This window comes from Streptomyces djakartensis (genome assembly GCF_014651075.1).
Taxonomy (GTDB): Bacteria; Actinomycetota; Actinomycetes; order Streptomycetales; family Streptomycetaceae; genus Streptomyces; species Streptomyces djakartensis.
The window spans coordinates 1-41,660 of record NZ_BMWE01000037.1; the positions used below are offsets into that span (position 1 = coordinate 1).

Consider the following 41,660-nt stretch of genomic DNA (forward strand, 5'->3'; position numbering starts at 1 on the left):
GCCCCCCCCCCCCCCCCCCCCCCCGGGCCCCCATCGGCCGGACCCGCGGAGCGCTCAGCTCCAGACGTTGCCCTGGTTCTGCCCGCGTGCCCCCTGCTGGCCCATGCCGTACTGAGCGGAGAGGCCCGAGCCGATCCGGGCGTTCTGCGGCGGGAGCAGCTCGCTGGGCTGGACCAGCGCGAAGCCGGTGCCCATGAAGCTCAGCTCCCAGCCCTCGCCGGTGCTGCCGCGCCGGCGCCACACCCCGGAGGAGTGCGTCTGGGCCTGCATCTGCACCCGCAGGCCCGTCGACCAGGCGACGATCGCGTCGGCGTCGCAGTTGACGTACCTGTCGGGCGTCACGTGCAGCAGCAGCGGCATGCCCGAGGTCATCAGGGCGACCTTGCCCCGGCCGGTGATGTTGAGCTGGTACTTCCCGGAGCCGGAGATGCCGTAGAGGCTGTCCACGGCGATGACCTCGTGGTGGAGCGAGGAGTCCATCGCCAGTACGTAGCCGCTGTCGACGGTGAGGCCGTCCTGGTCCACGTCCATGACATGGATGTGCTGCTTGAGGTTGGCGAGGTAGACCGTGCCCTGCCCGTGGCAGCGCATCAGGTCGAGTCCCTCACCGGTGTGCGCACGCGCGCGTGCCTGGTCGTTGCTCTGGTACTCGGCGTCGAATTCGACGAGGCCCTGGTAGGCGACCATGGTGCCCTTGCGGGCCAGGACGTCGTCGTGGCCCTCCAGGGCGACGCGCAGCATCTGCTTGTTCTGCAGGCTCCAGCGTTCCTGGGTCTGCTGCTCGTTGTAGGCGAAAATCGGGCTCTGCATGGCGTTCTGGCTCCCCCTCAGCCCCGGAACCGGAGACGGTCGGTGCTGTCCTCGCTGGGCTGGACGACGACGATGCCCTGACCGGAGAAGGCCATCTGGTAGGCCTCGCCGCTGCCGCGGCCGATCAGCGACTGGGCGCGGAAGCTGCGCTTGCCCTTCACCTTGAGGTTCGGGGACCAGGCGACGAGCGCGTCCGGGTCGACGTACGTCTCGTCCTCGCCGCCTCCGCAGTCGACGACGATGGGCTTGCCCCGGGAGGTCAGCGCGACCCAGCCCTGCCCGGAGATCCTGGTGTTCCACAGGCCCTGCCCGGCGAACTTCGCCAGGCCCTTGACCCGCTCGACACCCCACGTCAGGTGGGCGTCGAAGGCGAGCAGGTTGGTGGCGTTGACGGAGATCCCGTCGCCGTCGAGGTTGATGACGACGACGTTCGCGCCGTAGTCGGCGAGGTAGAGCAGGCCGTCGCCGGAGCACTTCATGAGGGGCGCGCCCTCGCCGGTGAGCCAGTCCTTGGCGATCTGGCGCACGGCCGGCGGGTTGGGCTCGTACTGGACGAACCCTTCATAGGCGACCATCGAACCCACGCGCGCGAAGAGGTCGTTCCCCGTCTGCATGGCGACCTTGAGCATGTGGTTGCCGTGGTTCTCCATGCGGGCGGTGACGGGGGCGGGGGCGTGGCCCGCGAGCTGCTGTGTCATGACGGGCTCCCTCAGACCTCGTACGGCTGGACGACGATGAAGTTGCCGGGAGCTCCCCGGAACTGGAGGTTCACGCTCTCCCCGGTGTCACCGGGGTAGGAGTTGCGGCGCATCCGCACCTGGCTGGAGACGACCACCTGGGCGGCGGCCGACCAGGCGACCACGGCGTTGCAGTCGGCGAACGTGGTGGGCGTGACCGGGAGGACCACGGGCGTGCCGTGGGTCTTGACGACGATCGTGCCGGTGCCCTGGAACTGCATGGTGAACAGGGCGCCACCGGGGATGCCGTGTCCCTCGATGCGGCGGACCTCGTAGGTGAGGCTCTCGTCGAAGGCGAGGACGTTGTCGGCGGAGACGCAGACGGCGTCGCCCTGGAGCTCGATGGGGTGGAGCATGGTCGAGTTCTCGGCGAGGAACACCTGCCCCTGGCCGGTGCAGCGCATCAGCTGCATCTCCTGGCCGGTCGCGTTGCCCACGATCCGGCCGGCGAAGCCGGCGCCCTTGTAGCTGAAGTCGACCTTGCCCTGGTAGAGCACCATGCTGCCCTGCCGGGCCAGCACGGGTTGTCCGCCGATGCCGAGGTCGACGCGGACGAGTTTCTTGTTCTGCTGCGTCCAGCGCTGCCCTGTGGGGGTTTCCCTGAACTTCTGGAGGGCGGCGGCCACACCGGGGTTCTGCGCAGCGCCCTGGGGAGCCCCTTGCGGCGCTCCGTGGGGGGCGGGCTGCCCGGCCTGTCCGAACGGCGGCTGCCGGCCGTGGCCCGGAGGCGGAGTGGGCTGGCCGTAACCGGGTGGCGGGGGCGGGTTCTGGGGCGCCTGGGGCTGGCCGTACCCCGGGGGCGGCGGGGCCGTCCGGCCGGGGGCCTGGCCGTAGGGCGGCGGCTGCTGGCCCGGCTGGCCGTACGGCGCGGGCGCCGGCGCCGGGGGCGGCACCGGGGAGCCGCCGGGCGGGGTGTTCACGGGCGCCACGATGGTCTGGGCGGCATGCACCTGGGGCGCGGGTGCCGGGGGCGGAGGCGCTGCCGGTGCCTGGGCCGGTTCAGGGGTTGCGGGGACGCCGAACGCGGGCGGCGCGAAGCCCGGGGCGGAACCGGCCTGCGGCTGCTGCGCGGCGGGCGCGGGCGTCTCCTCCTCGGCCACCTCGCCGCCGAAGTTCCTCAGCAGCGCGTCGAGACCGCCGTCGAAGCCCTGCCCGACGGCGGCGAACCGCCAGACGTCCTTCAGATAGAAGTCGCCCAGCATCACGGCACGTTCGGTGGAGAACTCCGAGCCGCTGAAGGGGTAGCGGGCCACCTCCTCACCGCCCGCGACGATGCGGATGTAGCCAGGGGCGATCTGCGACATCTGACCGGGGCCGTCGATCGTCGCCGTGAAGGACAGCTTCTTGATCTGCGGCGGGATCCGGTCGAGCGTCACCCGGAAGGACTCCGTGTCGCCCGCCTGGGCGCCCAGGAGCTGAAGGGACTCCTCCGGGGACTTCGGCTGGTTGTAGAAGACGAAGTACCGGTCGTCCGAGAGCCGTTCGTCGGCGTCGAGGCCGAAACAGCTGATGTCGAAACTCAGCCCGGGGCCGGAGATCTGCACACCTACGTACAGATCCGTGCCCGCGGTGAGGTCACTGATTCTGGCCTTGTGGCCGCGTTGGAATTCCCTGGCCATGCGTAACGACCGTCCCCCATCCAGAACGTGAGTGCGTCGCGCCAGGCTAACGGCAAACACCGACACCGGACGTTGTCGGTACAGACCCGGTACAGAACCCGGGCTCGGCCGTATCCGCTGCTCGCCGAGGAAAAGCGGTCACTCACCCCGCCCACCGGGCACATGGGGCAACCGCCCGGCCGCGACCACGCCTTCGAGGTAGCCCCGGGCCCGCTCCGTGCGGGGGTAGGCGTCCAGCAGCCGCCAGAAACGGGGGCCGTGTCCGGGGACGAGCAGGTGGGCCAGTTCGTGGACGAGGACGTAGTCGACGACGTACTCGGGCATGCCCTGGAGGCGGTGCGACAGCCGGATGCTGCCCTCGGACGGGGTGCAGGACCCCCAGCGGGTGTTCTGGTTGGTCACCCAGCGCACCGAGGCGGGCCGGGCCCGCCCGTCGAAGTACTGGTCGGAAAGCCGCCGGGCCCGCTCGGCCAGTTCGGCGTCGCCGAGGTTCCGTTTGCTCTCCTGAGCGGCGAGCTTGTCGAGCATGACGTTCACCCAGCGCTGTTCCTCCGCCTCGGACATCCGGGCGGGGATGAGCACCACGGTGCGATCGCCCTCGCGGTACGCGGAGACCGTTCGGCGTCGGCGAGTGCTCCGGCGGACCTCGATCGCGCTCGCCCCGGAGCCGCTCGGCGGCTGGCTCGTCGTGCTGCGCTGTGGCGTTCCGGCGCGGTGCAGTGGGTCGGCGGGCACGCCCCGACGTTACCCGCTGCGCTCGGGGAAGTCCCGACCGCGGGGACGGTTCGCTGCCGCCCCCCAACCGTCGGCCACTCGATCAGTACGACGAATGTCCGCGCCTGTGGACAACTTTGTGCGGACGGCGACGCGTTCGGTCATGCTGGCTGTCGCCGGCGAAGCGCTGAGCGGTTCGGTCCGTTACCGAAGGCCGGGCCTGCGGCCCGTCTTGGGCCGCGCCCACGCTCGACCGGCCTACTGGGACGATCAGTGACATACGGGGGCCTGTCATGCATCCGCTGGTGAAACCCGCGCTCAGGCGCGGCTGGCGCGACCTCAACACCGTGCAGTTCGGGATGGCACCGGCGCATGCGATGACGCTCGGTCCGATGGACCTGGCGACGGGCAGTTTCCTCGATCTGCTGAACGGCACGCGGGGCTTGGAGCTGCTGCGCGAGGAGGGGCGCCGGATGGATCTGCCGGACGGCCATGTCGACGCACTGGTGCGGCGGCTCACGCGGGCCGGGCTCCTCGACGACGCACGGGGCGGCGGACCGGCCGCCGACGCTCTGCGGAAGAAGAAGGACGTCCTGGACCGGCTCGGCCCCGACCTGGCCACCCTGTCCGTGACCACCGCCGAGCCCGGCGACGCGATCAGGCGACTGGCCGCCCGGCGCTCGCATCGCGTGCGGGTGCGGGGTGCGGGGCGGGTGGGTGCCGTCCTCGCCTCGCTGCTGGCCGGGGCCGGCGTGGGCGAGGTGGACGTGCTCGACGGCGGCAGAGTGGAACCTTGGGACGTCGGCCCGGGCGGGCTGCCGGCGGAGGCCGTCGGCGACCGCAGGGACGAGGCGGCCCGCCGAGCCGTGCGCCGGGTGGCCCCGGACCGGCCACGGCGCCGCTCGGCAGCCCACCCGCCCCCGGAGGAAGGCGACCCGGGCTTCTCCCTGGTGATCGTCGCCCCACGGGACGATGTCGCGGTGCACGCGCCGGACCCGGTCGCCGCCGAGCCCCTGATGTCCTCCGGGACGCCCCATCTGTACGCCGGTGTCGTGGAGGCGACCGGTGTGGTCGGCCCGCTCGTCCTGCCCGGGGAGACCGGCTGCGCGGGCTGTCTGCACGAGAGCCGCACCGAGCGGGACCCGGCCTGGCCCCGGCTGGTCGCCCAGTGGCGCTCCGGCGGGCAACGGCAGGTGCGGCCCTGCGACCTGACGCTGGCCACGACCGTGGCCGCACTGGCGGCCGCCCACGCGCTCGCCTTCCTGGACGGCCGGGTTCCGTCGACTGCGGGCGCACGATGGGAGGCCTCCCTGCCTGCTCTCCACTGGCACGCCCGGCCGGTCGGGGCGCACCCGGCATGCCCGTGCGCGGCGGCGGAGACAGGAAAAGGGGAGCACCCCTCCAAGGACGGGGAGCCGCACGAGACAATGGCGGTGCAACGGCCGCCGGAGCAGTGCCGTGAGGCAGTGGCGAAGCGGCCGGCTGGGACTTGGAGGGCGCATGTCTGATCTTCCCCGGAAGGCGGTCACCCGGACCGCCAAGCTCGCCGCGCTCCCGCTCGGCATCGCCGGGCGTGCTACCTGGGGATTCGGCAAGCGGATCGTCGGCGAGTCCGCGGAGCTCGTCGGCCGCGAACTCCAGCAGCGCACGGCGGAGCAGCTGTTCAAGGTCCTCGGAGAGCTCAAGGGCGGCGCGATGAAGTTCGGCCAGGCCCTGTCCGTCTTCGAGTCGGCGCTGCCCGAGGAGGTGGCCGGCCCCTACCGGGCCGCGCTGACCAAGCTCCAGGAGGCGGCCCCGCCGATGCCGACGCGCACCGTGCACACGGTGCTGGAGGAACGGCTCGGCGAGGGCTGGCAGGAGCTGTTCCTGGAGTTCGAGGACAAGCCCGCCGCCGCGGCTTCGATCGGCCAGGTGCACCGAGGGGTGTGGCACGACGGCCGCGAGGTGGCGGTGAAGGTGCAGTACCCGGGCGCGGGCGAGGCCCTGCTGTCCGATCTGAACCAGCTGAGCCGCTTCTCCCGCCTGCTCGGTCCACTGGTCCCCGGCATGGACATCAAGCCGCTGATCGCGGAGCTGAAGGACCGCGTCTCGGAGGAGCTGGACTACGGTCTGGAGGCCCAGGCCCAGCAGCTCCACGCGGAGGAGTTCACGGACGACCCGGACGTGGTGGTGCCGCAGGTGGTCCACCAGTCCGATCAGGTCCTGATCACCGAGTGGATCGACGGTGTCCCGCTCTCGGAGATCATCTCGGACGGGTCGCAGGAGCAGCGCGACCGGGCCGGCCAGCTTCTGGCCCGCTTTCTGTTCTCCGGCCCCGCCCGCACCGGCCTGCTGCACGCCGATCCGCACCCTGGCAACTTCCGTCTGCTGCCCGGCGGCCCGGACGGGGAGGACGACTGGCGCCTGGGTGTCCTGGACTTCGGCACGGTCGACCGGCTCGCGGGAGGTCTGCCGGCCACCATCGGCGAGTCCCTGCGCATGACCCTCGACGGGGAGGCCGAGGCGGTCTACGAGCTCCTGTGCGCGGAGGGGTTCGTGAAGGAGACCATAGAGCTGGATCCTGACGCGGTGCTCGACTACCTGCTGCCGATCATCGAACCTGCCCAGGTCGAGGAGTTCACCTTCACCCGCGGCTGGATGCGCAGTCAGGCGGCCCGGATCGCCGATCCCCGCTCCCCCGCCTACCAGCTCGGCAAGCAGCTCAACCTGCCGCCGTCGTATCTGCTGATCCACCGGGTGACCTTGAGCACGATCGGTGTGCTGTGCCAACTGGGGGCGACGGTGCGGCTGCGCGAAGAGTTGGAGGAGTGGCTGCCGGGATTCGTCCTGGAGGATTTTGCCGGTGGCGAGGAGTCCGCCGAGGAGGCATGAGCCTTCTCCGGCTCGTCCGTGCCCGGCGGCTGCGCAGGCCGAACGCGCCGCGGGGGCCGGTCCGTTCGAGACGGACCGGCCCCCGCTTGGAAAGCCCGGCCTCCCGGGGTTAGGGAGGCCATCGCTCAGGTGAGGTCGGTTACTGCATGACCGCCATGGCGAGCGCCCGGCGGGCACGCCGTGAGGCGCGCTCCGCCCTGCGCTGCATCCGGCGGGCGGTCACCAGGCGCAGGGCCTGGCGTTCCCGCTCCGCCTCATGCAGGCGCTCGTGCATATGCGCACGTGCCATGGCTTCTGGAATGAGTTGCATCTCTCGGGTCCTGTTCTGACGCGAGTCGGTCGCGCCGGAGGTGGTGACGTCTTGGGTCGCGGAGCCTGCGGGCTCGTAAGTGGACGGCTTCATCGGGGCCTGCTTCTTGGGGTCGTGCGTGAGGGGGCGGTCGATCGTTCCTGCGGTGTTCATGCCGTGACCGGGTTCTTGCGCGGGCGGCCACGCGGCCGCTTCCGGGCGACGACGACCCCCTGTACGAACAGCTCGCCACCCCAGACGCCCCAGGGCTCACGCCGCTCCTTGGCGCCGGCGAGGCAGGCCTCGATCAGCGGGCAGGTGCGGCAGAGGGATTTGGCGTACTCGACGTCGGCCGGCGACTCGGCGAAGAAGACCTCCGGGTCGTAGGAGCGGCAGGGGACGGCTACGCCGAGGTTCTCGATGGCGTCGTCGAGCGCGGTGAGCGCGGTGAGCGCGGTGAGCGGGCTCAAGGCGGAGTCCTCCGTGGAGCAGGGCTTGGGGATCTTTTGCGAAGGCGGTACGGACGGGGCGTGCGCTTCGAGTTGCACGGTTCGTCTTCCTCGTCTGGTGGTTCCGGCCTGTTGGCCGGGGGCGGTTGGTACCGGGTTCTCTACTTGTCCGGAGGCTCCTTCGGTCCGTCATCCCTGTTCAGGGACAAACAGAAGGGCCGCGGATCCCGGGTGGGGTTCCGCGGCCCTGAAGGCGCCGGCCTGATCGGCGATCAGGCTGGATCACTCCAGGGTTCTGGCCCACGGAAGGCCCACATCAGGTGGTGCTGCGTCGTCTGCTTCCGGAATCCGGCACCGGTCGCCGTAAAGGCATAGGCCTGCGCCTGTGCCGCTACTGCCGCTTCCAGTGCCTCGGTCGGTCGCTCATTGCGCTCACGGACGGGAAGGCCCGCAGGAGCAACGGAGGGGGACGCCGGACGCACGGCACGAATGCCGGACAGACCGGTGCCCAGGTTGGAAACGCCGAGCATGCACGCGGAGACGGCCGAGCGATCGGTCATTTTCACGATGCTGACGGAGCTGGTGTTGATGCTGATCACTGGACTCGCCTCCTCTCGGCGTCTCGGTGGACCGGGTGAACCGGTCCGACGGATATGAAGTACAACACGAAATCAGGGCCTCCGAGAAGGCCGCTGTTCTCGTGCCTAAGAACCTATGGGGATTGCTGGGGCATGCGCAAACTATTTTTTCGACGAGTCCGTGTCAGGCCTGACCGGTGTCCCCTTCGCCGTGTTGGCCTGCGCAGATGGCCAGTACGTCGGCCCCGTAGCGGGTGAGCTTCCGCATGCCGACGCCGGGGATGCGCGCCAGCTCGTGCTCGTCCTCGGGCGCGGCCTCGGCGATCGCCATCAGTGTCCTGTCGGTGAAGACGCAAAACGCGGGCTGACCACTGCTTCGTGCCTGGCCGGCGCGCCACTCGCGGAGGCGTTCGTAGAGGCCCTCGTTCATGTCGGAGGGGCAGTCGTCACAGCGCATCAGCTTCATCTCACCCGCGTCGGTCAGGGTGCGGCCGCAAACGCGGCAGCGGGCGGGGACGCGCTGGGTCCGTCTTGGGGCGGAACCCCTGGTTCCGGAGAGGCCGCGCTCGATTCCCCCCGTTCCGCCGACGGCCGTGCGGCCCGTGGTGGCCGTCGAACCGGGGCGCAGTCCGTCGAGGAAGCGGCTGGGGCGGCGGCTGGGCCGGCCACCGGGGGAACGGGAGAGAGCCCAGGAGACATGGAGGCGTTCCCGGGCGCGGGTGACGCCGACGTACAGCAGGCGGCGCTCCTCCTCGACCTGTTCGTCGGTCTTGGCGTAGGTGATCGGCATCATTCCCTCGGCGACGCCCACCAGGAAGACGACGTCCCACTCCAGGCCCTTGGCGGAGTGCAGGGAGGCCAGGGTGACGCCCTGCACGGTGGGGGCGTGCTGGGCGCCCGCCCGCTCGTCGAGCTCGGCGACGAGGTCGGCGAGTGTGGCTCCGGGCCGGGCGGCGGCGAAGTCCTGTGCGAGGTTCACCAGGGCGGCCAGGGACTCCCACCGCTCCCGCACGGCGCCCGAGCCGGCCGGGGGCTGCGGCGTCCAGCCCTCACCCGACAGCACGGCACGCACCTGGGAGGGCAGGTCGACGGCGTCGTCCAGGAGGGAGTCGTTGCCGCCGAAGCGGGCCGCGCCGCGCAGGGCGACGCCCGCCTTGCGCACCTCGGGACGGTCGAAGAACCGCTCGGCGCCGCGCAACTGGTAGGGAACCCCGGCGTCGGCGAGGGCCTGTTCATAGGTCTCGGACTGCGCGTTCGTGCGGAACAGGACGGCGATCTCGGCCGCGGGGACGCCCGAGTCGATGAGCTCGCGGATGCGGCGGGCCGCGCCCTCGGCCTCGGCGGGCTCGTCGGTGTACTCGGTGTAGACCGGTTCCGGTCCGGGGGCGCGCTGGGAGACGAGCTCCAGACGGTGGTCGGCGGCCCGGCCCCGGGCCTGGGCGAGCAGGCCGTTGGCGAGGTGGACGACCTGCGGGGTGGAGCGGTAGTCGCGGACCAGTTTGACGATGGTGGCCCCTGGGTGCCGGGTACGGAAGTCGAGCAGGTGGTCCGGGGTGGCTCCGGTGAACGAGTAGATCGTCTGGCTGGCGTCGCCGACCACGCACAGGCTGTCCCGCTCGCCGAGCCACAGTTCCAGCAGACGCTGCTGGAGGGGGCTGACGTCCTGGTACTCGTCGACCACGAAGTGCTGGTACTGGGCACGGACCTGCTCGGCGATGTCGTGCCGGTCCTGGAGCACCGCCACGGTCAGCAGCAGCACGTCCTCGAAGTCGATGACGGAGCGCTCACGCTTGACGTCCTCGTAAGCGGCGTAGAGCTGGGCGATCTCGGCGGGGTCGCGGGGGGTCTCGCGGCCGGCCTTGGCCGCGGCGGGCGCGTAGTCGGCGGGGACGGTCTGGGTGACCTTGGACCACTCGATCTCGGCGGTGACGTCCCGCAGCTCGCCCCGCTCGAGCCGGATGCGGCAGGCGGCGGCCGCGTCGGCGACGAGCTGGATCTTGCGGTCGACGAGCCGGGGCATGGAGCCGCCGATCGCTTTCGGCCAGAAGTACTGGAGCTGCCGCAGGGCCGCGGAGTGGAACGTACGCGCCTGGACGCCGGCCGCCCCGAGCTGGCGCAGCCTGCCCCGCATCTCGCCGGCGGCACGGTTGGTGAAGGTGACGGCGAGCACGCTGGAGGGATGGAGGATCCCGGCGCGCACCCCGTAGGCGATGCGGTGGGTGATCGCCCGGGTCTTGCCCGTGCCCGCGCCCGCCAGGACGCACACCGGACCGTGCAGGGCGGTCGCCACCTCGCGCTGCTCGGGGTCGAGCCCCTCGAGCACCGCGTCGGCGGAGTCCGGTACCTGTGGGAACAGGGTGGAGTGCGTTGCTGCTGTCACACAGCCATGCTGCCAGGTCTCGCGTGACGGCTGCGCCGGGTTGTCCACAGGCAGGCACCGATAGTCGTACCAATGCGGCAGGGGTCACGTCCGGCGGGGTACAGGGACGGGGAATGGTGGACCTTTCACGTACGTTCCACCAAGGCGACCAACCGTCCCCGAGCCGTTGAAGGAGCCTCAGAGACATGCTGGGCACTGTGACGATGTACAGCACCACGTGGTGCGGCTACTGCCGCCGGCTGAAGAGCCAGATGGACCGCGAGGGCATCGCGTACACCGAGATCAACATCGAGCAGGACCCGGAGTCCGCCGCGTTCGTGGAGAAGGCCAACGGCGGAAACCAGACGGTGCCCACGGTCCTGTTCCCGGACGGTTCGACCCTCACCAACCCCTCGCTGGCTCAGGTGAAGCAGAAGATCGGCGCCTAGTCGCCTCACGGCTCGGCGGGGAAGGCGGTTCCTGAGGCAGCTCAGGAACCGCCTTCTCGGCCCGCGCCACGCGGTACCGGTTTGTCCCACTCCACGACGTAGCGCCACAGCAGTGTGCGGCGCCAGTCACAGCCGGGCAGCAGTCGGCGGGAGGCCTCCCGGATCTCCCGCCACGACATGTGCACGTCTTCCGTGGGCATGCCTACCGGGCCTTTCTTGCCGCCGTTCAGGCGGGCGTACAGCAGGCTCACGGGCACGCCGCACGCGCTGACGGCCCAGTCCAGGGCCGACCGGTTGGCGGCCATGCCGACGATCACCAGACGGCCGCCGGGCGCGGTGAGCCGGGCGAGGCGGGTGACCGCCTCCTCGAACGGCGCGTGGTGGACCACGGCGACCGCGCTGACGAAGTCGTACCCGCCCTCGGGCAGGGACTCGTCGGTGAGGTAGTCCGCCTCCAGGTAGGTGACGTTGCGGGGCACGTGCGGGTACTCGCGGGCCAGCCTGATCATGTCCGGCGAGCGGTCCACGCCCGTGACGGACGCCGCCCGTGCCGCGAGCTTGCGGGTGAGCAGGCCGTCGCCGCAGCCGACGTCCAGGGCCGTGAGGGCGCGGCCGTCCCGTACGGCGCCGAGCACCGCGGTGTGGTGATGGACGTTGTGATTCCAGTACGGGTCGGTCACGCGGCGCCCTCTCTCAGGCGACGCTCCTGGTCGGGAGCGGCTTGCCGTACCAGAGCTCGATCAGGCGGGCCGCGATGGAGATCCCGTAGGGCGGGAGCACCTCGCCGGACTCGAAGGCGGCGCGCAGTTCGTCCCGGGAGAACCAGCGGGCCTCGTGGATCTCGTCGCCGTCGACCTCTATCTGCGTCGAGGTGGCGCGGGCCAGGAAGCCCAGCATGAGGCTGGACGGGAACGGCCAGGGCTGGCTGGCGACGTACTCGACCTGGCCGACCGTGATGCCGACCTCCTCGTGGACCTCGCGGCGTACCGACTGCTCGATGGACTCGCCGGGTTCGACGAAACCGGCGAGCGTCGAGAAGCGGCCCTCGGGCCAGTGGACCTGGCGGCCGAGCAGGATGCGGTCGTCCTCGTCGGTCACGGCCATGATCACGGCGGGGTCGGTGCGCGGGTAGTGCTCCGCGCCGCAGGCCGGGCAGCGGCGGATGTGGCCGGCCGCGGCGATGACCGTGCGTTCGCCGCAGCGGGAGCAGAAGCGGTGCGTGCGCTGCCAGTTCTCCAGACCGACCGCGTGCACCATCAGGCCCACGTCACGGGCGGACAGCAGCAGACCCGCTTCGCGCAGGCCGGCCGGGCGTGCGGACTGGTCGATGCGCCCGGGCAGGGAGTCCTTCTGGAGGGCGAAGTAGCTGACGCCGTCCTCGTCGATGCCGAGGAAGTAGCGGTGTGCCTCGGTGAGGGGGGCCTCGAAGGACGGGGTCATGACGAGTTCGGTGCGCCCGTCCGCCGTCTCGTCGATGAGGACCTGGCCGCCGGAGACCACGAAGCAGCGTGTGGTGGGGTGGCTCCACGCCGCCGCGAGCCATGCCTCGTCGAGCCGGTGGTGGGCGGCCCGGTCGATGCCGCTCGGGGCGGTGAGCGAGATGGGCCGGTCGGCGTTGTGGTCGGTCCAGGTGGTCACGGGTGCTTCCAACTCCCCGGTGGAACGGTCGGGTTCGGCGGGCTGATCAGCGGGAGGTACGGCGGGAGGCGACCGGTTCCGGTGGTGTTCGGCGGTGCGGGGCGGTCCTCCCAGTGTGCCGCGCGCGCTGCCGGTCCGGACGGCTCGTGACGCTCAGGGCGCATGACGCCAGTGTTCGGCGAGGTCGCCCCAGAGGTACGCGGTGGTCTCGACGCCCTTCAGGAGCAGGTCGAGTTCCACTTTCTCGTTCGGGGCGTGCCAGCCGTCGGACGGGACGGAGATGCCGAGGAAGAGGACCGGGGCGCCGAGGACGTCCTGAAGGTCCGCCGCCGGGCCCGAGCCGCCCTCACGGGTGAAGCGGACCGGCTTCTCGAAGGCCCGTCCCATGGCGCGGACGACCGACTGGAGGGCCGGGTGGTCGAGTGGTGTCAGGCAGGGGCGCGTGGCGCCGCTGAAGGTGGTCTCGCAGCGGATCCCGGCGGGTACCTGCTGCTCGGCCCAGGCGCGGACGGCCTTCTCCACGTGGCCGGGGTCCTGGCCCGCGACCAGCCGGAAGGACAGCTTCACCATGGCGGAGGACGGCACGATCGTCTTGCTGCCGGGGCCCTGGTAGCCGCCGCCGATGCCGTTGACCTCCGCGGTGGGGCGGGCCCAGACGCGTTCCAGGGTGGTGTAGCCGGCCTCTCCGTGGGTGGCGTGCGACTTGGCCGCGCTCAGCCATCGCCGCTCGTCGAAGGGGAGTTCGGCGAAGAGGTCCCGCTCGCGGTCGCTGAGTTCGACCACACCGTCGTAGAAGCCCGGGATCGCCACGCGCGCCCGCTCGTCGTGGAGGGCGGCCACCAGGCGGGCTACGACGGTCGCCGGGTTGGGCACCGCGCCGCCGAAGGAGCCGGAGTGGATGTCCTGGTCGGGGCCGTGCAGCCGTATCTCGCACTCGGCCAGGCCTCGCATGCCGGTGCACACCGTGGGAGTGTCATCCGACCACATGCCGGTGTCGGAGACGATCACGGCGTCGGCGGCGAGCCGCTCGGCGTGCTGCTCGACCAGGGCCCGGAAGTGCGGCGAGCCGGACTCCTCCTCGCCCTCGATCAGCAGCTTGAGGTGCACGGCGGGAGACTTGCGGCCGGTGGCGGCGAGGTGGGCGCGGACGCCGAGGGTGTGGAAGAAGACCTGGCCCTTGTCGTCGGCCGCCCCGCGCGCGTGGAGGCGGTTCCCGCGGACGACGGGCTCGAAGGGCTCGCTGTCCCAGCCGTCCTCCCGGGCGGCGGGCTGCACGTCGTGGTGGCCGTAGACCAGCACGGTGGGCGCCTGCGGGTCCTCGGAGGGCCACTCGGCGTAGACGGCGGGCGCGCCGGGGGTCTGCCAGACCTCTGCCGTCGGGAACCCGGTCTCCCTCAGTTTGGCGGCGAGCCAGTCGGCGCTGCGGCGTACGTCTGGCGCGTGGTGCGGCTGGGCCGACACCGACGGGATGCGCAGCCATTCGGCGAGGTCGTCGAGGAAGGCGGCGCGATGCTGCTCGATGTACGTACGGACGACGCTGTCCGGGGTCTGGCTCATGGCCACGAGCCTATCGGCCCGCACGGACGTCCCCGGAGTGCGGTTCCTCACCGGCTTCAGCAGCGGACGGTTCCTCCAGGAGGAGCCGCTCGAGGGCGGCGCGGTCCGGCAGGTGTGCCGGGCGTACGACCTCCCCGCTGCGCACGTACAGGAAGGCGGCGGTGACCGACTCCGGGGGCACGCCCTGCTGCTCGGCCCACGCCAGGCGGTAGACGGCGAGCTGGAGCGGGTCGGCGGTGCGGGAGCGGTTGGTCTTCCAGTCGACGATCTCGTACCTGGCGTCCTGCCCGTCGCCCTCCTTGTAGACGGCGTCGATGCGGCCCCGGACGACGCGGCCGGCGACCGGGAACTGGAAGGGGGCCTCCACGCGGTAGGGCGTGCGGTGCGCGTACTCGGTGCGCTCGAAGGCGGCCTTGAGGTCCTCCAGGTCCCGCTCGTCGGCGATCTCGGCCTCGCTGCCGGGCAGTTCCCCGGGTTCCAGCATGGGAAGCGTGAGTTCCTCGAAGCGGGCCTCGACCCAGGCGTGGAACCGGGTGCCACGGCGTGCGGCGGGCTGGGGCGGACGGGGCATGGGGCGCGCCAGCTCCTGCGCGAAGCCGTCTGGGTCGGAGGCCAGCCGCAGCAGCTGGGACGCCGTGAGCGAAGCCGGGAGGCGGACTTCCGTGACGGTGTCACGGGCGCGCAGGAGCTCGCCGGTGAGGGCGTCGAGGTCGCGGTCCCAGGAGGCGATGGTGCGGGCCTCTTCCGGGGTGAGGCTTGAGTGGTCCCTGGGGTGTGCGGGCTCCGGCGGGGCCGCCTGGTGGGGAATGGCCGGGTGGGCGATGGCCGGGTGGCCGGCGGTCCGGTCCGTCCCGTCCGCCGGGGCTTCCGCGAGGGGTGTGCCGTCGAAGGGAGCGTCGCTGACCGCGTCGCCGAAGGGATCCTCGCCGAACGGGTCCGGTTCGCCGAACGGGTCCGGTTCGCCGAACGGGTTCGGTTCGTCGTACGGAGCCTCGTCGTCCTCGGGCGGCGGGGGCCACTCCGGGTCGTCTGACACGTCCGGGTCGTGCACGGCCGCGGCGTGCCCGTTCTCGTGGGACGCGAGGTCCTCGAGGTGGGCCAGGACGGTCTCGGCTGCCGCGCGGCGCCGGGCCAGTGCCGTCTCGTCCAGGGGCAGGGGCCACACCTGGTCGGCGGTCGCCCGGTGCAGGGCCGGGTTCTCCTCGTCCTCGGCGGGCTCGTCCGCCCAGGCCTCGATCTCGCCGTACCCGGCCTCGCAGTGCTCGTAGAGGGCGTGCAGGAACGCGGACGGGCCCCGGCGCTTCTTCTGGGTGGGGCCCCACCAGTGGCCGGAGCCCAGGAGGAGGGAGCGGGGGCGGGTGAAGGTGACGTAGCCGAGGCGGAGTTCCTCGGTGTACTGGTGCTCCTTCATGGCCTCGTGGAAGGCCTTGAGGCCCTTGGGGTCCCAGGAGGCGACATCGGGCAGGGTGTCGGCGTCGCCGCGCAGCCGGTGCGGCAGGACCTTGCCCTGGGAGGTCCACTTCTCGCGGCCCTGGCTGCTGGGGAAGGTGCCGGTGACCAGGCCGGGGACGACCACGACGTCCCATTCCAGGCCCTTGGACTTGTGGGCGGTGAGCACCTTGACGGTGTTCTCGCCGCCGGGGAGGGCGTTGTCGAGGCCCTTCTCGTACTGGGCGGCGGTGCGCAGGAAGCCGAGGAAGGCGAGCAGGGTCGCCTCGTTGTCGCCGGCGGCGAAGGAGGCGGCGACATCGAGGAAGTTGGACAGGGTCTCGCGGCGGCGGGCGGCCAGGGCGTGCGGGGACGCCGACAGCTCGACCTCCAGGCCGGTGACGGCGAGGACGCGGTGCAGGACGTCCATCAGCGGGTCGGACAGGGAGCGGCGCAGGTCGCGCAGTTCGGTGGCGAGGCGGGCGAAGCGCACGCGCGCGTCGGGCGAGAACGGCAGTCCGTCGTCGTCCCCGTGGCCGTCCAGGGGCGTCTCGAGGAACGTGTCGAGGGCGTCCGCGAGGGAGACCACCTCGGAGGGGTCGGTGCCCTCGACGGCCTCGGCGAGACGGCGGTCCGGGTCGTCGTCGCCCTCCACGCGCGCGTGGGACACCAGCAGCCGGGCGCGCCGGCCCAGCAGGGCGAGGTCGCGTGGGCCGATGCGCCAGCGCGGGCCGGTCAGCAGGCGGACCAGGGAGGCGTTGGCGCCGGGGTCCTGAAGGACCTCGCAGACGGCGACGAGGTCGGCGATCTCGGGCAGGTGCAGCAGTCCTGAGAGGCCGACGACCTCGACCGGGATGTCCCGGGCGACCAGGGCGCCCTGGATCTCGGCGAAGTCGGTCGCCGTGCGGCACAGCACGGCGATCTCGCCGGGCGCCGTTCCGGTGCGGACGAGGTGGGCGACGGAGTCGGCGGCCCAGTCGATCTCCTCGGCGTGGGTGCGCAGCAGGGCGCAGCGCACGAGGCCGTCGCGTTCGGCGCCGGGGGCGGGGCGGAGGGCCTCCACGCCCGCGTGCAGGGCGCGCAGGGGCTCGGCGAGGCCGTTGGCGAGGTCCAGGAGGCGGCCGCCGCTGCGGCGGTTCTCGCTGAGCGCCTGGCGGGTCGCGGGCCGGCCGTCGGCGTGGGCGAAGTGCTCGGGGAAGTCGTCGAGGTTGGCGACGGAGGCGCCGCGCCAGCCGTAGATGGCCTGGCAGGGGTCGCCGACGGCGGTGACCGGGTGGCCGGTGCCCTCGCCGAACAGGCCCGCCAGGAGGACACGTTGGGCGACGGACGTGTCCTGGTACTCGTCGAGCAGGACGACGCGGAACTCCTCACGCAGCAGACGGCCCACTTCGGGGAGCCCGGCGAGCTTTGCCGACAGGGCGATCTGGTCACCGAAGTCGAGCAGGTCCCGCTCGCGCTTGGCGGCCCGGTAACGGGTCACCAGTTCGGCCAGTTCGCGGCGGGCGGCGGCCGCTTCGGGGACCTTGCGCAGGTCGGCGTTGGTGAGCTTGGCGCCGCGCAGCGTCAGCAGCAGTTCGGCGTCGTACGCGCGCAGCGCCTCGGGGCGTACGAGGTGCTCGGCGAGTTCGGCGTCGAGGGCGAGGAGGTCGCCGACCAGGTCCGGGAAGGAGCGGGTCAGGGCGGGGTAGGGCCCGGGGGACTCGCGCAGCACGCGCGCGGCGAGCTGGAAGCGGGTGGCGTCGGCGAGCAGCCGGGAGGTGGGCTCAAGCCCGATGCGCAGGCCGTGGTCGGTGAGCAGGCGGCCCGCGAAGGCGTGGTACGTGGAGATCACCGGCTCGCCGGGCGGGTCGTCCGGGTCGATGGCGTCCGGGTCGGTGACGCCGGCCCTGATCAGCGCCTTGCGGACGCGCTCGGCGAGCTCGGCGGCGGCCTTGTTGGTGAAAGTCAGTCCGAGCACCTGCTCGGGGGCGACCTGGCCGGTGCCGACCAGCCACACCACGCGTGCCGCCATCACAGTCGTTTTGCCCGAACCGGCTCCGGCCACGATCACCTGCGGGGCGGGCGGCGCGGTGATGCAGGCCATCTGCTCCGGGGTGAAGGGGATGCCGAGGAGTTCCTTGAGCTGTTCGGGGTCGGTGATACGGGCGGGCACGTCGAAGAGGCTAGTGGCGCCCACTGACAACGGTGGCCGGATCGGGCTGCCCGGCGAAAGGAGCGCAGGTCAGCGAGGGTGGTGCGATAGATCACTCCACCACGTGGCGCCCCTCCTGGCGCGCGCTGCAGGAGGCCCGGAACGCGCAGTGCGCGCAGTGCTGCCCGGCGGTCGGCGTGAAGCGTTCGTCGAGGACCTTGCCGGCGGCGGTGGCCAGCAGCTCGCCGACCCACTCCCCCTCCAGCGGCTCCTGCGCCTGCACCTTGGGCAGAGCCTCGCCGCCGTCGCGCTTCGCCGCGCCCTGCCGGAGGTGGACGAGTTCGGCGCCGCCCGGCTCGGGACGCACGCCGTCGAAGACGTCGTCGACGGCGCCCTCGCGGACCGCCAGCTGGTAGACGGCGAGCTGAGGGTGGCGCTCCACCTCCTTGCCGGTGGGCGCCTGCTTGCCGGTCTTGAAGTCGACCACGTAGGCGCGGCCGTCGCCGTCCGCCTCGACGCGGTCCATCTGGCCGCGGATGCGCACCTGGTAGTCGCCCGCCTCGAGGGTGACGTCGAAGTCGTGCTCGCTGGCGACCGGGGTGCGCCCGGTGCGGTCCGTGACGTGCCACTGGAGGAACCGTTCGAGCGCCACGCGCGCGTTGTCCTTCTCCTGCTCCGACTTCCAGGGCGCGTCGAAGGCGAGGGCGTTCCACACCGAGTCGAGTCGTTCCATGAGGACGGAGAGGTCGGCCGGGGTGTGCCCGGAGGCGACCTCGTCGGCGAGGACGTGCACCACGTTGCCGAAGCCCTGGGCGGCTGTGGCGGGGGCGTCGGCCTTGACCTCGCGGCCCAGGAACCACTGCAGGGCGCAGGTGCCCGCGAGCTGGTCGAGTGCGCTGCCGGAGAGCACGACGGGCTGGTCCCGGTCGCGCAGCGGCACCTTGGACTCGGTGGGCTCGAACATGCCCCACCAGCGGTAGGGGTGTGCGGACGGCACCAGGGGGCGGCCGTCCTCGTCGGCGAGGGCGGCGAGCCGGGCCAGGCGACGGGCGGCGGCCTCCCTCAGGGCGTCGGAGACGCGGGGATCGACCGTGGTGGCACGCAGTTCGGCGACGAGCGCCGCGACGGACAGCGGACGGCGCGGGCGTCCCGTGACGTCTTTCGGTTCGACGCCCAGTTCGGTCAGGAAGCGGGAGGGCTGGTCGCCGTCGTCCGCGGGGGCCTTGACCGCGGTGACGACGAGACGTTCGCGCGCGCGGGTGGCGGCGACGTAGAACAGGCGGCGTTCCTCGGCGAGCAGCGCGCCGGGGGTGAGGGGTTCGGCGAGTCCGTCGCGGCCGATGCGGTCGGCCTCCAGGAGGGAGCCGCGGCGGCGCAGGTCCGGCCACAGTCCCTCCTGGACGCCGGCGACGATCACCAGGCGCCATTCCAGGCCCTTGGAGCGGTGCGCGGTCATCAGGCGGACGGCGTCGGGGCGTACGGCACGCCGTGTGAGGGTGTCGGCGGCGATGTCCTCGGCCTCGATCTCCTCCAGGAAGTTCAAGGTGCCCCGGCCGCCGGTGCGCTCCTCGGCTCGGGCGGCGGTCGCGAACAGCGCGCAGACGGCGTCCAGGTCGCGGTCGGCGTTGCGGCCGGCCGCGCCGCCCCGGCGGGCGGCCCGCTCCAGCCGCGAGGGCCACGGCGTGCCCTCCCACAGGTCCCACAGCGCCTCCTCGGCCGTGCCGCCGCCCGCCAGGCGTTCACGGGCCTTGCGCAGCAGCGCGCCCAGGCGCTGGGCGCCCCGCGCGTAGGTGGGGTCGTGCACGGCGAGGCGCTCCGGTTCGGCGAGCGCCCGCGCCAGCAGGACGTCGGAGGGCGGGGGCAGCGGGGTGCCCGCGGCCCGTTCCTCGTCCCGCAGGGCACGGCCGAGGCGGCGCAGGTCGGCGGCGTCCATGCCGGCGAGCGGAGAGGTGAGGAGGGTGAGGGCGGTCTCGGTGTCGAGCCAGCAGACGGCCGGTTCCGCGTCAGGATCGCCGTCGGACGCCGTGTCCCGCTCGGGAGCCGCGGTGGCCTCCGCCAGGGCCACCGCCCGCAACGCCGTCAGCAGCGGTGCCACCGCCGGTTCGTGGCGCAGCGGCACGTCGTCGCCGTCCACGTCCACGGGGACGCCCGCTGACGTGAGGGCGCGGCGGACCACCGGGACGGTGCGGGAGCCGGCGCGTACCAGGACGGCCATCTCGTTCCACGGGACGCCGTCCTCCAGATGGGCCCTGCGCAGGATGTCGGCGATGTTGTCGAGCTCCGTACCGGGCGTGGGGTACGTGTACGCCTCGACCCGGCCGCCGTCCCTGACGGGGGCCAGTTCGCGATGGGCGCGGACCTTCTCGGCGGGCAGGCGGGTCAGCGGCATGCGCTGGGTCAGCAGGCGGGTGGCGGCCAGCAGAGCGGCTCCGGATCGGCGGGAGGTCCGCAGTACCGCCACGGGGGCTGGGCGGCCGTCCGCGCGCGGGAAGGCCTGCGGGAAGTCCAGGATGCCGTTCACGTCCGCGCCGCGGAACGCGTAGATCGACTGGTCGGGGTCGCCGAAGGCGACGAGGGTGCGGCCGCCGCCGGCCAGGGCGTGCAGCAGGCGTACCTGGGCGGGATCGGTGTCCTGGTACTCGTCGACGTACACGGCGTCGTACCGGGCGGCGAGCCACGCGGCGACATCGGGCCGGCGGGCGAGGAGCACCGCCCGGTGGACGAGTTCCGCGTAGTCGATCACACCTTGGAGGTCGAGGACGTCGAGGTACTCGGCGAGGAAGGCGGCCGCGGCGCGCCAGTCGGGGCGTCCCGTGCGGCGGGCGAAGGCGTCCAGGGCGCCGGGGCCGAGGCCGAGTTCCCGGGTGCGGGCGAGGACCGCGCGGACCTCGTCGGCGAAACCGCGCGTGGTCAGGCAGGCGCGCAGCTCGTCCGGCCAGCGCACGTGGGCGAGCCCGAGCCGCTCCAGGTCGACCTGGCCGGCGAGCAGCTCGCGCACCGAGACGTCCTGCTCGGGGCCGGACAGCAGCCGCAGCGGCTCGACGAAGAGGTCGCTGTCCTGGTGCGCGCGGACCAGGGCATAGCAGAACGAGTGGAAGGTGGTCGCCCGGGGGGCGCGGGCGGCCCCGGTCCGCAGGGCCATGCGGTCGCGCAGCTCGACGGCCGCCCTGCGGCTGAACGTGAGCACCAGGACGCGCTCGGGGTCCCCGCCGCGGGCGACGCGCTCGGCCACGGACTCGACGAGCGTGGTGGTCTTGCCGGTGCCGGGGCCCGCGAGGACGAGCAGCGGACCGGCCGTGTGGTCAACCACGGAGCGCTGTGCGGCGTCAAGATGAGGGGGGTCCGGTCGGGCAGGCGGGGTACGTACCAGTCGGTAGGCGCCACGGCTCCCCCGCCGCACCCGGGGGTGCGGCAGGCCGCTGGTGGAGGAAGAGGAGCTCACGTGGTTCGCCGGTCCTGGTGGAAGTGCTGGTCGGGAGGCCATCGCGCGTTGCGGGCGGTGACCGCGGGGTGACGGGGACGCGTGCGGCCGACGCTACGCCGACGGGTGAGACGGAAGCAGGGCTTCCCCTTCTTCCCGCCGGTCACTCGTGGCACTCATGGCAGCCATGGCACCCGCGTCCCCCACGTCCCTCATCACACGAACGTACGTCATGCCGCCGATGTGCCCCGATTCCCTCGTCCGGATCACGGGTCACACGAGGGGACGTCCGATGGCGGAAGCTGTCAGGTGTGACCCTCCGCGCGTTCGCCGCCGTCCCAGCGCGCCCGTCTCATGTCGAGGCGCGGCAGGTGGCCCTCGGCGGCCCGGCTCGCCTCCTTCAGGGGCGTGCCCTCCTCGCGGTAGTGGCCGAGGGCTCGCTGTTCGTGCCCCGGGAGCAGGACACCGTCCGCGCGTACGACCCGCCACCACGGAACGGCTCCTCCGTAGAGGGCCATCACCCGGCCCACCTGCCGCGGGCCGCCCTCCTCGAGCCACTCGGCGACGTCCCCGTATGTCATGACCCGACCCGGCGGAATGAGTTCGGCCACGTCCAGGACCCGCCCGGCGTACGCGGGCAGGGCTTCCGCGCCGTCGTCCTCGTGCCCGCCCCCCTCAGGGCTTTCCTCGCTCATCCGTCCCATCCTGCCCCACCCCACCGACAACGGGACGCGCGCACTCCGGAGCGTTTCCCTCGCCCGGCGGGAGCGCGTCGGGCAGACTGTCCGCCCCCGCATGTGCACCCTGATGCCCCCGTGTGTCGGTGCGGCATGCCACCATCGTGCGGGCGGTGACCGGTGATACGAGACCAAGAAGAGACGATGAAGCAGCAGGGTGCGCACCCCGACGAACCGGAGGGCACCTCTGACGCCTCGTCGCGCCCGGACACCCCGGACGACGGCGCGAAGGGGGGCGGAGAGGACACCCCGGTGGTCGCCGGCTCCCCCGACACGGCGTACATCGACGAGGTGGAGGGCGACGAACCGCTGCTCCCCGCGCGCGTGCACCGGCCGTCCGATCTGATGCGGCTCCTGGTGGGTGTTCTCGCCGTCGCGGTACTGATCGGGATCGCCGCGTTCGCGCACGGCACCACGTCGGGCCTCGAACAGGACATCAACAAGGGCACCGGCCAGGCGCCCGACCTGCTGATCAAGATCGCGGGTCTGGCCTCCAGCATCGCGATCCTGCTGGTGCCGGTCGCCTTCGCCATCGAGCGGCTGATCAAACGGGACGGACTGCGCATCGCCGACGGCGTGCTCGCGGCCGTCCTGGCACACGGCGTGACACTCGCCACGGACCTGTGGGTCGCCCGGGCCGCCCCCGACTCGATCCAGGAGGCGCTCACCCAGCCCTCCCCCGGCGACATCCACGCGCTGACCGACCCCGTGCACGGCTATCTGGCACCGGTCATCGCATACATGACAGCCGTCGGCATGTCGCGCCGGCCCAGATGGCGCGCGGTGCTGTGGGTCGTGCTGCTCCTCGACGCCTTCTCGATGCTCGTCACCGGGTACACGACGCCGTTCTCGATCATCCTCACCGTGCTGATCGGCTGGACGGTGGCCTACGGCACGCTGTACGCGGTCGGCTCGCCCAATGTCCGGCCCACCGGGCAGACCCTGATGGCGGGCCTGCGGACCGTCGGCTTCCGCCCGGTCAGCGCGTCCCGGGAGGACCTCTCGGACAACCCGGACACCGGCGACCGGGGCCGCCGCTACTTCGTCACCCTCGAGGACGGCCCGCCGCTGGACGTGACGGTGGTCGACCGGGAGCAGCAGGCCCAGGGGTTCTTCTACCGCGCCTGGCGCAACCTGACCCTGCGCGGCTTCGCCACCCGCAGCAGCCTCCAGTCACTGCGGCAGGCCCTGGAGCAGGAGGCGCTGCTGGCATACGCGGCCATCGCGGCCGGCGCCAACGCGCCCAAGCTGATCGCCACCTCCGAACTGGGCCCCGACGCGGTGATGCTCGTCTACGAGCACAGCGGCGGGCGCACCCTCGACTCGCTGCCGGACGAGGAGATCACCGACGACCTGCTGCGCGACACCTGGCACCAGGTGAGGGCCCTGCAGTCCCGGCGCATCGCGCACCGCAGGCTGGTGGGCGACGCGATCCTGGTCGATGGTTCCGGCACGGTGATCCTCACCGACCTGCGCGTCGGGGAGATCGCGGCCGGTGACCTGCTGCTGCGCATGGACATCTCCCAGCTGCTGGTGACCCTCGGCCTCCGGGTGGGCGCCGAGCGGGCGGTCGCCTCGGCGGTGGGCGTGCTCGGCCCCGACGCGGTGGCGGACTGCCTGCCGATGCTCCAGCCCATCGCGCTCAGCCGCTCCACCCGGGCGACGCTGCGCAGACTGGCCCGGGAGCGGGCACAGCGCGAGCGCGAGGCGGTCCTGGAGGCATCCCGGCAGGACAAGCAGGCCCGCCTGGAGGAGGCCTCGGACGACACCTCGCCCGTGGCGGAGAAACCCGGCAGGAAAGCCGGCAAGAAGGCCGTACGAGCGGAGCAGCGGGCGGAGAAGCGGGCCATCGACGAGGCCCTGGAGGAGGCTCGTGAGGAGGACCTGCTCACGCAGATCCGCCACGAGGTGCTGCGGATCAGGCCGCAGGCACCGGTCGAGCCGGCCCGACTGGAGCGGGTGCGGCCGCGCACGCTGATCAGTTTCATCGCGGGCGCGATCGGCGCCTACTTCCTGCTGACGCAGCTCACCCACATCGAGTTCGGGCCGCTCATCGCGAACGCCGAGTGGGGCTGGGTCGCCGCGGCGGTGCTCTTCTCGATGGGCAGCTACTTCGCGGCGGCGCTGGCGCTGCTGGGGTTCGTGCCCGAGCGGGTGCCGTTCCTGCGGACCGTGGCGGCGCAGGTCGCCGGGTCGTTCGTGAAGATCGTCGCCCCGGCGGCGGTGGGCGGTGTCGCCCTCAACACGCGCTTCCTGCAGCGCGCGGGCGTGCGGCCGGGGCTCGCGGTGGCGAGCGTCGGGGCGTCGCAGCTGTTCGGCCTCGGCTGCCACATCCTGATGCTGCTGGCCTTCGGCTATCTGACCGGCACCGAGAAGACGCCGTCCCTGTCGCCGTCCCGGACGGTCATCGCCGGTCTGCTGACGGTGGCGGTGCTCGTCCTCGTGGTGACGTCGGTGCCGTTCCTCCGGAAATTCGTCGTCACGCGCGTGCGGTCGCTGTTCGCGGGTGTCGTGCCGCGCATGCTGGACGTGCTGCAGCGGCCGCAGAAGCTGGTCACCGGCATCGGCGGCATGCTGCTGCTCACCGCCTGCTTCGTGATGTGCCTGGACGCGTCGATCCGCGCGTTCGGCGACGAGTCCACCTCGATCAGCATCGCCAGCGTCGCCGTCGTCTTCCTCGCGGGCAACGCCCTGGGGTCCGCCGCGCCGACACCAGGCGGTGTGGGCGCGGTCGAGGCGACCCTGACGGTCGGCCTGATCGCGGTGGGACTGCCGAAGGAAGTGGCGGCGCCGGCGGTTCTGCTGTTCCGCCTGCTGACACTGTGGCTGCCGGTGCTGCCGGGCTGGCTCGCCTTCAACCAGCTGACACGCAAGCAGGCGCTCTGACGGCGACGGCCCGCCGGGCACCCGCACCCGCATGCGCGGCCCGCCCCGCCGGGCGGGCTCTGCACTCACACCCGTCCCCGCTACCTCGTACGGCACATGTCCCGCGCGTGGGTCCCCGTACCGCCGCAGGATGGAACCATGCCGACCCTCCTCCGGCTGCGCGCCGCCGCCCTGACCGCCACCGCCGTGCTGCTGTCCACCGTGCTGGCGGGCTGCGGTGACGACGGCACCGAGGACCAGGACCTCACGCGGCAGGAGCTGAGCTGGAAGGCCTGCCCGGCCCCGGACGAGGCCCAGGGCGAGGGCGCCGCCCCCTCGCCGCTGCCGGACGGCGACGAGTGGCAGTGCGCCACCATGAAGGCCCCCCTCGACTGGAACGACCCCAAGGGCGACACGATCGACCTGGAACTCATCCGGGCCCGGGCCAGCGGCGACAAGAGCGAACGCATCGGCTCGCTGATCTTCAACTTCGGCGGCCCCGGCGTCTCGGGCGTCAAGACCCTGCCCGGCTTCGGGGACGGCTTCGAAACCCTGCGCACCCGCTACGACCTGGTCAGCTTCGATCCGCGCGGAGTCGGCCGCAGCGACCCCGTGCTCTGCGAGAACGACCAGCAGCTCGACGCGTACTTCCAGCAGGACGCCTCGCCCGACGACACCGCCGAACGCACCGAACTGCTCGACAGCACCAAGGAATTCAACGACGCCTGCGAAAAGAACTCCGAGCAGATCCTGCCGCACGTACGCACCACCGACGCGGCCCGCGACCTGGACCTGATGCGCCAGGTCCTCGGCGACCGCGAACTGCACTACTTCGGCTTCTCCTACGGCACCGAACTCGGCGGCGTCTACGCCCACCTCTTCCCCCAGCGGGTCGGCCGTGTCGTGTTCGACGCCGTCGTCGACCCCACCCGGGACCCGGAACAGAGCTCGCTCGGGCAGGCCAAGGGCTTCCAGCTCGCGCTCGACAACTATGCCGAGGACTGTGTGTCGAAGTCCGGGGGCTGCCCCGTCGGCGACAGCGCGCAGGACGTGAAGGACCGTATCGCCACCCTGCTGAAGGACCTCGACCGCAAGCCGATCCCGGGCGTCTTCCCGCGCGAACTGACCCAGAGCGCGGCGCTCGGCGGCATCATCCAGACGCTGTACTCCCAAGAGCTGTGGCAGTACCTCACCGATGGCCTCCAGCAGGCGTACGACGGCGACGGCAGCCTCCTGATGGCGCTCTCCGACACGAACAACGGACGCAGCGAGAACGGCGAGTACGACAACTCGGCCGCCGCCTACACCGCCATCAGCTGCGCCGACGCCAAACCGCGCTACGACGCCGCCTACGTCGAGCGGAAGCTGCCGGAGTTCCGGGCCGCCTCACCGCTGTTCGGCGACGCGCTGGCGTGGGGCATGATCGGCTGCACCGACTGGGCCGTGGCGGGCGCCGCCGACCATCCGGACGTGAGCGCGCCGGGAGCGGCGCCGATCCTGGTCGTGGGCAACACCGGCGACCCCGCCACCCCGTACGAGGGCGCGCGGAAGATGGTGGACGCGCTGGGCAAGGGCGTCGGTGTCGAGCTGACGTACCGGGGGCAGGGGCACGGTGCCTACGACAGCAAGAACAAGTGCGTGCAGGGCGCGGTGAACGGCTATCTGCTGGACGGGAAGGTGCCGCCGGCGGGGACCGTCTGCACCTGAGCCTCGCCGCGATCCTGACGAAACCGCAGGTCAAGACGTTATCCACAGGTCGGAGCGGTCGACGCGGGGTTCTGCCTACCATGGCCTGACCGCCATCCGCGGCACGGTGCGGGCGGCTCTGCCAGGGGGGATGAACCCATGTCGCGTTTTCTGCGGTGCACCGCTGCGGCGGTCGCCTCGGCGCTGCTGGCCGCGGGGTGCAGCGGCGATTCGTCGGACGACCGCGGCGATGGGCTCTCCTGGAGCCGCTGCGAGGCGACCTCCGACGCGCCCGCGCCGAGCAGCGACTGGCAGTGCGCGACGCTGAAGGTGCCGCTCGACTGGTCCGAACCGGACGGCGAGACGATCGGGCTGGCACTGATCCGCGCCAAGGCCAGGGGCGACGACCGCGTCGGCTCGCTCCTGTTCAACTTCGGGGGCCCCGGCGCCTCGGGCGTGTCCATGATGCCGTCGTACGCTCCGACGGTCTCCAGGCTCCGTGAGCGCTACGACCTGGTGAGCTGGGACCCGCGCGGGGTGGGTGCCAGCGAAGGGGTGCGCTGCCGCGGCGACAAGGAGATCCAGGCGGCCGAGTCGGTGGACGTCACCCCCGACACACCGGCCGAGGAGAGGGCGTTCCTCGACGACGCCGCCGACTTCGGCGAGGGCTGCCGCAAGGACGCCGGAAAGCTGATGGCGCACGTCTCGACCGCGGACTCGGCCCGCGACATGGACCGCATCCGGGAGGTGCTCGGTGACGACAGGATGCACTACTTCGGCATCTCCTACGGCACGGAACTGGGCGGCACCTACGCCCACCTGTTCCCGGAGAAGGTGGGGCGGATGACGCTCGACGCGGTCGTCGACCCCGGCGCCGACACCGTGGGCCATGCCCAGCACCAGGCCAGGGGTTTCCAGCGCGCCCTCAACGGCTATCTCGAATCCACGGGCCAGGACCCGCGGGAGGGAACGAGGAAGATCGCGGACCTGCTGCGCCGGCTCGACTCCCGGCCCCTGCCGACGGGCGCGCCCGGGCGGAAGCTGACCCAGACGCTCGCGGTCACCGGCATCATCCTGCCGCTGTACAGCAAGGACAGCTGGCCGACGCTGACCAGCGCCCTCGACGCGGCCGAGCGGGGGGACGGCTCGGAGCTGCTGGCCCTCGCCGACCGCTACAACGAACGCGGCCCGTCGGGTCGCTACGGCACGACGACCCACGCCCAACGGGTCATATCGTGCCTGGACGACAGGCAGCGGCCGACCGCGGCCGAGACGAAGCGGCTGCTGCCTCGGTTCGCGAAGATCTCCCCGGTCTTCGGGACGTTCCTCGGCTGGGACACGGCCGGCTGGTGCCACGACTGGCCGGTGCCCGGACAGCACGAGAACCCGGAGGTGAGCGCCCCCGGCGCGGCACCGGTCCTGGTGGTCGGCAACACCGGCGACCCGGCCACCCCGTACGAGGGCGCGCGGAGGATGGCCGACGAGCTGGGCAAGGGCGTGGGTGTGATGCTCACCTGGCGAGGACAGGGACACGGCGCCTACGGCAGCGGGAGCGACTGTGTCGACTCCACTGTGGACGCCTACCTGCTGGACGGTTCGGTGCCGAAGGACGGCAAGGTCTGCTCATGACGACGGCGGGGGCTTCGGGCACCCTCGGTGCCCGAAGCCCCCGCCGCCCGGGAAGAGGAGCCGGACGCGGCTCAGTAGACCGGCTTGTCCGGCTCGATCTGGTTGACCCAGCCGATCACGCCGCCGCCGACGTGGACCGCGTCGGAGAAGCCCGCGGACTTCAGGACCGCGAGGACTTCCGCACTGCGGACACCCGTCTTGCAATGCAGGACGATCTTCTTGTCCTGCGGGAGGCTCTCCAGGGCGGAGCCCATGAGGAACTCGTTCTTCGGGATCAGGCGGGCGCCCGGGATGGAGACGATCTCGTACTCGTTCGGCTCGCGGACGTCGATGATGTCGATGCTCTCGCCGTCGTCGATCCACTCCTTGAGCTGCTTGGGAGTGATCGTGGAATCGGCGGCCGCCGCCTGGGCCTCCTCGGAGACGACGCCGCAGAAGGCCTCGTAGTCGATGAGCTCGGTGACGGTCGGGTTCTCGCCGCAGACCGCGCAGTCGGGGTCCTTGCGGACCTTGACCTGGCGGTACTGCATCTCCAGGGCGTCGTAGATCATCAGCCGGCCGACCAGCGGCTCACCGATGCCGGCGAGCAGCTTGATGGCCTCGTTGACCTGGATGGAGCCGATGGACGCGCACAGCACGCCCAGCACACCGCCCTCGGCGCAGGAGGGGACCATGCCGGGGGGCGGGGGCTCCGGGTACAGGCAGCGGTAGCAGGGGCCGTGCTCGGACCAGAAGACGGAGGCCTGGCCGTCGAAGCGGTAGATCGAGCCCCACACGTACGGCTTGTTCAGCAGCACGCAGGCGTCGTTGACCAGGTAGCGGGTCGCGAAGTTGTCCGTGCCGTCGACGATCAGGTCGTACTGGCTGAAGATGTCCATCACGTTGTCGGCCTCGAGCCGCTCCTCGTGAAGGATCACGTCCACGTACGGGTTGATGCCCTTGACGCTGTCGCGGGCGGACTCCGCCTTGGAACGGCCGATGTCGGACTGGCTGTGGATGATCTGGCGCTGCAGGTTCGACTCGTCGACCTCGTCGAATTCCACGATGCCGAGGGTGCCGACGCCCGCGGCGGCCAGGTACATCAGCGCCGGCGAGCCCAGGCCGCCGGCGCCCACACACAGCACCTTGGCGTTCTTCAGCCGCTTCTGCCCGTCCATCCCGACATCGGGGATGATCAGGTGGCGGGAGTACCTGCGGACCTCGTCTACGGTGAGCTCGGAAGCCGGCTCGACCAGGGGTGGCAGCGACACGGGGGCTCCGTTGGTCGGTCAATCACTACGGTTGTTCTCCCCGTAACACTGCCATGTGCTTTTTCATTCCGAGACACCTGTTCCGACACGCGAGACGACTTCGTCCCAGTAGCCGGGCATGGTCTCCCAGGGATCGGCGTAGCCGCCGCAGTCCGTGCGGTCCGTGACGTAGATCGTCGCCGCGCCCTGCCGGCGGGCGATGCCGAGCGCCTCCGCCAGGCGCGCACGGGGCACGCTGTGGACGAAGTGACAGAAGCGCTCGGGCGGGTGGCCGGCGGTCCACTCGGCCACCTGCGACCAGCGGTAGTCGTTCCACGGGCCGGAGAAGGTGACCAACTGGTCGGCGAGGTCCGCGTACCCCGGGTGCGGGTGGATGCCGTGGCCGAGGACGATGTGGGCACCGTCCCGGATCACGCGAAGCGTGGCGACCGTGCGGCGCACCCCGGACAGCCCGGCGTGGTCCGCCGGGCAGCGGTCCAGGAGGAAGCCGTCGGTCTGGTACCAGTCGGCGAAGCGGTGGGCGTCCGAGATCAGCTCTCCGAAGTTCCGGGTGCCGTACCGGCTGTCGAGGTGACCGAGGACGCGGACGCCCGCGTTGCGCAGGCGGCCGGCCGCTTCGAGGCACTGGGGGTCGGGCCGGGCCCCGGGACCGTCGGCCACGTTGAGGACCACCCAGTGCAGCGGGGTGCCGGGGCGGGTGAGAGCGCCCCACTCGGTGGGGGCGAGAAGGGGGTGGGCGTAGCCGGGGACGCCGACGCCGGGACGCAGTCCCGTGCCGGTGGTGCGTTGCCGTCTGCTGGTCAGATGCGGCATGCCGCCTCCATCCAGATGTCCGCGAGGGACTCCTCGAGGCCGATGCGGGGACGCCAGCCGAGCCGGTCGCGGGCGGTGCGCACGTCGGCCTGCTGCCAGCTGCCGCAGCCGTCCGGGTACGGGTACGCGACCGGGAGCGCGTGGTCCGAGTCGGGGCGGGGGTGGCCGATGGCAGGACGCAGGGCGCCGGGAGGGCCGTCGAGTTCGTGGAGGGCGCCGCCGTATCCGGCGACGCGGGCGAGGACGGCGGCGGCGTCGCGCAGGCGCACGGCGCGGCCGGAGCCGATGTTGATGACGCCCTGCGCGGCGGAGAGCGAGGCGGCGTGGACGGCGCGGGCCACGTCCCGGACGTCGACGAAGTCGCGCTGGGCGCCGAGACCGCCCAGTTTCAGCTCGCCGTCGCCGGACTGCATGGCACGGCGCATGGCCTCGGCGAGGCGGCCCAGCGGGGAGCCGGCCGGGGTGCCGGGCCCGGCCGGTGAGAAGACGCGCAGGACGACGGCGTCCAGGCCGGAGCCGAGGACCAGTTCGGTGGCGGCGAGCTTGCTGACGCCGTACGGACCGCCGGGCCTTGGTACGGCGTCCTCCGCCGTGGAGGATCCGGGCTGGCTGGGGCCGTACTCCGCGCTGCATCCGATCTGCACCAGCCGGGCGCCGCAGCCGCTGCGGCGCAGCGCCTCGCAGACGGTGGCCACGGCGACGGTGTTGTGGCGGGTGAGCTCACGGGCGCCGCCGCGGGTGGTGCCCGCGCAGTTGACGACGACACCCGGGTGGACGGCGTCCAGGAAGCGGGTGAGAGCGCCGGGGCTGCCGGACGCGAGGTCGAAGCGGACGTCGGCGTCGTCGCCGCGGCCGAGGGCGGTGAGCTGCACGGCCGGGTCGGCGAGCAGGCGGTCGGCCACGAAACGGCCGATGTAGCCGTTGGCTCCGATCAGCAGCACTCTCATCGTGCGGCTCCCTGAGTGGCCTGGGTCCCGGGAGGGATGGTCATGTCGGTTCTCCTTGAGGTGGGTGGACCGGGGTGGACAGGGCGGTGCGGGTGCTTCCGGCGGGTGGTGCCGGTCCCGTGGCTGTGGAACCGCTCGGGGGCCGGCGCCGGCGGCCGGGCGGCGGGTGTGGCCGGTCCCGGCTCCCGGTCCCGGTCATCGGGTGTGGTCCTGGGGTGCGTGGGCCGAGGCGCTGGTCAGCTTGCGGGCCGCATGGACCAGAAGGGCCAGCGCGGCCGCTCCGCAGACGAGCGCGGGGACGCTGCCGGCGCCCCAGGTGGTGACGAGGGTTTCGACGGGAGTGGCCAGGAAGCCGCAGCCGGGGAGGCGGGAGGCGAAGACCGTGGCGAGGGCGGCGGCCTGGACGGTGGCCGTCGCGGTGAGGACCACAGCGGGGGCGTAGGTGAAGCCGTGGGTGGTGAGGAGGCGGGCCAGGAAGAGGAGGGCGCCGAGGGTGAGCGCCTCGGCGGGGGCCGCGGGCTCGCCGAGGGCTTCGGTGCTGAGGATGAGCAGGGCCGCCAGGGCGCTCATGAACAGAGCGACGGCGCCGAGCAGGAGCGGGCGTACGGCGGCGCCGAAGTCCTCGAGGCCGCGGCTTGTCCCCAGCATGCGGCGGGCGCGCACGGTGAAGAGGTGGGCGATCCAGGCGGCGGGCGCGCAGGCCAGGGTCAGGGCCAGGAGGGGGGTGGCGGTGAGCGGCCAGGAGCCGTCGGCCGTGCCGGTGGGCAGGCCGTCGGGACCCCCGGTGACGGCGCTGTCGAGCAGGCCGTCGCCCAGGAGGGAGTAGGTGACGAGCCAGCAGATCCACAGGGTGGTCCGGCGTGGGGTGACGCGGTCGGCGGCGCTCAGGGGCCCCCGGCGCACGGCGCCGCGGAGGGCCAGGGCCACGGCGAGCGCGCCCGCTGCCGCCGCGCACAGGCGTGCCCGGCCCTGGGTGAGGTGCAGGGCGGTCACGGCGGCGGCGCACAGCGTGCCGGGCAGGAGCGTGAGGAGGGCCCAGTCGACCCGGGGTCGTGGGGCGGCGGGTGTGGCGGGCAAAGGCGCGTCCCCGTCCCGGGAGACCCGCGCGTACATCTCCTCCGCCAGGGAGAAGACATCCCGGTGACGGAAGCGGGCGGCGGTCCGGTCGGTGATGCCGTGCGCCTCCAGGCCCGCCGCGATCTCGAGCGGGTCGACCGCGCGTTCACAGAGCTCGCGGTGACGGTGGATCAGCGCCTTGACCGGGTCGGCGGCACCACGCCGCGGAGCGGAGGGCCTGCGGTCGGTGGCCGTCGCCTCGGTGCCCGGCTCGCGGTCGACGGTCGTCTCCGCCGCAGGGGAGACCGTGGCCGCGGGGCCCGGCGAACCCGAGTCGTTCATCGTGCTGCCTCCTGGGCGGTGACGGAACCGGTGGCCCGCACGGGACTGCTCGCCGCCCAGCCGGTGCTGCCGACGGCGGGCCGGGGTGTCCGGGCGGCGGCCCAGCGGACCGGGACGTGGGCCTCGGCGGGGACCGCGAAGGGCAGTGGCTCCCCGGCCTGGTCGAGGACCGCACGGCGGACCGGCGTGTGCGAGACGATCTCCAGGTAAATGCCGTGAAATGCCTCGATGTTCTGCTCGATGGTGAACAGTTCGAGGGCGCGAGCGCGGGCGGCGGCACCGAGGCGCGCACGACGCTCGGGATCACGCAGCAACGCCACGCACGCCTCGGCGAGCGCCCGCGGGTTGCGCGCCGGTACGACGAGCCCCGTGCCGCCGATGACCTCCACGACCGCGCCGACGTCGGTCGACACCGTCGCGCGTCCGCAGAGCATGGCCTCGGCCAGGCCGATCGGGAAGCCCTCGACGACGCTGGACAGGACGGTCACCGCGCCCGCGGCGTAGGCATCGGCGCGGCCGGGGAGTTCCGGTCCGCCGGTCTCCTCGAACGACACCGGGTTGTCGCCGGTGGCGTGCGGGCCGTCGGCCTCGTCGGGGAAGAGCTGGGCGGCCAGTGTCCGGCAGTGCTCGAGGTAGGCCGCGCCGCCTGGGTCGGCGGGGGCTCCGACGATGCGCAGACGGGTCCTCGGCTCCCGTCTGCGGATCTCGGCGAAGGCGTGCAGCAGTGAGACCAGGTCCTTGGCCGGTTCGACGCGCCCGACCCAGACGAGCGTGTCCGGGTCGGCGCACTCCGGGGACTCGCCCACCCACGCGAAGGGACGGGCGTCCATTCCGGGGTAGACGGTGCGGAGCTTGTCGCGGTCGGCGCCGCAGCGTTCCTGCCAGCGGCGGGCGTGCGCGTTGCCGGCCGTGACGACGGCGGCCCGTGCGTAGACCTCGGCCGCGAGCCTGCTCTGGAAGGCCGCCAGCAGGAACCGTACGGCGGGCGGGGCGTCCGGGGTGGTGAGGTAGTGCGTCCGCAGGCGCACCCCGTACTCGGTCACCAGCAGCGGCACACCGGTGAAATGGCGGGCCAGCAGGCCGGGCAGGGCGGTCGTGCCGCCGGAGGCGGTGTGGCAGAGGTCCACCGCGCCGAGTCCGTCGTCCTCGTACCAGTCGAGCGAGAGGGGGCGCAGGGCGCGATCCAGGTGCGCGGCCACGGCCAGCAGATCCGGTACGCGTGCCTCGCGCGCCTCGCGGTGGGCGCCGGGCGCACGACAGGCGCGCTCCAGCGTGCGTACGGCGGCCTCGGAGCGGAGGGCTCCTGCCAGGCCGCCCTGCTCCCGGGCGAGTTCGGCGAGCCCGTACAGAGCGTTGCCGAAACGGTCCGTCTCAGGGGTCGACGCAGCCTCGGAAGCCCCGCACAGTACGGCCGCCAGTTCGCCGAAGCACTCGGTGAACCGCCGGCGGGCGCGGCGGCCGAGAACCGGTCCGTCCTCCGAGGACATCCACAGCGGTGCGGTGCGCACCCTGCGCACCTGCGGTGGCAGCGGGACCCAGCCCTCGTCCTCCTGCTGTTCGCTGCGGCTGAGCGCGTAGACGTCGAACTCGTGCTGGGCGAGCCCGCGCACCAGCCGGTCGCACCAGAGCACGGCGTCACCGCTCACGTACGGATAGCCACCCTCCGTAAGCAGTCCGATGCGCACGAGTGCACCCCCGATCTCCCGTATGGGGAGCCGCCGTTGTCCCGGCGGCTCGCAGCGGGAAGAACGTATGCGGACAAGGCGGTGGTACGACGGACGGTTGTCCGTCGCACCACCAAAAGGGGTGAACGGTCGTAACTTTCCTGTGCGGGTCGCGTTCTGTCGCGCTAGGAAATCAGGTCGCGACCTCCCGCCCCGTCATCTCCCCGGATACGGCCAGGGGTTGGGCAGACAGTGAATGCCGTCGTGGTCGAGGAACTTGGTCTGCTGCTGCATGACGGGGGCGAGGCCGCCGTCCTTGTCGCAGGTGACGTGGCCGTAGCCGAGGCGGTGGCCGACCTCGTGATTGATCAGCATCTGCCGGTAGGCGTGGATCTTGTCGCCGTACGTCCGTGAGCCCTGCGCCCACCGGTAGGCGTTGATCATCACGCGCTCGGTGGCGGCCGAGTCGCAGGAGACGTTGTCCACGGTGGTGTCCAGGCCGGACTTGGCGCACCAGTCGGCGGTCGTGCCGGGACTGGCCAGAGTGATCACGAAGTCGGGCCGGCCGGAGTAGACGCGCTCGAAGGTACGCGCGCCGTTGTGGGCCCAGCTGCGCTGGTCGTTGAGCGTCTTCTGCACGGCCTCGGCGAAGAGTTCGGCGTCGAGCCCGAGCCCCTGCTCCACGTCCACACGGTAGGTGAACTTCTGTCCGGGACCCGGCGCCTCGGCGATGCCGGGGACGGCGTCGAACTTCCCCGAGCCCTTGAGCGTGGCACCGAGCGGGTACGTCCGGCCCATCTTCTCGCCGTACGTCAGCAGCTTCGTGTCCGGGTCGGGGGCGAGCGCGCGGCCGTCCGCGCGGGACGCGGAGTCGCGGACGTCGCGGGACCGGTCGGAAGCGGACTGCGACGGCGTGTCCGCGCCACCCTGGCCGTCGGCGACCTGACCGGCGACGACCACGGCCAGCACGGTGGTGACCGCGGCGGCGGCGATGCCGGTGAAGGTGCGGCCCTTGGTGCCGTTGGTGCCCTTGGCGCCCTTCCCCGTCGCCGGCGGGCCGGTCGGCTCCGCGTGGTCCTCGTCCACGCCGTCGGAGCGGAGTCCGGCCGCCGGGCCGTCGCTCCAGTCCGCGACGGAGACGTAGGCGTCCGCGGCGTCCGCGGAGGCGGGCGTACCGGGCGCGAAGACGTCGCCCTCGCCGAAGACGTCGAGGTATTCCTGCCGGGGCCCGGGCGCCCGCCGCTGCCGCGGCAGGGCCGCGCCACCGCTGCCCCTCAACTCACCCCAGCCACCCCCGGCTTCCCGCTGCTCGGGGTGGCCTCCACGGGCTTGCGGGAAGCCGTGCGGAGGGGTGTTGGCGGAGGGACGGGGCACCCCGCGCGCGGGCGTGCCCTCGGGCAGGCGGGGGGCACCGTGCGCCGGCGTCCCGTCCGGAAACCGTCCGCCGGGCGGACGCGGCGCGCCGCGCGGGGGCGTCACCTCCGGTGGAGCGGGCCGCGGTCCCGGCGTGCGGTGCTGGGCGCCATCCGGCGGCGGCCAGCCGGTCCGCCCGGTGCGCGGCAGTCCGGCGCGGCCTCCCCGGCTCGCGTCCGGCGCCTGGCCGGGCCCCTGTGCCGGCCCGGCCCGGCCGTCCCCTCCTGCGGTTGTGTCCGCGGCGTCGCCCTTGGCGACGGGCCCGCGGCGGCTGTGGCGTCCCACGTCGCGCCTCAGCCCCCCATGCTCTCGTCCGTGCGTTCTTCCTCGACGGCCTCTTCACCGGCATCCGCCCGGCCCGGGCCCGGCTCGGCCGTGGCACCCCGAGCCCGCTGTGCCCGCCGCGTGCCCAAGTCTCCCGCACCACCCAGGTGTTCGCGAAACGCCCTGGCCACGGTCTCCGGGTACTCCATCATGGCCACGTGCCCCGCGTCCGGCAACGTCACCAGACGTGAGTCACGGAAGGCCCGGGCCGCCTTCTGCGCCATGCGGAAGCCGACGAGCTGGTCGCGGCCGCCGTAGATGAGAAGCGTCGGGGCGAGGACCCGTTCGGCCTGGCGCCACAGCCCATGCTGGCCGCCCAGCGTGTACGCGTTGACTATCCCGCGCGCGGAGCGCGCCATCGCGTCCCAGAAGTACGGCAGCCGCAGCCGCCGCTCCATCTCCTGCACGGCGTTGCGGAAACCTTCCGGCGTGACCCGCTCCGGATCCCCGTAACAGAGCGCCATCACACCACGGACCCGCTGCTCCGCCGTCCACGCCCGGGTGAGCCGGGTGAACAGCGGGGCGACGCCGGGAACGGCGAGCAGCCCCGTCGGCACGGCGGAACGCTGCACACGGATCTCGGGCAGGGCGGGCGACACGAGCGTGAGCGTACGGACGAGGTCGGGCCGCACCGCGGCGACACGAGTGGTGACGGCGCCACCGAGCGAGTTGCCGAACAGATGCACGGGACCGCGTCCGGAGGCGTCGAGGTAGCGGATGACCGCGCGCGCGTGCGCCGTGACGGAGTAGTTGCCGTCGTCCGGCGGCGGGGAGTCCCCGAAGCCCGGCAGGTCGAGGGCCTCGCTGTCGACGACGTCGTCCAGCAGCGGCATCAGCGCCGACCAGTTCTGCGACGAACCCCCGAGCCCGTGCACGTAGAGCGCGGAGGGCAGCCCCTCGCGGGCCGGGCGCCTCGACCGCACCTTCAGCGTGACACCGGGAAGCTCGACCGACCTGAGCCGCTCGCCGTCGGCGACCCTCACTCCCCCCACCTTCGGCAGCACGTTGGCGGGCGGCACGAAGGGCAGTTCGGTCGAGGACATGCGGCAATGTTACGAGACGATCACGTGGTGGTTCATGTGTTCGCCATCACAGGAATCGGCCACTTGAGACGCGAGGGATGGGCACACGAGAAGCAGTCGACGGGATGCGGTCGAAGGGACGCGCACCGCGTCACATCCCGGACGCGGATCGCATAGCGTCCGGATCGGGTGTCTCCTAGGCTCGTACCCAGGGCACCCGCGTGTGGCCCCTGCATCCCCAGGGACGTTCGTAGGAAGGGAGCCCAGCATGGCCGTAGACCCCACCGACCCCGAGACGTTCGAGGCCGAGGACGCACCGGAAACGCCGGAGTACGACGTCGAGGCCCCCGAGGTCGACGCGGCCGAGCAGCACGCGGACATCACGCCGGACCGCGACGATCCGCTGACCGCCGTCGACCCGGGCCGCGCCAACGAGGCCGACCTGGCGGAACAGGCCCGGATCGTCTCGCTCGACGAGGACGACTACCGGTGACGCACGCCGCCCGAGGGCGACGCGAGACATCACCGAGCAGGAAAGGAGCCGCATTTTGCCCGCTCTGCCCCTGTTTGAAACCTTCTCAACCACTTTCGTAACCGTCCGGTCCGTGAAATTCTGCGCTCTCACCGCGCGCACCACGGTTACCGAAAAGTACGATGGCGACGCGGCCAGATCCGCATGTGGACGACTATGGGAGGCGGCGTGACAGCCATCGAGCAGACAGAGGCGGTTCGCCCGCGGGGCACACGCCTGCCGCGCCGTGCCCGACGGAACCAGCTCCTGGGCGCCGCCCAGGAGGTCTTCGTGGCCCAGGGCTACCACGCGGCCGCGATGGACGACATCGCCGAGCGCGCCGGCGTCAGCAAGCCCGTGCTCTACCAGCACTTCCCGGGCAAGCTCGACCTCTATCTCGCGCTGCTGGACCAGCACTGCGAGTCGCTCATCCAGGCCGTGCGGAACGCGCTGGCGTCGACGAGCGACAACAAGCAACGCGTGCGGGCCACCATGGACGCCTACTTCGCGTACGTCGAGGACGACGGTGGCGCCTTCCGCCTCGTCTTCGAGTCGGACCTGACGAACGAGCCCGCCGTGCGCGAGCGCGTCGACAAGGTCACCAACGAGTGCGCGGAGGCGATCTGCGACGTCATCGCCGAGGACACCGGCCTGTCGCGCGCGGAGTCGATGCTGCTCGCCTCGGGCCTGGGCGGCCTCGCCCAGGTGGTGGCGCGGTCCTGGCTGCACAGCGACCGCAGCGTGCCGCGCGACCAGGCCGTGCAGCTGCTCGCCTCGCTGGCGTGGCGCGGCATCGCGGGCTTCCCGCTGCACGGATCCGACCAGCAGCACCACTGAGGGCTGCTTTGTTCCCGCCCGATGTTCGCTCGTGGCGTTCTCGGGCGGAGCATGCGGATCCCCTCACCGGGCTAATGTGTGCTGCGTACGGCGCGGAAGGTCGCGCACATCACTGACCGTCGGAGGGACATAGCCGTGGAGGTCAAGATCGGCGTGCAGCACGCGCCCCGCGAGATCGTTCTGGAGAGCGGTCAGAGCCCCGAGGAGGTCGAGCGCGTGGTGGCCGAGGCACTGGCCGGGAAGTCACAGCTGCTCAGCCTCGTGGACGAGCACGGCCGCAAGGTCCTGGTCCCGGCCGACCGTCTCGCCTACGTCGAGATCGGCGAGCCGGCCCCGCGCAAGGTGGGCTTCGGCGCGCTGTAGGCGCACGCGCGAACGGGGCGGGACGGCTGCCGGCCGTCCCGCCCCGTTCGCGTTCCCGCGCCCCCGTTCGCGTTGCCCCCGCCTCGTTCGTGCTCTCCCCGCCGGCGCGGCAGGCGGGCTCCTCCACGGGCCGCGCACACCTCACTCACAGGGGTGGGTTGGAATCCGCAGGTCAGGGGTAAGACGGGCTACGACCGATCTGACCAGCCGGCCATGTGGGAGGGACCCCGACATGCTCCTGGAAGCGCTGAGCTCCGCGATCCTCGGCCTGGCTCTGGCATGGGCGGCCACGCACCGCTTGGCGCACCGTCTCCCGGCCCGCCCCCTGGTCCTGTCGACCGGCGTCGCCGGCGCCCTCTTCGGGGCGTTCGTGATGCACAGCGCTCTGGAGGCCGGCCACCTGCTGGTGGTCCTGCTCGGCGCGGTGATCGTCTCGGTGGCCTCGCTGTCCCTGCTGCTGCGCCCCGCGGGGCGCATGCGCCGACGATCAGCGACGGCGTAGCCACAGCCGTCAGGCGCGCGGTACTCGCGCGCCCAGCCGACGAGCGCCGCTAAGCGGCCAGGCCCAGCGCGGCCATCCGCTTGGTGTGGGCCTCGGTGATCCGGGAGAACATCCTGCCGACCTCGGCCAGGTCGAAGCCGTCCGCGACGCCGCCCACCAGCATGGTCGACAGCGCGTCCCGGTCGGCGACCACCCGCTGGGACTGCGACAGGGCCTCGCCCATCAGCCGCCGAGCCCACAGCGCCAGCCGCCCGCCCACCCGCGGGTCGGCGTCGATCGCGGCACGCACCTTCTCCACGGCGAAGCCGCCGTGCCCGGTGTCGTCGAGCACCGCCAGCACCAGATCACGGCTGTCGGAGTCCAGCCGCGCGGCCACCTCGCGGTAGAAGTCGCTGGCGATCGAGTCTCCGACGTACGCCTTGACGAGCCCTTCGAGCCAGTCCGACGGGGCTGTCTGCTTGTGGAAGCCGTCGTACGCCGCGACGAACGGCTCCATCGCCCTCGTGGGCTCCTCACCGATCTCCGCGAGCCGGTCGCGCAGCCTCTCGAAGTGGTGGAACTCGGCCGACGCCATCTTCGCCAGCTCCGCCTTGTCCTCCAGCGTCGGCGCCAGCTTGGCGTCCTCCGCGAGCCGCTCGAACGCCGCGAGTTCGCCGTACGCGAGCGCGCCGAGCAGGTCCACGACCGCGGCGCGGTACTGCGGGTCGGCGGAGGCCGACGCCCAGTCCCGGGCGGCGACTCCGGTGGGTTCGGCGGGGGCGGTTTCCGAGGCGTTCCCAGGCTTGTCAGAGCTCGTCATGAAGCGCACAATAGCTCGCCCGCCGGGAGGCGTAAGGCCCTGGTCGATCACTGTGACGACGACTACGTGACCAAATCGGCCATCGCGTATGCGGGATTCCGGGGTATGGTGGTAATGCGCCTGCTGGTACGTCCACGTACCTCGACAGGCCGCACGTATGAGGATGCCCGGTCGGTGGCCCGATCGGCTCCGACCCGACAGCCCTCACCGGCCGTGCGGCACTGCACGTACGAGACCCGGAGGGGGACACCCTCAGCGGTACGAGCGCTAGAGCGTAGGCGCGGTCCCGTGCTCTTCGGCCCGCCCGTAGGCAGCCGACGTCCCCGGCACGGTCCGGCAAGACCCCCGCGCTCGCCTCGCGCCGCCCACACAGAAGAGGCAGCACCCTGACTACGACGTTCCGAGAGCTCGGGATCCTCCCCGAGACGGCCGAGGCCCTGGAGGCCGTCGGCATCATCACCCCCTTCCCCATCCAGGAGATGACGCTCCCCGTGGCCCTGTCGGGCACGGACGTCATCGGCCAGGCCAAGACCGGCACCGGCAAGACGCTGGGCTTCGGCCTCCCGCTCCTCGAGCGCGTCACCGTCCCCGCCGACGTCGAGGCCGGGCGCGCCAAGCCCGAGGCCCTCACCGAGGCCCCGCAGGCGCTCGTCGTCGTCCCCACGCGTGAGCTGTGCACGCAGGTCACCAACGACCTGCTGACCGCGGGCAAGGTGCGCAACGTACGCGTCCTCGCCATCTACGGCGGCCGGGCCTACGAGCCCCAGGTCGAGGCCCTCAAGAAGGGCGTCGACGTGGTCGTCGGCACCCCGGGCCGGCTGCTCGACCTCGCCGGGCAGAAGAAGCTGAACCTGGCGCACGTCAAGTGCCTGGTCCTCGACGAGGCCGACGAGATGCTCGATCTGGGCTTCCTGCCCGACGTCGAGAAGATCATCAACATGCTGCCGGTCCGGCGCCAGACCATGCTGTTCTCGGCCACCATGCCGGGCGCGGTCATCGGCCTGGCCCGTCGCTACATGTCGCAGCCCACGCACATCCGTGCCACGGCCCCTGACGACGCGGGCGCGACGGTCGCGAACACCAAGCAGTTCATCTACCGCGCGCACAACATGGACAAGCCGGAGATGGTCGCGCGCATCCTCCAGGCCGAGGGCCGCGGGCTGGCCATGGTCTTCTGCCGCACCAAGCGCACGGCGGCCGACCTCGCCGACCAGCTCAAGCAGCGCGGCTTCGCCTCCGGCGCGGTCCACGGCGACCTCGGCCAGGGAGCCCGCGAGCAGGCGCTGCGCGCCTTCCGCAACGGCAAGGTGGACGTACTCGTCTGCACCGACGTCGCCGCCCGCGGCATCGACGTCGAGGGCGTCACGCATGTCATCAACTACCAGTCTCCGGAAGAGGAGAAGACGTACCTGCACCGCATCGGCCGTACGGGCCGCGCGGGCGCGAAGGGTACGGCGATCACGCTGGTCGACTGGGACGACATCCCGCGCTGGCAGCTGATCAACAAGGCGCTGGAGCTGGAGTTCAACGACCCACCGGAGACGTACTCCACGTCCCCGCACCTGTACTCCGACCTCGGTATCCCCGAGGGAACGAAGGGTGTCCTGCCGCGCTCGGAGCGCACCCGTGCCGGTCTGGACGCTGAGGAGCTGGAGGACCTGGGTGAGCCGGGCGGCCGGGGGCCGCGCGGGCGCGGAGGCCGGGGTCGTGGTGACCGGGACGAGTCCCGGTCGGCCGACCGGGAGCGCCCGTCGCGCACCCCGCGCCGCCGTCGCCGTACGCGCGGCGGGGCGCTGTCGGACGGGGCGCCGGACGCCGCCGCCCCCACCTCGCCGGAGAGCACGGCCAGA

At 72.4% G+C, this 41,660-nt stretch carries 32 protein-coding genes and 1 pseudogene; 11 read left to right on the top strand and 22 right to left on the bottom strand.

All coding sequences use genetic code 11. The features are described 5' to 3' along the window. Positions 1-54: 54 nt before the first annotated feature. The 4 genes from IE212_RS33520 to IE212_RS33535 form a co-directional block, all read right to left on the bottom strand. Complete coding sequence (locus IE212_RS33520) at positions 55-810, bottom strand: AIM24 family protein (RefSeq protein ID WP_190201770.1); 756 nt, start codon at positions 808-810, stop codon at positions 55-57. Between the two features lie 17 nt (positions 811-827). Continuing rightward, positions 828-1,508: an AIM24 family protein gene (locus IE212_RS33525; protein WP_030232363.1), complete on the bottom strand. Its 681-nt coding sequence runs from the start codon at positions 1,506-1,508 to the stop codon at positions 828-830. 11 nt (positions 1,509-1,519) lie between these two features. Further along, positions 1,520-3,166 (bottom strand): TerD family protein, encoded by a 1,647-nt coding sequence (locus IE212_RS33530; protein ID WP_190201771.1) that lies wholly within the window; start codon positions 3,164-3,166, stop codon positions 1,520-1,522. A gap of 138 nt (positions 3,167-3,304) precedes the next feature. Further along, positions 3,305-3,901, bottom strand: a complete 597-nt coding sequence (locus IE212_RS33535) for a M48 metallopeptidase family protein (RefSeq protein ID WP_190201772.1) — start codon at positions 3,899-3,901, stop codon at positions 3,305-3,307. A gap of 272 nt (positions 3,902-4,173) precedes the next feature. Between IE212_RS33535 and IE212_RS33540 the strand changes: the two genes are divergently transcribed. Beyond that, entirely contained in the window at positions 4,174-5,388 is a 1,215-nt protein-coding gene (locus IE212_RS33540; protein ID WP_190201773.1) for a ThiF family adenylyltransferase, read from the top strand. Continuing rightward, positions 5,381-6,751 (top strand): ABC1 kinase family protein, encoded by a 1,371-nt coding sequence (locus tag IE212_RS33545; RefSeq protein WP_190201774.1) that lies wholly within the window; start codon positions 5,381-5,383, stop codon positions 6,749-6,751. Before IE212_RS33540 ends, IE212_RS33545 begins: the two co-directional genes overlap by 8 nt. A 139-nt stretch (positions 6,752-6,890) precedes the next feature. On the opposite strand, the gene IE212_RS33550 is transcribed toward IE212_RS33545, so the two are convergent. The 4 genes and pseudogenes from IE212_RS33550 to IE212_RS33565 all read right to left on the bottom strand — a co-directional run bounded on the left by IE212_RS33550 (position 6,891) and on the right by IE212_RS33565 (position 10,634). Then, the gene (locus IE212_RS33550) at positions 6,891-7,214 is read right to left on the bottom strand and encodes a putative WhiB-interacting protein (RefSeq protein ID WP_190201775.1); all 324 of its coding nucleotides are present in this window, start codon (positions 7,212-7,214) and stop codon (positions 6,891-6,893) included. Next, on the bottom strand, positions 7,211-7,588 hold the full coding sequence (locus IE212_RS33555) for a WhiB family transcriptional regulator (RefSeq protein ID WP_190201776.1): 378 nt from the start codon (positions 7,586-7,588) through the stop codon (positions 7,211-7,213). The genes IE212_RS33550 and IE212_RS33555 overlap by 4 nt, the downstream gene beginning before the upstream one ends. Positions 7,589-7,761: 173 nt before the next feature. Next, positions 7,762-8,088 (bottom strand): hypothetical protein, encoded by a 327-nt coding sequence (locus IE212_RS33560; RefSeq protein ID WP_190201777.1) that lies wholly within the window; start codon positions 8,086-8,088, stop codon positions 7,762-7,764. Between the two features lie 163 nt (positions 8,089-8,251). Next, a pseudogene (locus IE212_RS33565) lies at positions 8,252-10,634 on the bottom strand (ATP-dependent DNA helicase UvrD2). On the opposite strand from IE212_RS33565, the gene IE212_RS33570 reads away from it, so the two are divergent. Beyond that, positions 10,633-10,875 (top strand): mycoredoxin, encoded by a 243-nt coding sequence (locus IE212_RS33570; protein ID WP_003992805.1) that lies wholly within the window; start codon positions 10,633-10,635, stop codon positions 10,873-10,875. The pseudogene IE212_RS33565 and the gene IE212_RS33570 sit on opposite strands and share 2 nt — an antisense overlap. 41 nt (positions 10,876-10,916) lie before the next feature. Here IE212_RS33570 and IE212_RS33575 read toward each other — a convergent pair whose 3' ends face one another. From IE212_RS33575 to IE212_RS33600, 6 genes are all read right to left on the bottom strand, one after another. After that, on the bottom strand, positions 10,917-11,555 hold the full coding sequence (locus tag IE212_RS33575; protein ID WP_190201779.1) for a class I SAM-dependent methyltransferase: 639 nt from the start codon (positions 11,553-11,555) through the stop codon (positions 10,917-10,919). A 13-nt stretch (positions 11,556-11,568) separates the two neighbouring features. Further along, positions 11,569-12,513, bottom strand: coding sequence for an NAD(+) diphosphatase (nudC, locus tag IE212_RS33580; RefSeq protein WP_190201780.1), 945 nt, complete (start codon positions 12,511-12,513; stop codon positions 11,569-11,571). 153 nt (positions 12,514-12,666) lie between these two features. Further along, positions 12,667-14,070 (bottom strand): dipeptidase, encoded by a 1,404-nt coding sequence (locus tag IE212_RS33585; protein WP_190201781.1) that lies wholly within the window; start codon positions 14,068-14,070, stop codon positions 12,667-12,669. A gap of 10 nt (positions 14,071-14,080) precedes the next feature. Next, a complete protein-coding gene (locus tag IE212_RS33590; protein WP_190201782.1) occupies positions 14,081-17,650 on the bottom strand; it encodes an ATP-dependent helicase in 3,570 nt (1,189 codons plus the stop codon). 91 nt (positions 17,651-17,741) lie between these two features. Next, complete coding sequence (locus IE212_RS33595; RefSeq protein WP_190201783.1) at positions 17,742-21,071, bottom strand: ATP-dependent helicase; 3,330 nt, start codon at positions 21,069-21,071, stop codon at positions 17,742-17,744. Positions 21,072-21,355: 284 nt separating this feature from the next. Beyond that, on the bottom strand, positions 21,356-21,745 hold the full coding sequence (locus IE212_RS33600) for an MGMT family protein (protein ID WP_229864696.1): 390 nt from the start codon (positions 21,743-21,745) through the stop codon (positions 21,356-21,358). A gap of 186 nt (positions 21,746-21,931) precedes the next feature. On the opposite strand from IE212_RS33600, the gene IE212_RS33605 reads away from it, so the two are divergent. The 3 genes from IE212_RS33605 to IE212_RS33615 all read left to right on the top strand — a co-directional run bounded on the left by IE212_RS33605 (position 21,932) and on the right by IE212_RS33615 (position 27,967). Then, positions 21,932-24,673, top strand: coding sequence for a lysylphosphatidylglycerol synthase domain-containing protein (locus tag IE212_RS33605; protein ID WP_190201785.1), 2,742 nt, complete (start codon positions 21,932-21,934; stop codon positions 24,671-24,673). A 138-nt stretch (positions 24,674-24,811) separates the two neighbouring features. After that, positions 24,812-26,359: an alpha/beta hydrolase gene (locus tag IE212_RS33610; RefSeq protein WP_190201786.1), complete on the top strand. Its 1,548-nt coding sequence runs from the start codon at positions 24,812-24,814 to the stop codon at positions 26,357-26,359. 138 nt (positions 26,360-26,497) lie between these two features. Beyond that, the gene (locus IE212_RS33615; protein WP_190201787.1) at positions 26,498-27,967 is read left to right on the top strand and encodes an alpha/beta hydrolase; all 1,470 of its coding nucleotides are present in this window, start codon (positions 26,498-26,500) and stop codon (positions 27,965-27,967) included. Between the two features lie 71 nt (positions 27,968-28,038). On the opposite strand, the gene moeZ is transcribed toward IE212_RS33615, so the two are convergent. From moeZ to IE212_RS33650, 7 genes are all read right to left on the bottom strand, one after another. Further along, positions 28,039-29,217 carry an adenylyltransferase/sulfurtransferase MoeZ gene (moeZ, locus tag IE212_RS33620; RefSeq protein ID WP_190201788.1) on the bottom strand — a complete coding sequence of 393 codons (1,179 nt, stop codon included), beginning with the start codon at positions 29,215-29,217 and terminating at the stop codon, positions 28,039-28,041. A gap of 63 nt (positions 29,218-29,280) precedes the next feature. After that, the gene (locus IE212_RS33625) at positions 29,281-30,030 is read right to left on the bottom strand and encodes a spherulation-specific family 4 protein (RefSeq protein ID WP_190201789.1); all 750 of its coding nucleotides are present in this window, start codon (positions 30,028-30,030) and stop codon (positions 29,281-29,283) included. Beyond that, positions 30,018-30,977, bottom strand: a complete 960-nt coding sequence (locus IE212_RS33630) for an NAD-dependent epimerase/dehydratase family protein (protein WP_190201790.1) — start codon at positions 30,975-30,977, stop codon at positions 30,018-30,020. Before IE212_RS33630 ends, IE212_RS33625 begins: the two co-directional genes overlap by 13 nt. Before the next feature lie 195 nt (positions 30,978-31,172). Continuing rightward, on the bottom strand, positions 31,173-32,375 hold the full coding sequence (locus IE212_RS33635) for a hypothetical protein (protein ID WP_229864697.1): 1,203 nt from the start codon (positions 32,373-32,375) through the stop codon (positions 31,173-31,175). Further along, positions 32,372-34,060: a DUF3492 domain-containing protein gene (locus tag IE212_RS33640; RefSeq protein ID WP_190201791.1), complete on the bottom strand. Its 1,689-nt coding sequence runs from the start codon at positions 34,058-34,060 to the stop codon at positions 32,372-32,374. The genes IE212_RS33635 and IE212_RS33640 overlap by 4 nt, the downstream gene beginning before the upstream one ends. Positions 34,061-34,255: 195 nt before the next feature. Further along, a complete protein-coding gene (locus tag IE212_RS33645) occupies positions 34,256-35,737 on the bottom strand; it encodes a DUF3152 domain-containing protein (protein WP_190201792.1) in 1,482 nt (493 codons plus the stop codon). Between the two features lie 8 nt (positions 35,738-35,745). Further along, positions 35,746-36,819: an alpha/beta fold hydrolase gene (locus IE212_RS33650; RefSeq protein WP_190201793.1), complete on the bottom strand. Its 1,074-nt coding sequence runs from the start codon at positions 36,817-36,819 to the stop codon at positions 35,746-35,748. Between the two features lie 247 nt (positions 36,820-37,066). On the opposite strand from IE212_RS33650, the gene IE212_RS33655 reads away from it, so the two are divergent. The 4 genes from IE212_RS33655 to IE212_RS33670 all read left to right on the top strand — a co-directional run bounded on the left by IE212_RS33655 (position 37,067) and on the right by IE212_RS33670 (position 39,011). After that, positions 37,067-37,291: an Rv3202a family protein gene (locus IE212_RS33655; RefSeq protein WP_190201794.1), complete on the top strand. Its 225-nt coding sequence runs from the start codon at positions 37,067-37,069 to the stop codon at positions 37,289-37,291. A 207-nt stretch (positions 37,292-37,498) separates the two neighbouring features. Next, positions 37,499-38,146, top strand: a complete 648-nt coding sequence (locus IE212_RS33660; protein ID WP_190201795.1) for a TetR/AcrR family transcriptional regulator — start codon at positions 37,499-37,501, stop codon at positions 38,144-38,146. 135 nt (positions 38,147-38,281) lie between these two features. Then, positions 38,282-38,509 (top strand): DUF3107 domain-containing protein, encoded by a 228-nt coding sequence (locus tag IE212_RS33665; RefSeq protein WP_030232462.1) that lies wholly within the window; start codon positions 38,282-38,284, stop codon positions 38,507-38,509. 232 nt (positions 38,510-38,741) lie between these two features. Further along, the gene (locus IE212_RS33670; protein ID WP_190201796.1) at positions 38,742-39,011 is read left to right on the top strand and encodes a hypothetical protein; all 270 of its coding nucleotides are present in this window, start codon (positions 38,742-38,744) and stop codon (positions 39,009-39,011) included. A 49-nt stretch (positions 39,012-39,060) separates the two neighbouring features. Here IE212_RS33670 and IE212_RS33675 read toward each other — a convergent pair whose 3' ends face one another. Further along, a complete protein-coding gene (locus IE212_RS33675) occupies positions 39,061-39,810 on the bottom strand; it encodes a ferritin-like fold-containing protein (protein ID WP_190201797.1) in 750 nt (249 codons plus the stop codon). Between the two features lie 479 nt (positions 39,811-40,289). Between IE212_RS33675 and IE212_RS33680 the strand changes: the two genes are divergently transcribed. Further along, positions 40,290-41,660: DEAD/DEAH box helicase (locus IE212_RS33680; protein WP_229864698.1), on the top strand; the 1,371-nt coding region annotated here is incomplete at its 3' end.

Excerpts from the sequence above, each read along its gene's own strand:
- IE212_RS33520 (WP_190201770.1), bottom strand. The coding sequence starts at position 810 with ATGCAGAGCCCGATTTTCGCCTACAACGAGCAGCAGACCCAGGAACGC.
- IE212_RS33525 (WP_030232363.1), bottom strand. The coding sequence starts at position 1,508 with ATGACACAGCAGCTCGCGGGCCACGCCCCCGCCCCCGTCACCGCCCGC.
- IE212_RS33530 (WP_190201771.1), bottom strand. The coding sequence starts at position 3,166 with ATGGCCAGGGAATTCCAACGCGGCCACAAGGCCAGAATCAGTGACCTC.
- IE212_RS33540 (WP_190201773.1), top strand. The coding sequence starts at position 4,174 with ATGCATCCGCTGGTGAAACCCGCGCTCAGGCGCGGCTGGCGCGACCTC.
- IE212_RS33545 (WP_190201774.1), top strand. The coding sequence starts at position 5,381 with ATGTCTGATCTTCCCCGGAAGGCGGTCACCCGGACCGCCAAGCTCGCC.
- IE212_RS33550 (WP_190201775.1), bottom strand. The coding sequence starts at position 7,214 with ATGAACACCGCAGGAACGATCGACCGCCCCCTCACGCACGACCCCAAG.
- IE212_RS33570 (WP_003992805.1), top strand. The coding sequence starts at position 10,633 with ATGCTGGGCACTGTGACGATGTACAGCACCACGTGGTGCGGCTACTGC.
- IE212_RS33585 (WP_190201781.1), bottom strand. The coding sequence starts at position 14,070 with ATGAGCCAGACCCCGGACAGCGTCGTCCGTACGTACATCGAGCAGCAT.
- IE212_RS33600 (WP_229864696.1), bottom strand. The coding sequence starts at position 21,745 with ATGAGCGAGGAAAGCCCTGAGGGGGGCGGGCACGAGGACGACGGCGCG.
- IE212_RS33605 (WP_190201785.1), top strand. The coding sequence starts at position 21,932 with ATGAAGCAGCAGGGTGCGCACCCCGACGAACCGGAGGGCACCTCTGAC.
- IE212_RS33610 (WP_190201786.1), top strand. The coding sequence starts at position 24,812 with ATGCCGACCCTCCTCCGGCTGCGCGCCGCCGCCCTGACCGCCACCGCC.
- IE212_RS33615 (WP_190201787.1), top strand. The coding sequence starts at position 26,498 with ATGTCGCGTTTTCTGCGGTGCACCGCTGCGGCGGTCGCCTCGGCGCTG.
- IE212_RS33625 (WP_190201789.1), bottom strand. The coding sequence starts at position 30,030 with ATGCCGCATCTGACCAGCAGACGGCAACGCACCACCGGCACGGGACTG.
- IE212_RS33630 (WP_190201790.1), bottom strand. The coding sequence starts at position 30,977 with ATGAGAGTGCTGCTGATCGGAGCCAACGGCTACATCGGCCGTTTCGTG.
- IE212_RS33635 (WP_229864697.1), bottom strand. The coding sequence starts at position 32,375 with ATGAACGACTCGGGTTCGCCGGGCCCCGCGGCCACGGTCTCCCCTGCG.
- IE212_RS33650 (WP_190201793.1), bottom strand. The coding sequence starts at position 36,819 with ATGTCCTCGACCGAACTGCCCTTCGTGCCGCCCGCCAACGTGCTGCCG.
- IE212_RS33655 (WP_190201794.1), top strand. The coding sequence starts at position 37,067 with ATGGCCGTAGACCCCACCGACCCCGAGACGTTCGAGGCCGAGGACGCA.
- IE212_RS33670 (WP_190201796.1), top strand. The coding sequence starts at position 38,742 with ATGCTCCTGGAAGCGCTGAGCTCCGCGATCCTCGGCCTGGCTCTGGCA.
- IE212_RS33675 (WP_190201797.1), bottom strand. The coding sequence starts at position 39,810 with ATGACGAGCTCTGACAAGCCTGGGAACGCCTCGGAAACCGCCCCCGCC.